We start from the raw sequence: 57671 nt of genomic DNA on the forward strand, positions 1-57671 counted from the left end.
TGCGACCGCCCCTCCACCGAGCTGCGCAGCGGCCGGGAGCTGGAGATCACCGCGGTCGAGTGACCCCGCCGGTGCCCGGGACACCTCGGGACTCCGGCGGGGTCATCGCCCGGTCGTCAACAGGCGTCGTCAGCAGATGCGCGGCAGTTGCTCCCCGAGCGGAAGATCGACGACCCGGGTGCCGCCCAGGCCGGTCGCCACCACCACCATGCCGGGGTGCTCGGTCACGCACTCGCCGATGACCACCGCGCCCGCCCCCTGCGGATGGGCGCGCATCGCCGCGAGCACGGCCTCGGCCTCCCTCGGCGGGACGAAGGCGACGAGCCGCCCCTCGTTGGCGACGTAGAGCGGGTCCAGGCCGAGGAAGCCGCAGGCGTTGGCGACCGCGTCGGGTACCGGAACGGCCCGCTCGGCCAGCCGTACCCCGGTTCCCGAGGCGCGGGCGATCTCGTTCAGCGAGGCGGCCAGGCCGCCGCGGGTCGGGTCGCGCAGGACGTGGATGTCGGGGGTGACGTCCAGCATGGTCGCGACCAGGTCGGCCAGCGGCGCGGTGTCGCTGGCGATCTCGACGCCGAACTCCAGCCCCTCGCGGACGCTGAGCACCGCGACGCCGTGCAGGCCGATCGGCCCGCTGACGATGACGGCGTCGCCGGGCCGGGCCCGCTGCGGCCGGATGTCGACGCGCTCGGGGACCAGACCGACGCCGGCGGTGGTGACGTACACCCCGTCGCCGTGGCCGCTCTCGACCACCTTGGTGTCACCGGTGGCGATCGTGACGCCGGCCGTCTCGGCCGCCGCGCCCATGGCCCGCGCGATGCGTTCGACGACGGTCAGCTCGACGCCCTCCTCCAGGACGAAGGCGGCGGAGAGGTAGGCGGGCCGGGCGCCGCTCATCGCCAGGTCGTTGACGGTGCCGTTGACGGCGAGGTCGCCGAGGCAGCCGCCGGGGAAGAACAGCGGCCGTACGACGTAGGAGTCGGTGGAGAACGCCAGGCGGGCGCCGCCGAGGTGGAGGACGGCGGAGTCGGTCATCCCGGCGAGGAGGGCGTTGCCGTAGGCGGGGGCGAAGATCTGCTCGATCAGTTCGGCGGAGAGGGCGCCGCCTCCGCCGTGGCCCATGACCACGACCGGCTGGTCGCGGATGGGCGCCGGGCAGCTCCAGTTCGCGGGGTCGACGACGGTCTGCTCAGCCAACGGGGTTCATCTCCTCGCGCGGGAGCGCCGGCTCGGACATCCGGCGGTACAGGTAGTAGGCGGCGCAGGCGCCCTCGCTGGAGACCATGGTGGCGCCGAGCGGGGTGCGCGGGGTGCAGGTGGTGCCGAAGGCCGCGCAGTCGGTGGGTTTGATGAGCCCCTGGAGCACCTCGCCGGCGCGGCACTCGGCGGGTTCCTCGGTGCGGATGCCGGTGACGTCGAAGCGGTGCTCGGCGTCGAAGGCGCGGTAGGCCTCGCTCAGCCGCCAGCCGCTGCCGGGGATGCGGCCGATGCCGCGCCAGTTCCGGTCGGTGACCTCAAAGACCTCCTCGACCATGCGGATGGCGGCCGGGTTGCCCTCGGCCCGCACGGCACGGGTGTAGGCGTTCTCCACCCGGTGCTCGCCGCGCTCCAGCTGTGCCACCGTGCGGCGGATGCCCTCCAGGATGTCGAGCGGTTCGAAGCCGGTGACGACGATGGGGACCCGGTGCCGTGCGGCGAGTTCGGGGTACTCGGCCATGCCCATCACGCTGCACACGTGTCCGGCGGCCAGGAAGCCCTGCACCCGGCAGGCGGGGGCGGTCATGATGGCCTCGATGGCCGGGGGGACCCGGACGTGGGAGACCAGCAGGGTGAAGTTGGCCAGGCCGAGGCGCTTGGCCTGGTGGACGGCCATGGCGTTGGCGGGGGCGGTGGTCTCGAAGCCGATGGCGAAGAACACCACCTGCTTGTCCGGGTGGCGCCGGGCGAGCTGGAGCGCGTCGAGCGGCGAGTAGACCACGCGGACGTCACCGCCCGCGCCCTTGACCCGGAACAGGTCCCGGTCGGTGCCGGGGACCCGGAGCATGTCGCCGAACGAGCAGAAGATCACGTCGGGGCGGCCGGCGATCTCCAGTGCCTTGTCGATGCACTCCAGCGGGGTGACGCAGACCGGGCAGCCCGGCCCATGGATCAACTCCACCTGCTCCGGCAGTAGTTGGTCGATGCCGTGCCGGATGATCGAGTGGGTCTGGCCGCCGCACACCTCCATCAGGGCCCAGGGCCGGGTGACGGTGGCCCGGATCTCGTCCAGCAGCCGGCGGGCCAGCTTGGGGTCGTTGAACTCGTCGAGGTACTTCACCGGGCCTCGCTCCCTTCGGCCGGCTGAGCCGCCGACTGAGCCGCCGGCTGGGCCGCCTGCTGGGCCGCCTGCTGGGCCGCCTGCTGCCAGGCGTCGCCGAACTCCTCTTCGAGAAGCCCCAGTTCCTCGAAGAGCTTGAGGGAGGCCAGGGCCGACTCCTCGTCAAGTCGCTGCAGGGCGAAGCCCACATGGACGATGACGTACTCGCCGACCTTGACGTCCGACACGTACTCCAGACACGCCTGCTTCTGCACCCCGCCGAAGTCGATCAGGCCGGTGAGCGGATCTGCGGTGTCGTCGATGCTCACGACTCTGCCGGGCACTGCCAAACACATGGGTCACTCCGTCTCGTCGCTGACTGTGTTCCGTCCGTCGCCGGACCTCCGGTGGGCCGCTACCACCAGTTGCCCGAGCGCCAGTCCGCCGTCGTTCGGCGGGACTTCGCCGTGCCGCAGGACCGTGAATCCGGCGCCGTGCAGCAGGTCCGTGCCGGCGTCTTCGAGGAGCGCGTTGGCGAACACGCCTCCGGTGAGGGCGACCGTGGTCAGTCCGGTGGCCCGGCGCGCCCCGGCGCAGAGGTCCAGGACCGCCCGGGCGAGGCCGCGGTGGAAGCGGGCCGCGATCACCGGCACCGGGGTGCCGCGCCGCAGGTCGGCGATGATCACGCGCAGGGCGGGGGCCGGGTCGAAGCGGTCGCCGAAGGGGTACCCGCCCGTGTCGTCGCCCCACGCCACGCAGGCCTGTGCCTCCAGCTCCAGGGCGGCCTGGGCCTCGTACCCGGCGCGGTGGCAGACGCCCGCGAGGGACGACACGGCGTCGAAGAGCCGGCCCATGCTGGAAGTGGCCACGCAGCCCACCTGGCCTGGCAACTGCCTTTCCAACAGCCGGAGTTCATCGCGGGAGCAGGCGGCGACGCTGGGCAGGTCGGCGTCCCAGGGCAGTCCGGCCGCCCACAGCCGGGCCAGTGCCGTCCTGCACGGGTTGGCGACGCCCGCGTCCCCGCCGGGCAGCGGGGCCGGGGCGAGGTGGGCGAGGCGCCGGTAGCCGGTGTAGTCGGCGACGAGCACCTCGCCGCCCCAGACGGTGCCGTCGTCGCCGTAGCCGGTGCCGTCGAAGGCGACGCCGATGACGGGTGTGGTGCCGTCGAGCCCGGCCTGGGCCATGGCCGAGGCGATGTGGGCGTGGTGGTGCTGGACGAACACGGGCTTGCCGAGGGCCAGTCGGGTGGACCTGCGGCGGGCCCAGGCGGCGGAGTGGTAGCCGGGGTGGCGGTCGGCGGCGACCAGTTCGGGGCGGACCCCGGTCAGCCGGCGCATGTGCCGTTCCGCGCGGACGGCGGCCTCCAGGGTGGCCAGGTCGCCCATGTCGCCGATGTGCGGCCCGAACCAGGCCAGGTCGCCCTCGCCGACGCACAGCGCGTTCTTCAGGTCGCCGCCCACCGCGAGCGCGGGCCGCACCGGAACGGGCAGGCGCAGCGGGCGCGGCACGTATCCGCGGGAGCGGCGCAGCACCTGTTCGGCACCGTCGGCGCGGACCCGCAGCAGGGAGTCGTCGCACGGCGAGGCGATGGGCCGGTCGTGGGCGAGCCAGGCGTCGGCCAGTCCGAACAGCCGGGTCAGCGCCTCGTCGTCGTCCGTGACGATGGGCTCGCCGGAGCGGTTGCCGCTGGTCATGACCAGGACGCGGGGGCCGGGCGGGTCGCCGGGGAGGCCGAAGAGGAGGGTGTGGACAGGGGTGTAGGGCAGCAGCACGCCGAGGTGCGGGCTGCCGGGGCAGACGCCGGGTGCGAGCCGGGCGGCGGGGCGGGGGCGCAGCAGGACGATGGGGCGCCGGAGGCTGGTGAGCGCGGCCCGTTCGGCCGTCCCGACCTCGGCGATCCGCTCCGCCTCGCCGAGGTCGGCGCACATCACCGCGAACGGCTTGTCGCCCCGTGCCTTGCGAGTGCGCAGGGTGTCGACGGCCCGGGCGTCGGAGGCGTCGCAGGCCAGGTGGTAGCCGCCGACGCCCTTCACGGCGATGATCCGCCCGGCGGCGAGCAGTTCTCGTGCCCGTGAGAGGGCGTCACCGTCGCGAGCGGCTCTCACCCCGCTGCCGGCGGCGGGCACCAGTCGCAGCCGGGGGCCGCAGTCCGGGCAGGCCACGGGCTGGGCGTGGAAGCGGCGGTCGGCCGGGGCGGCGTACTCCCGGGTGCAGGCGGGGCACATGGGGAAGCCGGACATGGTGGTGACCGCGCGGTCGTAGGGCATGCCGGTGGCGATGGTGAAGCGGGGTCCGCAGTGGGTGCAGGTGATGAAGGGGTGGCGGTGCCGGCGGTCGGCCGGATCGGCCAGTTCCCGCAAGCAGTCGGCGCAGGTCGCGGTGTCGGGCGGGAGCTGGGTGCGGCCCGGGGCCGAGTGTTCGGTGGCGCGGATGGTGAAGCCGGTGTCCGCCCCGGTGGCCGGTACCTCCTCGACGGCCACGGCGGTCACGGTGGCCAGCGGCGGCGGCTCACCCGCGAGCCGCTCGCAGAACCGTTCGACGCCGGCGGCGGCTCCCTCGACCTCGATGAGCACCCCGCCCGCCGTGTTGCTGACGAACCCGTCGAGGGCGAGTTCGGCGGCCAGGCGGTGGACGTAGGGGCGGAAGCCCACGCCCTGCACGGTACCGCGCACCGTGACGCGCCGGCGGACGGCCGCCGTCGTGGCGGGCGCGGTCACGAGGCGCTGGGGGCGTGGACGTGACCGTGCGGGTGCGGGGCGAGCGGGGGCCGGTGCGTCGGGGCGCCGTCGCGTACGGCGAGCACCCGGTCGAGGACCGTGTCGACGCCCTCGCCGGTCCGGGCGCAGGAGCGGATGATCTCCACCCCGGGGTTGACCCGCCGTACGTGCTCGGCGAAGGCGGTCTCGTCGAAGCCGGCCGGACCGGCGAGGTCGGTCTTGGTGAGCACGACCAGGTGCGCGGAGCCGAAGGCGGTGGGGTACTTCGACGGCTTGTCCTCGCCCTCGGTCACCGCCATCAGCACGATCCGCAGATGCTCGCCGAGGTCGTAGGAGGCCGGGCAGACCAGGTTGCCGACGTTCTCCACGAACAGCAGCGCGGTGTCCGGCGGCAGCCAGCCCTCCAGATGGCCGCGGACCTGGCGGGCCTCCAGGTGGCACAGCCCGTCGGTGAGCAGCTGCTTGACCGGCGCTCCCGAACGGGCCAGGCGTTTCGCGTCGTTCTCGGTGGCGAGGTCGGCGGTGAAGGCGGCGACGGGGACGCCCCGCTCCCCCGCCCGGGCCAGCACCCGGCCGAGCAGTTCGGTCTTGCCGCTGCCGGGGCTGGAGAGCAGGTTCACCACGCCGACCCCGCGGTCGGCCAGATCGCTGCGCAGGCTCGCGGCCAGGCCGTCGTTCCTGGCCAGGACGGCCCGGGTGACCTCCTCGGACTGACACATGGGCGCTCCTCGGTCGCTGAGCCTGCGGGAAGGACCGGCGAAGCGGTGGGTCCGCGTCCTGGTCCGCTAGCGATCCTCCGCGCCGGTGGCGGCTGTCGGCGGGCGACCGGCCGCGGCGGGGGCCGTGGATTCCTCCGGGCGGTCCAACGCGGGCGTGACCAGGGGATCGGCGAGCAGCGCCGGGACCAGGGTGTGCAGGACGGCGACGGCCAGTCCGACCGCGTCCCGGACGGGTGCGCTCAGCCCGGGGGTGATGTCCTCGTCGCCGCGCGGCAGCTCCCCGGGTTCGCAGGCGAGCACGAGGACGCGGGGCAGCGGTTCGTCGCCGAGGTGGGCGGCGAGCGCGAGCACCTTCGCCGGGTCCATGCCGTGCGCCTCGGGCGGGGCGGCCGAGCGGCGGTCGGGGAGTTCGGGTTCGACGAGGGACAGGGTGCCGGGGTGTTCGCCGCGGGCGGCCGCGTCCACGAGCACGACCACCGACCAGCCGTCGAGCAGGGTGTAGGCGAGGTCCATGCCCCGGATGCCGTAGTCGTGGACCCGTACCTCGGGCGGCAGCGGACGCGCCTCCAGGGCGCGGATCACCTCCGGGCCGAAGGCGTCGTCGCCGAGGAAGATGTTGCCGACGCCGGCCACCAGCAGCCGCGTCACCGGGCACCGCCCGGGACCTTGCGGACGAAGTCGGAGCGCAGCGAGTGGTAGGCGGCGCCCGGGTCGAAGAACACCGCGTGCATCCGGGCGAGTTCCTCCCTCCGGTACTCGGCGAGCGGCCGCTCGGCCTCGTCGGCCCGGCGTGCCGCGGCCTTGGCGGCGATCCGGCGGTCGAGGTCCGGGGTGCGGGCGAGCTCGGCCGCCAGGCGCTCGACCTCGGCGGTGAAGCCCTGTGCGGGGACCGGCAGCAGCCGGTCGACGAGCCCGGTCCGGGCGGCCGTCGCGGCGCTCACCGGCTGGGCCTCCTCCGTCAGCCGCCGGGCGGTCTGCGCGCCGACGCGGCGGGGCAGCGAGTAGGTCCAGAACTCCGAGCCGTACAGGCCCATCCGCCGGTAGTGCGGGTTGAGGACGGCACCGGTCCGGCACCAGACCTCGTCGGCGGCGAGGGCGAGCATGGCACCGCCGGCCGCCGCGTTCCCGCCGAGCGCGGCCACCACGAGCCGGTCGGTGGTCCGCAGCACGGCCTCGACCAGGTCGTCCATGGCGTCGAGGTTGGTGCGGGACTCCTCGGCGGGGTCCGCGGCGGCCTCGATGACGTTGAGGTGGATGCCGTTGGAGAAGAAGTCGCGCCGGCCGCCGAGCACCAGGACCCGGGTGGGCCGTTCGAGGGCGTACCGGTAGGCGGCGAGCAGGCGGCGGCAGTGGTCGGTGCTCATCGCGCCGCCGGGGAAGGAGAAGGCGACGAGGCCGACGTCGCCGTGCTGCCGGTAGCGGATGTCGGTCCAGGTGCGGCGGTCCGGCTGGAGTTCGAGCGGGGCGGGGCTCTCGGGGAGGGCGGGGTCGGCGAGGACGTCGGTGGCGGGGCGGCGGAAGGGGGCCGGGTCGCCGGAGTTCTTGCGGGGGCGCAGTTCCGGGATCCAGACGGCGCCGTCGCGGGTGGCCCGGCAGACCGCGCCCGCCCGGGTCGCGAGCAGCTCACCGGGGGCTCCGCGCAGTTCGTCCTCGGGGTGGCCGCCGTGCAGGAAGACCTCACGGCCGCGGAGTTCGTCCAGCACCCCCGGCTGCGAGTCGGCGCCGCGCAGCTTGCGAAGCACCGTCGCGGTGTCGTCGGCCGACCAGTCGATCCGCCGCCGCTGCTGCCGGAAGACGTCACGCCAGACGACCTGCCCGTGGATGGCGGGATCGTTCTGCGGCCGCGGTTTGTACGAGCCGTCCGCGTACCGTCGTACGGCCCGGTGGACGGCGGTGAGGGCCGCGTCGGCGGCCTCGTTGCGGTACAGGTCGCTCTTGCCGACCGGCGCCACCGGGAACGGCTCGCCGGCCCAGACCGCGCCCGCGTCCATGGCCGCCTCGGCCTGCAGCACGGTCACCCCCCACTGGGCCGCCTCGCCGGCGATGGCCCAGTCGAGGGAGGAGGGGCCGCGGTCGCCGAGCGGTCCCGGGTGGACGATCAGGCAGGTGTGCTCCTGCCAGACGTCCTCGGGGAGTGCCGTCTTCAGCATCGGGGCGATGATCAGCTCCGGGCGCCGGTCCCGTACGGCGCGGCGGACGGTGTCGGGGCCGTGGCCGGCGAGGACGACGTCCACCCGGTGGCCGAGGTCGGACAGTTCGGCGTAGACCCGCTGGGACAGGCTGTTGAACGCGCTCGCGACGAGCAGGATGTCCATGGTGCGGCATATTTACCGCTTCACCGGCTCCCGGAAAGGACCCGTGCGGCGTTTCGCGGGCCGTCCTGCGCCGGTCGGCCCTCCCGGGCCCGGAACGCCCACTCCATTCTGGGCTCCATCACGTACCGGAAGACCCGGCGCACCGGCGGGGTGCACAGCAGGGTCACCACCACGGCGGCGACGAGGGTGGCGGTCGGCGCGCCCAGCGGGCCGTGCATCCAGGCCGGGGCGTACCAGTGGGCGGGCTTGGCGCTCTGTGCGACGAAGCCGTGCAGCAGATAGCCGTACAGCGTGCCCGCGCCGAGGGCGGTGAACCAGGTGCGGCGGCCCGGCACCCAGGCGAGGAAGCAGGCGGCCAGCACCAGGGAGCAGCCGAAGGTGGCGAGGGTCATGACGGGCCCGTACCAGGCGGGCACACCGAGCTGCTGGGCGCTGTCCCGGTGGAAGAACCAGCGGTAGCCGAGGTGCGGCACCGACCAGTACGCCACGGCGAGGGCGCAGCCGGCCACGGGCAGGGCGGCCACCCGCACGCTCCATCGGCGCAGCAGGCCGAAGTGCTCCGGCCGCAGGCACAGGCCGAGCACGAAGTACGGCAGGAACTGCAGGACCCGCTGGAGGTCGAGGTCCCTGCCGATGGACGGTGACAGGCTCGCGAGCATGGCGATCGCGAGCGCGACGGGCAGCGGCCACCGCAGCAGCCGCCAGACGGGCGTGGTCAGCCGCCAGATGAACAGGGCCGCGAGGAACCAGGTCAGGTACAGCGGGTCCAGCAGGCTGATGTCGCGGTCCGGGGCGTGGTCGCTCCAGCGGGTGAAGAGGGTGTAGGCGACCTCGAACACCACGTAGGGCACGGCGACCCCGGTGACCAGCCGCCTGATCCGGGCCGGGCTCGCGTCGAAGCTGCGGGAGAAGTACCCGGAGACGACGATGAACGCCGGCATGTGGAAGGCGTACACGAACGTGTAGAGCGCGGTGACGGTACGGCTGTCCGAGCGCAGCGGCTCCCAGGAGTGCCCGATGGCCACCAGCACGATCGCCAGGTACTTCGCGTTGTCGAAGTAGGCGTCGCGGCGGGCCGGCCGTGGACCGCTGCGGGCGGCCGGGCCCGGGCGGGGCGGCGGGCCCGGTGTGCGGTCCGCGGCGGGCGCGGGCGGGTGGACTGCGGTCGCTGTCTCTCGGGACCCGGACAGACCAGAACACCTCTCATGCGACATGCGCTCCGGAGAGCGACGGGGCCCCTGACGGTCTGGACGCCGGGGACCGGGGACCGGGGACCGGGGACCGGGGACCGGGGAGGGCAGTACTCCGGTCACGCTGCTCTCCGGAATCCGGCGAGGTAAACCCACGGCGATGTTCAGGTGTCGGTGCGGGAAACGGTGACCGTCGAGCGTGCCGGCGGCGCGACGATGGGTGGGCCCGTGTCGACCGATGCCTCTTGGGAGCGTGCCGCGTGACGTCGTCGGACCGTGTCTCCGCACGATTCGTGGAACTGCTGGACACCCGCCCGGAGATCCGGCGGGAAGCCGCGGAGGACTTCGGCCACCTGGTGTGCGCACCGCCGCTCGGCGTGCTGCGGCCCCGGTCGGCGGCCGAGGTCGGGGACGCGCTGGCGTATGCCGGGCCGCGCGGGATCCCGGTGGCGGCGCGGGCCGGCGGTCACTCGATGTACGGCCAGGGCCAGGCCCGCGGCGGGATCGTCCTCGACCTGCGGGAGCTGAGCGCGGTCGGGCCGGTGGCCGGGGACCGGGTGGCGGTGCAGGCGGGCGCGCTGTGGCGGGACGTGCTCGCGGCGACCCTGCCGTACGGGCTCGCCCCGCCCGTGCTCACCGACTACCTCGGTGCCGGTGTCGGCGGCGTGCTGAGCGTGGGCGGGCTGGGCGGCGCGAGCCACCGGCACGGCCTGGTCGCGGACTCGGTGCTGGAGCTGGAGGTGGTGACCGGCGCCGGTGAGCACCTGGTCTGCTCGCCGGAGCGGCACGGCGCCCTCTTCCACGCGGTCCTGGCCGGCCTGGGACAGGTCGCCGTCATCGTCCGGGCCACCCTGCGGCTGTCCCCCGCACCCGCCCTGGTGCGCCGCTACTGCCTGTACTACCCGGACCTGGACGGCTACCTGGCCGACCAGCGCCTCCTTGCGACGGACCGGCGCTTCGACTATCTCGAAGGCCAGGCCCGCCCCGTCGAGGACACCGCCGGCGACTGGACGTACATGGTCGAGGCCCTGGCCGCCCATCGGGGTCCGACCCCGCCCGACGACGAGGCCCTCCTCGGTGGCCTCTCCTTCACCGGGTCCGAGAGCACGGACCTCGATTACGCCGAGTTCGCGAACCGGGTGGCCACCGACGAGGAGGTGCTGCGGGCGAGCGGCGAGTGGCTGCACCCGCATCCCTGGCTGAATCTGCTGCTCCCGGAGGACACCGCCGCGTCCGTCGTGACCGGCGTCCTCGCCGACCCCGGCTTCCGGGACCTGCGCACGGGCGGCCTGGTGCTGCTCTACCCGCTCCGCACCGGCGCCCTGCGGGCCCCGCTGTTCCGGCGCCCGCGCGGCGAAGTCGTCCATCTGCTCGCCCTGCTGCGCACCGCCCTCCCGGGCACGGCCGACCCGATGGTGGCCGCCAACCGCAGGGCGTACGAGTTCGCGCGGGCGCAGGGTGCGGTCGCCTATCCGGCCAACGCGCTGCCGATGTCCCCCGACGACTGGCGGGAGCACTACGGCAGCGGGTGGGACACCCTCGCCGGGGCCAAGAGCGTCCACGACCCGTACGGCGTCCTGGGCCGGGGGCACGGCCTGTGGGGGCCGTCGTGAGACGGGAGCGGACCGGGACGTCGGCAGCGCGTTCCGGCGGGGTGTCGATTCCGGCGGGCCCCGTTCGTCGGTGGGGTGTAGGAAGCTCTTGAGGACCGGGAGGAACCATGAAGTACATGTTGCTGGTCTGCGGCGACGACACCGCCGACGCGTCCGGGATGGCGCCGGTCGAACCCTGGGTGGAGGAGCACGGCGTCCGCGGCGGGACCCGGTTGTACGGCCACCGGCTGCAACTGCCGGACCGGGCGGTCACCGTGCGGGTGCGTGACGGGGAGGTGCTGCGGACCGACGGGCCGTTCGCGGAGACGAAGGAGTACGTGGCCGGGTTCGACGTCGTCGACTGCGACAGCCTGGAGGAGGCCGTACGGATCGCCGCCGGGCATCCGGTGGCCGCCATCGGGGCGATGGAGGTGCGCCCGTTCTGGGACGAGGGGCTCATGGAGGACGCCGAGGGGGCCGTCCGCCGGATCGACGCCGAACTGACCGAGGCCGTCGGCGAGCGGGACGTCGAGCGGATGATGGCCTGCTACGCCCCCGATGTGGAGGCCTTCGGACCCGCCGGTCTGCAGGGGCAGTCGGGGATCGGCGCGCTGCGCAAGACGGCCGAGGAGTGGTTCGCGACGCTGACCGGGCCCGTGCATCGCGAGGTGCTGGAACTCCGCGTCCGTCCCGGGGAGGGCAGCACCTTCAGCCACGCCCTCGTCCGGCTCCGCGGCACCCGGGTGACCGGGGAGCCCCTGGACCGGGTGGTACGGGTGACCACCGGCTACCGGGACACCGGTTTCAGCTGGGTGATCGCCCACGAACACGTCTCGGTGCCCCTGGAGGCGAACCCGTCATGAAGTACGTCATGTTCATCTGCACCCCCGTCGGCGGCGCGGAACTCAGCCCCGCGGAGATCGCCGAGGACCCGCGCTTCACCTCGTACATCGACGAGGTCCGCACCCGGGACGTCGTCCGGGGCGGCGCCCGGCTGCGGCCCGCCGCCGACGCCACGACCGTCCGGGTCCAGGGCGCCGAAGTGCTGCTCAGCGACGGGCCGTTCGCCGAGACCAAGGAGTACATCGCGGGCTTCGACGTGATCGAGGTAGCCGACCTCGACGAGGCGATCGCGCTGGCCTCCCGGCACCCCGCGGCGCTGGCCGGCGGCTCGGTAGAGGTACGGCCGGTCTGGGAGTGAGCAGCACGGACGAGGTCGAGGAGGCCGTCGCCGCCGCCTTCCGCGCGGAGTGGGCCCAGGTCGTCGCCACCCTGATCCGGGTGACCGGCGACTGGGACCTCGCCGAGGAGTGCGCGCAGGACGCCTTCGCCCAGGCGCTGGAGCGGTGGCGGCACGACGGGGTGCCGGACCGCCCCGGCGCCTGGCTGACCACGACCGCCCGCAACCGTGCCCTGGACGTGCTGCGCCGGGAGGCGGTGGGGGCCCGGAAGCTGCGGGAGGCGGCAGTGCTGGCACGCGACGAGGGGCCGTACGACCCGGACCAGGACGGCGACGACAGCGGGGTGGCGGACGACCGGCTGCGGCTGGTCTTCACCTGCTGCCATCCGGCGCTGCCGATCGAGGCCCGGGTCGCGCTGACCCTGCGCACCCTCGCCGGGCTGACCACGCCCGAGATCGCCCGCGCCTTCCTCGTCCCCGAGGCGACGATGGCACAGCGGCTGGTGCGGGCCAAGCGGAAGATCCGCAACGCCGGCATCCCGTACCGGGTGCCGCCGGCGCACCTGCTGCCCGAGCGCACCACCGGTGTCCTCGGCGTGCTCTATCTCCTGTTCAACGAGGGGTACGCGGCCACGGCCGGGGCCGGCCTGATGCGGACCGGCCTGTGCGCCGAGGCGATCCGGCTGGCCCGGCTGCTGGCCGGGCTGATGCCCGACGAACCGGAGGTCGTCGGGCTGCTCGCGCTGATGCTGCTGCACGACGCCCGCCGGGAGACCCGGGTGGACGCGGCCGGCGACCTGGTGACCCTGGAGGACCAGGACCGCACGGCCTGGGACCGCGCCGAGATCGAGGAGGGCACCGCGCTCCTGGAAGGCGCGCTGCGCCGGGGGCGCCCCGGCCCGTACCAGATCCAGGCCGCCATCGCCGCCTGTCACACCACCGCACCGCGAGCCGCCGACACCGACTGGGCCGACATCGCCGGCCTCTACGGGGAACTCCAGCGGTACGTCCCCTCGGCGGTGGTCCGGCTGAACCGCGCGGTCGCCGTGGGCATGGCCGAGGGCGGGGCGGCGGGCCTCGCCCTGGTGGCGGAACTGGAGGCGACGGACGACCTGGCCGGCTACCACCTGCTGCCCGCGACCCGCGCCGACCTGCTGCGCCGCATGGGGCGCCTGCGGGAGGCGGCCGAGTCGTACGAGCAGGCCCTGGAGTCGGTGGAGAACGCGGCGGAACGCAGGTTCCTGGAGAAGCGGCTCGCGGAGTGCCGGTCGGCGTAGCCAGCCGGGGGCCTGCCACAGGCTCCGCCCGGGGGGTGCCCCCACTCCGAATCCGGCAGCCTGCTGGAGTGATCACGGGGCGGGCCGCCCCTAGCGTGCTGGTGCATGGCAACGTTTCCCGTGAAGTCCGCCCTGGCGTTATCGGTGGCGGCGATCGTGCTGGCGGCCGCACCGGCGGCCACCGCGCAGTCGTCACCTCCAGGGCCGTCCGAGCGCTGCGGTACGCATGCCGGCGTCCGCCGAGCGCTGACCGAGCTGACCACTGACGACCACATCGCCGGAGCCTCGGTCCTCGCCGACGGCCCGTGCGGACGCTGGACCGAGACGGCCGGTACGGCCGATCTGCGCACCGGCCGGCCCATGAACACCACCGACCGGCTGCGCGTCGGCAGCGTCACCAAGACGTTCACCGCGACGGTCGTCCTGCAACTCGTCGCCGAGCACCGGCTCTCGCTCGACGCCTCCGTCGACCGCTACCTGCCCGGGCTGATCCACGCCCACGGCTACGACGGGCGCCACATCACCCTACGGCAACTCCTGCGCCACACCAGCGGGTTGCCCGACTACCTCGACGCACCCGAGTGGGAGCACCCACAGCGGCTGCGGTACCGCCACTTCGAGCCGCGTGAGTTGATCGCGCGCGCCCTCGAACTGCCGCGCCCGCAGCAGTCCTGGCACTACGCCACCACCAACTACCTGGTGCTGGGCCTGATCGTCCGGCAGGTCACCGGTCATGGTCCCGAGGACGAGATCGACCGCCGGGTGATCCGGCCCCTGGGGTTGCACGACACCTACTGGCCGGGGGACGAGACCCGGATCCAAGGGGCGCACTCCCACAGCTACTTCACGGACGACGACGGACAGCGCGTCGACGGCACCGACTGGAACATGACCTTCGGCGGCGTCGGCGGGGCGCTCGTCTCCACCCAGGCGGATCTCACCCGGTTCGCCACCGCCCTGATCGGCGGACGGCTGCTGCCGGCGGCCCAACTCGCCGAGATGCGGCGGACGGTGACCGCCGATCAGGACCGGCTGTGGCCGGGCGCCCGTTACGGGCTGGGCCTGATCTCGTCACCACTGTCGTGCGGCGGGGTGTGGTGGGGGCACGCCGGGACCGTGCCCGGCGGCCATCGCGCGCTGGTCGCCGTCGGCCCCGGCGGGCGCAGCGTGGCCGTCGCCATGAACCAGGTACCGGACAGCCTCCAGGCCGAACTGGACTTCCAGGACCTCGTCGACAAGTCCCTCTGCGACCCCGGAAGGACCTCCGCATGACCGGCTTCGCGGCCACGGCCGCCCTGGCCCTGGCGAGCGCCCTGGCCCTCGGCACCGCACCGGCCACCGCCAACGCCCCGGACCCACTGGCCCGCTACCACCACCAGCACCTCACCTGGAAGAGCTGCGTGCGCGGACCCGACGACGACACCGGCAAGGATCTCGAGAAGGCCGGCGCCCGCTGCGCCGACGTCACCGTGCCGCTGGACTACGACGACCCGGGCGGCCGTACGATCACCGTCGCGATCTCCCGGATCAGGGCCACCGACACCGCGCACCGCGTCGGCGCGCTGCTGCTCAACAGCGGTGGCCCGGGCGGGCAGACGCTCGGTGACCCGCCATGGGTGCGGGAGGCGATGAAGGACACCGGCAAGCGGTACGACGTGGTCGGCGTGGACCCCCGTTTCGTGGGCCGCAGCACCCCGCTGGACTGCCACTGGCCGACCGGGTCGCAGTTCCGCAGCCCGGGGCCCGACCGGGCCGGCTTCGACCGCTCGACCGCTTTCGCCCAGGAACTCGCCCGGGACTGCCGGAAGTACGAGGGCGGCGTCCTGCCGTACGTCACCACCCGGAACACCGCGCGGGACATGGACGTGATCCGCGCGGCGCTCGGGGAGCGGCGGATCTCCTACCTCGGCTACTCGTACGGCAGTTACCTCGGCGAGGTCTACGCCACGATGTTCCCGAAGCGCACCGACCGGGTCGTCCTGGACGGGGTGATCGATCCCGACCGCTACAACCCGCGGCTGCTGCGGGGCGCCGAGCCCGCCAACCGGCACGCCCTGCGGGACTGGGCCGCCTGGGCCGCCGCCCGCGACTCGACGTACGGTCTGGGCCGTACCCGGGGCGCGGTCCTGGCGGCGGTCGACCGGATCCAGGCGGCCGCCGAGCGCACGCCGCTGCGGGTCGGCGGCTACCGGGTGGACGAGAGCGTCGCACCGCTCGTCGTCTTCAACGGCCTCTCCCAGGACAACGATTCGGCGTACGGCGACTTCGCGCGGGCGGTGCGCGATCTGCGCGAGGCGGCCGAGGGGAAGGCGGTCACGCCGAGCCCCTGGCTCGCCGGCATGCTCGGGTTCATGCTGACCGGCTCCGAGTCGGAGTACGGCAGCGTGCAGACGTCCATCCTGTGCGGTGACGTCGGTGCGCCGCGGGATCCGGAGACGTACTGGCGTGACGTGCAACGGGCCCGCGCGCAGGACCCGTTGTTCGGGCCGGTGACCAACGACATCGGTCCGTGCGCGTTCTGGGATCCGCCGCGCGAGCGCCCGACCACGATCCGCGACGACCTGCCGGCGCTGCTCGTCAACGCGACCGGAGACCCGCGCACCACCTACCAGGGCGCGCAGGCGGTGCGGGGTGACTGGCCCGGCTCCCGGCTGGTGACCCTGCGCGGTGCCGACCAGCACGCGGTGTTCGGCGTCTACGGCAGCGACTGCGCCGACACGGCGGTCAACGCCTACCTGGCCACCGGGCGGTTGCCGGCCACGGACGTGACCTGTGAGGCGTCCCCGCACTGACGGACGCCTCCGGGCCGTCCCCGGCGGGGACGGCCCGGTCCACGCCGGTCAGGTGCTGCCGTGCCGCCGTGCTTCCTGCGCGAGCGCCCTGAACTCCCGCCATTCCACCTGCGGCCGGGGCAGGCCGCGCCGTTGCAGGTAGCGGTCGGTGGCCCGTTTGGTGGTGCGGAGCACGCTCACCGCGTCGCTCGCCCGGCCCGAGCCCATCGGCTCCACCACCTTGGCGGGGACCAGCAGCAGTCCGGAGCCGCTCGCGCGCAGTTCGCCGCGCACGAGCGCGTTCTGCATGTGGTTGAGGCGGTCGTCGTGCCGGTGCACCAGGAGCGCGGCGGGGCCCGGCACGGCCGGGCAGTCGGCCGGTACGTCCACGGCGAACCCCTCGCCGGTGGGCACCGGCCGGGTCCGGGCCAGCACCGGCGCCCCGGAGGCGTCGCGCGCGGCGAGCACCGCGGTCGGGAAGCGGGCGAGCTGCGCGGCGCCCACCAGGTCGCCGGCCGCCGCCGTGGGTGCGGACGCGTCCGACGCGGGCGACGGCGACCGTACGACGACCTGCTCGGGCGTCACGGTGATCAGCAGCCGCAGGTAGTACCAGTCCATCAGCAGCCGCATCGGTGCCGTGACGTACGACCTGCTGTGCGGCTGCCGTTCGAACAGCATCCGCCAGTAGTCCTCGGCGCCCTGCGGCCCGGTCATGATCTCGTCGGGGCAGTCGGCACGGCCGCCGACGAATATCTGCGGGGCCTTCTCCAGGCCGCTGCCGGTGGGGTCGGAGAAGAGCAGGGCGACGCGGCCGTCCCGGCGGATGTTCAGCGCCTTCTGGGCGAACGCCAGGGAGGTGCTGAGCAGCAGTGTCCCGTCCGGGCGGCGCCGTACCGCCGTCGGCCAGGCGAGCGGGGTGCCGTCCCGGCCCAGGGTGGCGAACTCGCAGGTCCGGTAGGCGTCGAGGACGTCGAGCGGGGCGGAGTCGAGAAGTGCCACGGTCTACTCCTCCCCGTCCAGCGGAGCGCGCATGCTCCGGCGGTAGGAGTCGTACTGGCGGCGGCCGACGGCCTGCCACAGCAGCCGGCCGATCAGCGGGGCCTTGCCCAGGAAGTAGGCGCTCTCCTCGGGTGTCGCCTCTTCGAGGATCGCGCCCAGGGCCAGCATGCGCTTGTTCTTCGGCAGCCCCTCCAGGCCGCGCTGTCCGACCAGTTCCCACTCCGGGACGGTGAGGTGCTCGGCGACCAGCGGCAGCACCGAGCGCTCCTCCTCGTCGAGGTGCTCCAGGAGCGAGAGGCGGTGCGCGTCCAGTGCCAGCGCCAGTTCCTCGCCGGTGGTCCGGTCTCCCGATCCCTCCCAGCGGGGCGTCCACTCGGTGACGGCTGCCAGGGTGCGGTCGATCGCTTCGTGCTGCTCGGTCATCCGCGCCACCAGCGCCTCGTCCTGTGCCGCCCGGGCCCGCAGCAGCGGCCAGATCAGCTCGTCCTCGGCATGGTGATGGTGGTGCAGGCCGAGGTTGTAGTCGCGCAGGGCGGCGGCGACCCGTGCGGCCCGGGTCCGGTCGCCGTCGGGGACGGCGCGCACCAGCCGGGGCAGCAGCGCCGACTCGCGGCGGAAGACCCGGTGGACCACGACCATTTCGTGGGTGTAAGGACGCTCGGCGGTGGCGGAGGCGCTGTGACTGCTGTTGAGGGACACGCTCTTCTTGCTCCAACGATCTGATGTCTGGGTCAGCCGCCCACCGTTAGTCACCCCACTTGGCGTCCACTTGGCGTCCGCTTGGCGGTCGGCCCGGGGCCCGCGTCGGCGCCCGGCCCGGTGGTGGCTCCGGCGGTCGGCCCGACCGCCCCGTACAACACGCGTTTAACGTCTGTTGACAGGTCCGACGCCGCGTTCGGGTAGTTTCCTGCGGCGTGCTGCGTTTGCGAGTCCTGGGTCCGCTGGGTGCCGAAGCCGCCGGGACACCGGTCGAGTTGGGTGCCCCGCGGCAGCGTGCCGTGCTGGCCCTGCTGATAGCGGCCCGCGGCGCGGTCGTACCGGTCGACCGGATGACGGACGCGCTGTGGCGGGGCGAGCCGCCGGCCAAGGCCACCGTGTCGCTGCAGGTCTACCTGTCCAACCTGCGCCGGTCGCTGGAACCGGGGCGACCGCCGCGGGCTCCCGCCACCGTCCTGGTCACCGCGGCGCCCGGGTACGCCCTGCGGCTGGCCGGGGACGCGGTGGACGCCTGGCGGTTCGAGGACTGGGTCGTGCGTGCCCGCACCGCCCCGGCCGAGGAGGCCCGGCTGCTGCTCGCCGAGGCGCTGGGCTGGTGGCGGGGGCCGGCCTTCGCCGAGCACGCGGACGAGGAGTGGGCGGCCGCCGAGGTGGCCCGGCTGACCGGGCTGCGCGCGGAGGCCCGGGAGCTGGCCGTGGCCGCGGACCTGCGGACCGGCCGGTCGGCGCAGGCAGCGGCCGACGCCGAGTCGCTCGTCCGGGACAGCCCGCTGCGCGAGGAGGGCTGGCGGCTGCTCGCGCTCGCCCAGTGGGCCTGCGACCGGCGGGCCGACGCCCTCGCCGCGCTGCGCCGCGCCGCCGCCGTGCTGCGCGCCGAACTCGGCTGCGATCCCGGTCCCGCCCTGCGGGAACTGGAGCACGCCGTGCTCAACGGGCGGCTCGACGTGCTGCGGGCGACCGTGCCCGAGCCCGTCGCCGAGCTCACCGCTCGCACCGGGCCCGGTCTGTTCGTCGGCCGGGACCCGGAGCTGCGGAGCCTGGACGGAGCGGCCCGGACCGCCCGCCGGACCGGCGGCCTCGTGCTGGTCACGGGCGCGGCCGGGGCGGGCAAGTCCGCGTTCCTCGACCGGGCCGCCGCCCGGCTGCGGGAGGCCGGCTGGCGGGTGGTGATCGGGCGCTGCCCCGAGTACGAGGGCGCGCCGCCCGCCTGGGCCTGGGTGGAGGCGCTGGGCGCGCTCGCCCGCGAGGTGCCCCCGGCCCGGCCGGAGGAGCTGGCCGTGCTGCTGCGGGAGCCGGCGGGCACGGCCGGCCCGACCCAGGACGAGGCCACCGCCGGCCGCTTCCGCATGCACCGCGCCTTCGCCGCCTGGCTGCGCGACGCGGCCTCCCAGGCGCCCCTCGCCGTCCTGCTGGAGGACCTGCACCGGGCGGACGCCGAGACCCTCGCCCTGGTCGAGGCGGCGGCCGCCGTCACCGGGGTGCCCCTGCTCACCGTCGCCGGCTACCGGGCCACCGAGGTCGGCGAGCACCTCCTCAAGACCCTCGCCCAGCTCGCCCCGGCCGCCCCGCACCGGATCACGCTCGGCGGCCTGACCCCGCGGGAGACCGCCACTCTGGTCGACGCCGTCTGCGGTGCGCCCGTGGATCCGGTGACCGTGATGGCGCTGGCCGAGCGCACCGGCGGCAATCCCTTCTACGTCCTGGAGAGCGCCCGTCTGCTGGCGGACGAGGGCGCCCTGGTCGCGGTCTCCGAGGTCCCCCAGGGAGTGCGTGACGTGCTGCGCCGGCGGCTCGCCCTGCTGCCCGCCGCCGCCCGGTCCGTCGTACAGCTCACGGCCGTGCTGGGCCTGGAGGCCGAGGTCGCGCTGCTCGTCGACGCCGCCGAGACGGACGAGGAACAGGTCCTCGACGGCCTGGACGCGGCGCTGGCCGCCGGTCTGCTCGCCGAACCCGGGCCGGGCCGCGTCCGGTTCGTGCACGCCCTGGTCCGCGACACCGTCTACGCCGACCTGTCCGGCGCCCGGCGCTCCCGGATGCACGCCCGCGTCGCGCGCGTGCTGCGCCACCACAGTCCCACCGAACTCACCGCTCTGGCACACCACTTCGCGCACTCCGGCAGCGCGGCCGACGCCCCCCTCGCCGTCGACTACGCGCTGCGGGCGGCCGAGGCCGCCGAACGGCGCTACGCCCACGACGTCGCCGTCACCCTGATCCGGCAGGCGATCGACACCCACACCGCGAGCACCGGCGACGGTGCCCCGCCCGACCGGCTGATCGAGCTGCTGGTACGACTGCTGGGCGCGCAGGTGCGGACCGGCGCCACGGCCGCGGCCCGGCGCACCCGGCAGCGTGCGGTGGAACTCGCCGAACAGGCCGACCGGGGCGACCTGGTCGCGGCCGTCTACGGGGTCTGGACCGAGCCCGCGGCCTGGCGCAGCCGGCTCGAAGGACCGTACGACCGGACCGCGCTGGCCCGCCTCGAAGGGCTCGCGGCCGATCCCGGGCTCGACGGCCCGACCCGGGCCCGGGTCCTCCAGGCCGTCGTCGACACGGTCGCCGCCGAGGATCCGCCGCGGGCCCTGGAGGCGGCCCGCGTCCAGCTGGCGCTCGCCCGTGCCGACGGCGAAGCCCCGCTGATGGCCGCCGCGTTGATGACCTCGGCCCGGTTGCTGCCGCACGAGACCCGGGCCGCCGCCCGGGCGCCGCTCACCGCCGAACTGCGCGGCCTCGCCGTCGCCCACGACCTGCCCGCCTACCGGTGGATCTGCGAGAACCTGGACTCGATGACCGCCGCCGCCCGCAACGACCCCGCCGCCGTGCAGCGACACACCGAGGAGGGTCTGGTCCTCGCCCGCCGCTACCGCCTGGTGTGGGCGCAGGGGCTCAGCGCCGCGACCTCCGCGATGCTGGCCACCGTGGCCGGGCGCTTCGACGCGGCGGAGGCCGCCTATGCCGAGGCGGACACCCTGCTGCAACAGGTGGGCGCCCACCACGCAACCGGCCTACGCGCGCTGGCGGTGATCAACATACGGCTCCTCCAGGGCCGGACGCCCGAGATCGAGCCGACGGTCCGTGCCGTGTACGAGTCCGCCGGCGCCCCGGTCGCGGTCGTCCGGGCGCTGGTCCTGGCCCGCCTGGGCAGGCTCGACGAGGCCCTGGCCGTGTCCGTCGCACCGGAGCCGCTGCGGGACCATCTCTACGGCCTGGAGCTCGACTTCCGCGCCCAGCTCGCCGTGCTCCACCGGGACCGCGACATGGCGACCGCCCTCGTCGGGCACCTGCTTCCGCTGCGGGACCAGCTGGCGGGCGTGGCCGGCGCGGTGTACGCGGGCCGGCCGCTCGCGCACGCCCTCGCCGACCTGCACCGGCTCCTCGGCGAGGACCGGGCGGCGGCCGAGGGCTATGCCCTGGCCCAACTCACCGCGGATGCCTGGGGTTCGGCCCACCTCGCGGCGAACGCCCGGCGGGCGGCGGCGGACCTGGCCGAGGCCCGGGCACACCGCCGCACGTTCGTGACCTGACCGCGCCCCCGGGGCGTCAGCCGCCGAGCGCGGTCATCACCACCGCCTTGGCCTCCTCCTGCACCCGGGCCAGGTGGTCGGGGCCGTGGAAGGACTCGGCGTAGATCTTGTAGACGTCCTCGGTGCCGGACGGGCGGGCCGCGAACCAGGCGTTCTCCGTGATCACCTTGATGCCGCCGATCGCCGCGCCGTTGCCCGGTGCCTCCGTGAGGACGGCGGTGACCGGCTCGCCCGCCAGGGTCTCGGCGGTGACCTGGGCCGGGGAGAGCTTGGCGAGGAGGGCCTTCTCCTCGCGGGTGGCGGGGGCGTCGATGCGGGCGTAGGCGGGTTCGCCGAAGCGGGCGGTGAGGTCGGCGTAGTGCTCGGACGGGGACCTGTCCGTCACGGCCGTGATCTCGGAGGCGAGCAGGGCCAGCAGGATGCCGTCCTTGTCGGTGGTCCACACCGAGCCGTCGCGGCGCAGGAAGGAGGCGCCGGCCGACTCCTCGCCGCCGAACCCGATGGCACCGCTGACCAGTCCGTCCACGAACCACTTGAACCCGACCGGGACCTCGACCAGTTGACGGCCGAGGTCGGCGGCGACCCGGTCGATCATCGAGGAGGAGACCAGGGTCTTGCCGATGCCTGCGCTCGCCGCCCACTGCTCGCGGTGGCGGTAGAGGTAGGAGATGGCGACGGCGAGGTAGTGGTTGGGGTTCATCAGACCGGCATCGCGGGTGACGATGCCGTGCCGGTCGGCGTCGGCGTCGTTGCCGGTGGCGACGCGGAACTCGGCCCGCTTCTCGATCAGCGAGGCCATGGCGTACGGCGAGGAGCAGTCCATGCGGATCTTGCCGTCCCAGTCCAGCGTCATGAACCGCCAGGTGGGGTCGGTGTACGGGTTGACCACGGTCAGGTCGAGGCTGTGCCGTTCGGCGATCCGGCCCCAGTAGGCGACGGAGGCCCCGCCGAGCGGGTCGGCGCCGATGCGCAGTCCGGACGCCCGGACCGCGTCGAGGTCGAGGACGCTGGGCAGGTCGTCGACGTAGACGCCCATGAAGTCGTACCGGGCGGTGGTCGGCGCGGCGAGCGCGCGCTCGTAGGGGATCCGCTGTACGTCCTTCAGCCCGCCCGTGATGATCTGGTTGGCGCGGTCCTGGATCCAGGAGGTGGCGTCGGAGGCGGCGGGGCCGCCGCTGGGCGGGTTGTACTTGAAGCCGCCGTCGGCGGGCGGGTTGTGCGAGGGGGTGACCACCACGCCGTCCGCGAGGCCGGTCGTACGGCCCCGGTTGTGGGTGAGGATGGCGTGCGAGACGGCGGGGGTGGGGGTGTAGCCGTCGGCGCTGTCGATCAGGACGGTCACTCCGTTGGCCGCGAAGACCTCCAGTGCGGTGACCTTGGCGGGCTCGGACAGGGCGTGGGTGTCGGCTCCGAGGAAGAGCGGGCCGTCGGTGCCCTGGCCGCTCCGGTACTCGCAGATGGCCTGGCTGGTGGCGGCGATGTGGTCCTCGTTGAACGCGGTCGTCAGGGACGATCCACGGTGTCCCGAGGTGCCGAACGCCACCCGCTGTCCCGGGTCGGACGGGTCGGGGTGCAGCGCGTAGTAGGCCGTGACCAGCCGGGCCACGTCGACGAGGTCCTCCGGAGCCGCCGGCCGGCCCGCTCGCTCATGCGGCATGAGTCCACTTCCTCCGCAGTCGTTGATCGATCGCTCGTCGCCCATCTTTCCTTGTCAGCGGCCATCGACGCGAGTGCGGCACCGGCCGCGCGCCGAAGACACGGCGGGTTCACGCCCGGTTCACAGCAGTCGTACCGCGCCGGGTGCCCGCTCCTCGAAGATGTCGATCAGCCAGTCGAAGACGGTGGGCCCGCGTCCGGCGCGGGCCTCGGCCAACTCCGCCGCCACGGCGGCACGGTTGGTCGGGTGGCAGCGGCCGAGTCTCAGCTCCAGTTGGCGGGCGGTCTCCGCATGGCCCAGATGCGCGCGGGAGGTGTCGTGGTCGCGCCACTCGAAGACGAAGTCGCCGTCGTCGGGTGTGCCGAAGCCGCCGCTGAGGCAGTCGGCGAACGCGTCGAGGTTGCGGCCGAAGTAGCCGCCGGGCCCGTTGACCGCCTCGCCGATCACCTGCCAGAAGTCCTCCAGGGTCCGGATCGCGGTGCCGTCCAGTGCATAAGTCGCCGTCACGGCCCGAAGGATACGGCCCCGCCGGCCGGACGCCCGCAAGCATTGATTGCGCACTGCGGCCCTCGCGGGGAACCACAGACACCCTCATCGATATATCGTGATACGCCACAGACCGTATCGATGGTGTTGACCGCAGGAATCGAGGGGTTCGGGATGCCGACCGAGCACGCCACCAGTCCGCTGCAGGATGCCCGGGTCCAGGCCGTGCTCGACCGGATCCGGGCCGAGCACCGCCGTCCCGCCGGGGGCGGTCCGCGCAGCGGCATCCGGGACCCGCACGCCTTCCCGGACATCGGCTTCTCCATCCATCCCGCACAGGGCGACCTGATCTATCTGCTGTGCCGGGCCGTCGGCGCCACCCGTGTCGTCGAGTTCGCCACCTCCCTCGGCGTCTCCACGCTCTACTTCGCCGCCGCGGTCCGCGACAACGGCGGCGGCACGGTGATCGGCTCCGAGATCGTGCCGGAGAAGGCGGCCACCGCCCTGGGCAACCTCGCCGAGGCGGGCCTCGCCGACCTGGTCGACCTCCGGATCGGGGACGCCCGGGAGACGCTGCGCGACCTGGGCGGGCCCGTCGACTTCGCGCTCATCGACGGCTGGCCGGTCGACTCGGGCCCCTCGCTGGCCCGTCAGATCATGGAGACCGTCGCCCCCCAACTGCGCCAGGGCGCACTGGTGATGAACGACAACGCCGAGCCCGACTACCTGGACTACATCCGCGACCCGGCCAACGGCTTCCGCACCCTCTCGCTGCCGCTCAAGGGCTCGACGGAGCTGTCGGTGAAGGTGGGCCCGTCCGGCGGCTCGTGAGACCGACGGCAGGGACGGCGGGTGACGAGCGCGCGAGGGCCCCGGTCGGTTCCGGGGCCCTCGCGTGTCGTTCGGTCTGCCGCGGCGTTCGGCGTGCCGCGGAGTCGGTCAGTGCGCCGCGGGCACCGTGCGCGCGGCGGCCGGCGCCTTCGCCGGCCTCGGGTTGAGGACGCGGTCGGCCAACTCGCCGAACAGCAGACCGAATCCGCCCCACAGCGCCACCTGGATGGCGAGCGCCGAGAGCCGGAACCGCCACAGCAGGGTGGCCGGGAAGTCCGCCGGCACCTCGTTGATGACCGGCAGGAACTGGTACGCCAGCCCGATGGCGACGCCGAACGCGACCACCGCGAGCACGGTCGCCCACCAGGTGCCCAGCCGCGGCTGGAGCCGCTTGCCGAGGATGGTGGCGGCCACCGCGAGGAGCACGCTGAGCAGCATCATCAGGAAGTACAGCGTGGTCCGCTTGCCGATGGTGTCCGGGTCGCCCACCGACGGCGGGTTGGCCGGGTACTTGAGGAACGGCACCACGTACACGGCCGTCAGCGCACAGCAGGACAGCAGCAGCGCCGTCGCCCGCGGCGAGAAGCGGCCGACGCGGCCGAGGGCGAAGCAGTAGGCCAGGGCGGCGATGCCGCCGAAGGCCACGCCGTAGACCAGGACGCCGGTGGCCAGACCGGCGGTGGACTGGAGGGAGCGGGAGACGACCTCCATCTCGTGCTCGTGCGAGTGGGCGTCCTCGAAGCTGATCGCCCTGTCGACGTTCGGCTCACCGAGCAGGTAGGCGACGACGAGGGCGAGCAGACCGGCGGCCAGGCCGGCGAGCATGCCCCGCACCAGGAGGTTTCGGACCGTTGCGGAGTTCATGGGTGGTACGGCGCCCCTCGCGTCAGTGGCAGGGGAAGCCGAGCAGGTGGCGGGCGTCGTGCACCCACTCGTGGACGTCCGTGCCGCTGAACACGGAGGTGGCGCCTTGTTCGGCGCCGACGAAGTAGAGCAGGATCAGCATCAGAATGCCGAAGAAGACCGCCCAGGGAGCTATCGCGGACAGCGGCAGCTTTGCCGGAACGGCGGGGGTGTTGGCAGTCGGCGGAGCGACGGTCTGCGCCATGGCAGGACCTCCTCTGGGAGTTCGCGTCCCATCTCGGTGGTGCACAGGACGACGGCCACGGGTCTGACTCACGAACAGCCCTGGGGCTCTCGCATACAGTGGCGCGACCGTTCCGGATTCCCACCGGGTTCCGTCTCGCCGTCGTCGATATCGGACAGACCGTACCGCGTGTCAGGAGCACGGCCAAGACCGCGTCACCAGGCGTGATCTTCATCTCGCGCCTGGTGGGCGGCCGGTGGGGCGGCTCAGGCGGGTGGCGCGAGGCCGAGTTCGCGCTCGCCGAGCGGGGCGAAGAAGCGTTCGACGTCGGCGTCGGTGACCTCGGCGAGGGCCGCCGGCGACCAGTGCGGGGTGCGGTCCTTGTCGACGACCTGGGCGCGGATGCCCTCCACCAGGTCGTGGCTGGTGAGGGTCGCACAGGAGACCCGGTACTCCTGGTCCAGGACCCGCTCCAGCGAGCCGAGTCGCCGGGCCCGGCGCAGTGCCTTCAGGGTGACCTTCAGGGCGGTGGGCGACCTGGTGAGCAGGGTGTCCGCCGCCTCCTTCGCCGCCGGGTCGCCGTGCGCGAGCAGCCGCTGGACGATCTCCTCGACCGTGCCGGCCGGGTAGCAGGCGTCGATCCACGCCCGGCGGGCGGCCAACTCCCCGTCCGGCGCCTGCCGTACCTGCCTGGCGAGCGCCTCGGGCACGGGCAGGGCGGCGAGGTCGGCGACGAACGCCTCGATCGAGCCGGACGGCATGTAGTGGTCGGCGAGTCCGCACAGCATCGCGTCGGCGGCGCCGATCTGGGCGCCGGTCAGGGCGAGATGGGTGCCGAGTTCGCCGGGCGCGCGGCCGAGCAGGTGGGTGCCGCCGACGTCGGGGACGAAGCCGATCCCGGTCTCGGGCATGGCGATCCGCGACCGCTCGGTGGCGATCCGGACGCCGCCGTGGGCGGAGACGCCGACCCCGCCGCCCATCACGATGCCGTCCATCACCGCGACGTACGGCTTCGGGTACCGGGCGATGCGGGCGTTGAGCCGGTACTCGTCCCGCCAGAACGCGGCCGCGGCCGACCCGTCGCCGTCACGGGCGTCGTCGTGCACGGCACGGATGTCACCGCCCGCGCACAGGCCGCGTTCGCCGGCGCCGGTGATGACGACGGTCCGCACGGCCGGGTCGTGCTCCCAGGCGGTGAGCGCCTCGTCGATGCGGCGCACCATCGCGTGCGACAGGGCGTTGATGGCCTTCGGCCGGTTGAGCGTGATGTGCGCGGCCCGTCCGCTGACGTGCAGCAGGACGGGTTCCTCGGCGCCGGTCATCCGGACACCTCCGCCGGGCCGCGGGCCACCATGAGGCGCATGATCTCGTCGGTTCCTTCCGGGTCGGGGGACGCGTGGGTCTCGGACGATCTTCTCGCGACCGTTCCGTCCCCGGCACGCCGACCCGTCGCATGGCGCCCGGACGGCACCGCGGAGGTCAGGTACGCAGGTGCCGGCTCACGTCCCCCACCAGCCGGATCCGTACCCGGCGCGCCACGAACCGCCATTGACCGTCCCGGAGTTCGAACCGGTCGCTGTAGTGCCCCGCGGCGACGGGCTGCAACGGCAGGTCGGGCAGGGCCTGGAACACGGTGACGTAGGACCGCGCGGCGGCGGTGCCGTTCTCCTCGTCGATGTCGACGGCGATGTTCGTGGTGGCGTGGTGGGTGCGCGGTGTCCCGTCCTCGTAGCGGATCACCGTGTCCAGGAGCATCTTCTCGACGCCCGCGGCCCCCACGGCCGGCGCGCCGCTGCCGACGAACACGCCGTCGGCGAACAGCTCCCCCGCACCGGCGAAGTCCCCCGCGTCGACCAGCTCCGCGTATCTGGCGATCAGGTTCGTGACGGCGGCCGTGTGCGCGGTGGCGTTCATGGCATGTGAGGGTACGAGGCGGGGCCGAGGCCGGTCCGCCGGGTCCACCACCCCGGCCACAGCTGGGCGAGGCCGAAGGCGGCCTCCGCCACGAGGAAGGGCCACAGCAGTCGCGGCGCGCCGTGCCCCAGTGCGTACGCCTGCCAGGTGGCGAACAGGACCCGGGCCGCGCCGTCGAACAGGCCGTGCGACGGCAGCGGCCTGACGATCCGCAGGAGCGCCCAGACCACCACGACCGAGCCCATCAGGTTCGCGTAGAGGGTCTGCATCGGGTCGGGCGCGGGCAGGGTGCCCAGCCCGAGCGCGCCGCCCGCCGCCGACAGGGCGTCATGGACCAGGGCGTAGGTCCACGGTGTGGCGAATCCCGCGGTGACGACGAGGTCGTACCAGGCGCTGGCGCGCACGACCTGGAGATAGGCGCGGCGGGAAAGGGCGGACGGACGGCTCACGGCGAGGCTCCTGCTGGTCGAGTGGCTGCGGCGGCCTCACGCTAGACAGTGGAGTACGGTCCAGGGTCAAGTGCGAGTGGGGGCAGGTCGTGCGCATCGGAGAGCTGGCCGCGCGGGCGGGCATCAGCAAGGACACCGTCCGCTTCTACGAGAGGATCGGCCTCCTCACGGGCAGCCGGCTGGCCAACGGCTACCGCGACTTCCCGCCGGAGACGGTTGCCTGGCTGCACTACGTGCGCACCGCGCAGACCCTCGGCTTCTCGCTGGCCGAGATCGGCCGGCACTTCGCGGAACTGGGCGAAGCACCGGACACGGCCGAGGCGTTGTCCGCGCTGTTCGAGGAGAAGATCGCGGTCGTCGACGCCCGCATCGCCGAACTGACCGCGCTGCGCGGGGAGTTGACCGCGCGCGTCGGCACCGGATGTCCGCTGCGGGCGGCCCCTCAGGGCGGCTGAGCGGCGCGCTCCGGGCGGAGCGGCGGGCACCTGCCGACGCCGGCCGCCGGGAGGGCACCGGCCGACGTCACTCGCCGGGTGCACCGATCCACGCCAGCCGCCGGGTGCACCGATCCACACCGGCCGCCGGATGCACCCATCCACTCCGGCCACCGAAGACACCGGCTCCGCCGGCCGATCACCGCCACCCCGTGCCGTTTCCGTCACGGGGCACTGTTGTATCGTTCACTCCAATTGTAGTGTCCACTACGGTCAGCCCGGCGGTCACGTGCCGTCACGGCGGGAAGAGCAGCCCCATGACCAGTGCCCCTCGCCGGATCGACGTCCACCAGCACCTGATCCCGCCCTTCTACCGGGACGCCCTCGCCGCGCACGGGATCGCCGAGGCGGGTGGCCGCGCGCTGCCCGGGTGGAGTCCGGAGGGGGCGCTGGAGCTGATGGAGCTGCTCGGCACCGAGACGGCGATCCTGTCCGTCTCCACCCCGGGCACCGGATTCCTCGCCGACCCCGGCGAGGCGGCCGCCCTGGCCCGGCGGCTGAACGACTTCTCCGCGGCGCTCACCGCCGGGCACCCCGGCCGCTTCGGCTGGTTCGCCACCCTGCCCCTGCCGGACGCCGCCGCGGCCGCCCGGGAGGCCGAGCGCGCCCTCGCCGGGCTCGGCGCCGACGGCGTCACCCTGCTCGCCAACACCGCCGGCGACTACCTCGGGACCGCCGGCCAGGACGCCCTGTGGCGGGTCCTGGACGAGCACGGCGCCGTCGCGTTCGTCCACCCGGCCGAGCTGCCCGGGCCCGCCGTGGAGGGGGTCCCGCCCTTCGCCGCCGACTTCCTCCTCGACACCACCCGCGCCGCCTATCTCCTGGTGCGGGGCGGCGTCGTGCGCCGGTATCCGCGCATCCGGTTCGTCCTCAGCCACGCGGGCGGCTTCGTGCCGTACGCCTCCCACCGCATGGCCGTCGCCCTCGCGGCCGACACCGGGCGCAGCCCCCTGGACATCCTGGACGACTTCCGAGGCTTCTACTTCGACACCGCGCTCTCCTCCAGCCCGGCCGCCCTGCCCACGCTACTCGCCTTCGCCCGGCCCGGGCACGTCCTGTTCGGCAGCGACTGGCCGTTCGCGCCGGCCGCGGCGGGCCAGTACTTCGCCAACGGGCTGGACAGCGGTGTCGACCCCGGCACCCTCGCGGCCGTCGACCGCGGCAACGCCGAGGCACTCTTCCCCCGCCTGGCCGGCGCCCCCGCCACGGCTCCCGCCGCCCGTCCGCTCCCGGTGCGGCTGCGGCGGGCCGTGCGGCGCGCCGGTGCCCGCGCCTTCTTCCGGCTGGTCCAGCCCGGTACCGACTGAGCAGCTTTGCCGGAGGTCCGGTGAACCGGCAGGGAACTCTTGGTCATGGGTTTCCCTGGACGGCCGTTCGAGTACAAAGGGCTGCCTAACATGAGGCGATCACGAACGGTACGAACCCCCGGGAGCTCGGGATGGTGTTGTCCGGCCCCAACTGGAGGTCGTTGCGTCCCTGGACGGTCGTCGGTGTCGCCGTCGTGTGCCTGGTGGCCGGAGTCCTGGCGCTCACGCACGACTCACGCCCCGCACACGCCGACCCGGCCGCGCTGCCGCACACCACCGTGGAGGTGTCCGCCAGCCGCTGCGGCCGGGGGTGGAGCGCGCCGGTGCCCGGTGTCCAGGTCTTCGACCTGCACAATCCGACCGACGGGGCCGCCGAGGTGCTCCTGGAGGACCCGAAGAGCCAGGCCGTGTACGGCGAGGTGGAGGACATCGGGCCCGGTACGACCCGGGAGCTGACCGTCCGGCTCGGCAAGGGCGCGTTCGCGTTCAAGTGCGTGCCCGACGACGCCGACGCCGTCACCGGGCCGACCGTCCGCATCGCCAAGGGCCGCAGCGGCCCGGCCGCGGCCCCGGTCACCGAGCACGACCTGATCCCGCCCGCGCTCGCCTACCAGAAGTGGATCGGCAGCGGCCTGTCCAGCGTCGTACGGCTGACGACGACGCTGCGGGACGCGATCGACCGCGGCGACCTGGCCGCCGCCCGCACCGCCTGGCTGCCGGCGCACCTGGAGTACGAGCGGCTGGGCGCGGCGTACGACGCCTTCGGGGACGCCGACGGCGCGATCAACGGCACGGACGCGGGGCTGGCCGGCGGGGTCCACGACAAGGACTTCACCGGCTTCCACCGGATCGAGTACGGCCTGTGGCACGGCGAGTCCGCGGCCGGCCTGCGCGGCCCGGCGGCCGGACTGGTGAAGGCGGTCACCGCGCTGCGCGACGACTGGGCGCAGACCCGGATGGACCCCGCCCAGCTGGGGCTGCGGGCGCACGAGATCCTGGAGAACACGGTGCAGTTCGAGCTGACCGGCCGTACCGACTACGGCAGCGGCAGCAACCTCGCCACCGCCCGCGCCAACCTGGACGGCACGGTGCAGGTCCTGTCCCGGCTGCACCCGCTGCTGGCCACCCGGTACGCCGGTCTGGCCGGCCTGGAGGGTGAGTTGAAGCAGGCAGGCCAGACGCTCGACGGCTTCGACCACGGCGGCACCTGGACACCGCTCGGGAAGCTCGGCCACCGGCAGCGCGAGGACGTCGACGCGGTCCTCGGCGACCTGGTGGAGCGGCTGGCGTCGGTGGCGACCCTGTGCGATCCGCGGAGGACGGTATGAGCACGCACGAGACGACCGGCAAGGGCGGAGTGGGCCGCCGCGGGTTCCTGCGCGGTGCGGCCCTCGCGGGCGCGGGGCTGGCCACCGGCGGCGCGGCCGCCCCCGGCACGGACCCCGCGGACACCACCGCCACGCCCGCGATCGCCCCCTTCCACGGCGTCCGGCAGCAGTCCGCCATCGCCGCGCCCCGCCGGACGACCGTGTTCACGTCCTTCGACGTCACCGCCGGGAGCCGCGCCGAGCTGACCGAGCTGCTGCACACGCTCACCGACCGCGCCCGCTTCCTGACCTCGGGCGGTACCCCGGACCCGGTCGGTGTCACCGCCCCGCCCGCCGACTCCGGCGTCCTCGGTGAGCAACTGCCGTCCGGTGCGCTGGCGGTGACCGTCGGCGTCGGCGGCTCGCTCTTCGACGACCGGTACGGGCTCGGGAAACTGAGACCGCGTCGGCTGACGACGATGCCGGCCTTCCCGGACGACGACCTGCGGCCCGAGTGGTGCCACGGCGACCTGAGTTTGCAGTTGCACGCGGACGACACCGACACCGTGCTGCACGCACTGCGCGACATCGCCCGGCACACCCGGGGCGGTATGCAGGTCCGCTGGCGGCTGGACGGCTTCACCAGTCCGCCCCGCCCGTCCGGCACCCCGCGCAACCTGCTGGGGTTCAAGGACGGCACCGCCAACCCGGAGACCACCAGCGCCCGGGAGATGGACCGGCTGGTGTGGGTCGGCAAGGACTCCGGCGAACCGGAGTGGGCGGTCGGCGGCAGCTACCAGGTGGTACGGCTGATCCGCATGCTGGTGGAGTTCTGGGACCGGGTCTCGCTCAGCGAGCAGGAGCGGATGTTCGGCCGTGCCCGCGAGTCCGGGGCGCCGCTGGACGGCAACGCCGAGCACGACACGCCCGACTACGCCGACGACCCGAAGGGCGACGTCATCCCGCTGGACGCGCACATCCGGCTGGCCAACCCGCGCACCACGGCCACCGCCGAGCAGCGGATCCTGCGCCGCGCCTACAACTACGACCGGGGCATGGACAGCAACGGCAACCTCGACATGGGCCTGCTGTTCAGCTGCTACCAGCAGGACCTGGCCCGGCAGTTCGAGACCGTGCAGAAGCGGCTGGCCGGGGAGCCGCTGGTCGACTACATCTCGCCGTTCGGCGGCGGCTACTTCTTCGCCCTGCCCGGGGTACGGGACCGCAGCGACTGGTACGGACGCGCCCTGCTCGCCTGAGCTTGTTCGAACAACTCCATGGCAATTCCGTAGCCCGAACGGTCAATACCCAGTCAAGATTTGCCCCAGCATCCCTGACCCGGTGTTCACTCACGCGCCATCATGGCTCCGCCGTAGCGACCGCAAGCGGGCGAAGCATCCCTGCCTGTACGACGCAGTGACGTTCATGCCCGGAGGGGAACCAGCATGGCCAGCACAGGAAGACGAACGGCGATCAGGAGCCTCGGCGCTCTCGCGGGGGCCGCCGCACTCACGGTCCTCGGAGGCACCGCGCCCAGCTGGGCCGCCGTACCCGCCGGACACGGCGGCGGCTCGTCGACCGCGACCCCGATCAAGCACGTGGTCGTGCTGTTCGACGAGAACATCTCCTTCGACCACTACTTCGCGACCTACCCGAAGGCCGCGAACACCGACGGCACGAAGTTCACGGCGTCCAAGAAGACCCCGAAGGACATCGACACCGTCGCGCACGCGGGGCTGCTGACGAAGAACCCGAACCAGTACGCGCCCAAGCGGCTCTCCCCGTCGCAGGCGATGACCTGCGACCAGAACCACTCCTACGGGCCCGAGCAGCTGGCCTACGACGGCGGCAAGGCCGACCAGTTCGTGCAGAACACCGAGGTCGACAAGTGCTCCGGCGGCCTGTTCGGCGAGCCGGGCCTGGTCATGGACTACTACGACGGCAACACCGTCACGGGTCTGTGGAACTACGCCCAGCAGTACGCCCTCAACGACCGCTCCTACAGCTCGAACTACGGCCCGTCCACGCCCGGCGCGCTCAACCTGGTCTCGGGTCAGACGCACGGCGCGATCTCGGTGGACTCGGTCACCGGCAAGCAGACGGCGACGCCCGACTCGTACGCCATCGCCTCCCCGAACGCCAAGGGCGTCGGCACGGTCATCAACGACCCCGACCCGGCCTACGACGACTGCTCCGACAAGGACCACACCAGCACCAGCGCGCTGGCTTCGCTGCAGGGCAAGAACATCGGCGACCTGCTCAACTCCAAGCACCAGACCTGGGGCTGGTTCCAGGGCGGCTTCCGGGCCTCCACCTCCTGGGACGGCAAGTCGGGCGACTACGCCAAGTGCGACACCACGCACGCCAACGTGGGCGGCACGGCCGCGGTCGACTACAGCCCGCACCACAACCCGTTCTCGTACTACAAGTCGACGTCCAACCCGCACCACCTGCCGCCGAAGAGCGTCAACGAGATCGGCCACAACGGCCAGGCGAACCACAACTACGACCTGACCGACTTCACCGCGGCCGCCAAGGCGGGCAAGCTCCCGGCCGTCAGCTTCCTCAAGGCCGGTGAGTACCAGGACGGCCACGCCGGCTACTCCGACCCGATCGACGAGCAGCACTTCCTCGTCAACGAGATCAACGCCGTCCAGAGCTCGCCGCAGTGGAAGTCCACCGCGATCGTCATCGCCTACGACGACTCCGACGGCTGGTACGACCACGCCTACGCCAAGCCCCGCAACGGCTCCAAGGACACCACGGTCGGCTCCAACGGCAAGGCCCTGGACAGCGCGGCCTGCCAGGCGGGCCCGGCCGCGTCCGGCGGCTACGCCGACCGCTGCGGCCCCGGCACCCGGCAGCCGCTGCTGGTCATCTCGCCGTACAGCAAGGTGAACAAGGTCGACCACACGCAGACCGACCAGTCCTCCATCACCCGCTTCATCGAGGACAACTGGCACACCGGCCGCATCGGCGACCACTCCTTCGACGCCACCGCGGGCTCGCTGACCAACATGTTCGACTTCCGGCACCCCAACAACAAGCAGGTGCTGCTGAACGCGAACGGCTCCGTCAAGCACATCGGCCCGATCCGCCACGTCTCCCCGGTGACCACCCACATCACCCCGGGCCCGGCGATGGTGAACACGGCCGCGACGACCGACTCCGGCGGGTTCCCGGCCCTTCCGGTCACCCTCGGCGTGGGCGCCCTGCTGGCGGCCGGCGCCACGGGCACGTACCTGACGATGCGCCGCAGGCAGCGCGCCACGGCCTGACACCCACCGCACGGCCCTGATCACCTCGGCACGGTCCTCCTCCCCGGACCGTGCCGAGGTGCGTGTCGACATGGCTCAATTCCTTCACCCTTTCGGGCGGAACGGGGCATTCAGGGAACGTCGGGCATGTCTCGGGAGTCCTGTGGAGCAAGGAGACAGAACCACAGAACACACGGGGGTGTTCGACCTTGACCGACATCATCGACAGGATCACCGAGCAGGGCGACGGGGAAGCGGCACCGACGCCGGAGGAACTGGCGCCGTACGTCGCGCCGTTGCCGGTCCCGCCCGTCCTGCGGCCCGGCACCGGCGACGTGCTGCGCGAGACGGAGATCGCGCTGCGCCCGACCTGGATCCGGCTGCACCCGCAACTCCCGCCCACCCTGATGTGGGGGTACGACGGCCAGGTCCCGGGCCCGACCATCGAGGTCCGCCGCGGGCAGCGCGTCCGCATCGCCTGGACCAACCGGATCCCCAAGGGCAGTGAGTATCCGGTCACTTCGGTGGAGGTGCCCGGCGGCGCACCGGGCACCGCGCCGCCCAGCACCGAGCCCGGCCGCGGAGGCGTCGAGCCGAACAAGGACGTGGCCGCCCTGCCCGCGTGGACGGTGACCCATCTGCACGGAGCGCAGACCGGCGGGGGCAACGACGGCTGGGCGGACAACGCCGTCGGCTCCGGCGACGCCCAGCTGTCGGAGTACCCGAACGACCACCAGGCGGTGCAGTGGTGGTACCACGACCACGCCATGAACATCACCCGTTGGAACGTGCACACGGGCCTGTACGGAACCTACCTCGTCCGTGACGACGAGGAGGACGCCCTCGGACTCCCGTGCGGGGAGCGGGAGATCCCCCTGCTGCTCGCCGACCGGAACCTCGACACCGACGAGGACGGCCGGCTCAACGGCCGGCTGCTGCACAAGACGGTGATCGCCCAGCAGCAGAACCCGGAGACGGGCCTGCCGGTCACCCGCCCGTTCACCGGCCCGTACACCACGGTCAACGGCCGCATCTGGCCGTACGCCGAGGTGGCCGACGGCTGGCACCGCTTCCGGCTCGTCAACGCGTCCAACGCGCGCATCTACGAACTCGTCCTGGTCGACGAGGACGGCAACCCGGTCCCGGGCGTGCTGCACCAGATCGGCAGCGACGGCGGGCTGCTGCCCCGCCCGGTCCCGGTCGACTTCGACGCGGCGCTGCCGACGCTCACCGTGGCCCCGGCCGAGCGCTTCGACCTGCTCGCCGACTTCCGGGGCCTGGAAGGCAAGAAGCTGCGCCTGGTCAACAAGGGCCGCAACCAGCCGCCGGGCGTGCCCGACCCGGCCGGTGACGTGCGCTACCCCGCCGTCATGGAGTTCCGGGTCGGCTGCGGCGGTGCGACCGACGGCTTCGAGCTGCCCGAGGTGCTCTCCGGCTCCTTCCGCCGGCTCACGCACGACATCCCGCACGGCCACCGCCTGATCGTGCTCACCCCGCCGGCCACCAAGGGCGCCGGCGGCCACCCGGAGATCTGGGAGATGACCGAGGTCACCGACCCCGGCTCCGTCCAGGTCCCGGCCGAGGGCGTCATCCAGCTCACCGGGGCGGACGGCACCACGAAGACCTACCGGCGCACCTCCCGGACCTTCAACGACGCGCTGGGCTTCACCATCGCCGAGGGCTCCTACGAGCAGTGGAGCTTCCTCAACCTCGCGCCGATCGTCCACCCGATGCACATCCACCTGGCCGACTTCCAGCTGCTGGGCCGCGACGCCTACGACGTCTCCGGCTTCGATCCGGCGGTGGGCGGCACCGCCAAGCCGATCGCGTACGACGCGGCGACCCGGCTCCCGCTGGCGCCGAACGAGCTCGGACACAAGGACGTCTTCCGGGTGCCGGGCGGCCAGGTCCTGCGCGTGATGGGGAAGTTCGACGGGGCGTACGGGCGCTTCATGTACCACTGCCATCTCCTCGAACACGAGGACATGGGCATGATGCGGCCCTTCGTGGTCATGCCCGAGGAGGCGATGAAGTTCGACCACGGCGCCGCCCACGGCGAACACGGCGGGGGCCACACCGGCTGACCTCGCGGCACGGCTCGCACCGGCGCCCGACGGATCGGGTGCCGGTCCCGGTCCCGGTCCCGGTCCGGAAGGGCCCGGTGGCCGCGGGCGACCTCCGTCCGGAGCGCGTCGGCGATGCCGATCAGCACCTGGGCGGAGGGGTCGCGGTGGCGGCCCTGATCCGGTCGGACGTGACCGTCGGACCGGCCCCGGCGAGGAGGGGGACGCCTCCCGGTACGGCCCCGGGGCGCCGCGTCCGCCGGAGGCGGCGGTGCGTGCGGTTGTCGTCCGTCGTGCGGCACGGGATGCTGAGGGAGCACGGAGGGAAGCGGTGCCCATGGATCGTTTTCCGAACGCGGCCAACGTCGATTTCCACAGTCCTCTGGACCTCACCAAGGCCGCGGCCGCGGTGCTGGACGCCGAAGGCCGCATCTCGGGGTGGGGACCCTCGGCCCAGCGCCTGCTCGGACATCCGCCCCAGGACGTGCTCGGCCGGCCGGCGGCCCTGCTGCTGGCGTCGGATCCGGGACAGCGGCTCTCCGCGCTCTGCAAGGCGCACCGGCCCCGCAGCACGGTGCTGGACCTGACCTGCCGGGACGGGCGTACCCTGCGCGCGGCCGTGGCCTTCAGCCCGCTCGCGTCCCAGGGCGTGGCCGCGACGGTCGTGCTCGCGGCGGAGCTGGAGGCACTGCGCGGCTGGGAGGCACAGCTGGCCATGCTGCAGGGGCTGGCCACCGAGTCCTCCGTGGGCCTGACCATCTTCGACACCGACATGCGGGTCGTCTGGGGGAACGTCTCCACCGATCTGGAGCTCGCGGGAGTCGCCCAGTACGTCGGCCGTCCGGCCGCTGATCTCTTTCCCGAGGGCGAGTTCATCTCCCGCCACCACCCTCCGGACGAGGACCAGATCATGGAGCACGTGTTCACGACGGGCGAACCGATCGTGGGCATGCACTATCGCGGGCGGGCACCCGCCGACCCGGTGCGCGAGCACGTCTGGTCCTGCTCCTACCACCGGCTGCTGGACGCCCGCGGCGAGCCGCTGGGGGTGTTCGAGGAGTCCCTGGACGTCACCGACCGCTACCGCGCCCAGGAACGGCTGTCACTGCTCGTACGGGCGGGCAAGCGCATCGGCGCCTCGCTGGACGTACGCCGTACGGCCGCGGAGCTCGCCGACGTGGCGGTGCCGCAGCTGGCCGACGAGGTGCTGGTGGACCTGCCGCCTGCGGTCATCGAGGGCCGGCAGCCCCCGACGGGTTCGGCGCCGGGGCACAGCCTGCTGCGGATGCACGGCCGGACCCCGGAGGAGTTCCGGACCAGTCCCGTCTCCTATCCGCCGTCGTCTCCGCAGGCACTGAGCCTGGCCACCAGCCGCCCCGTCGTCGGCGCCGGGCCGCCCGGGACACCGGACGGGACGACGCCGGCCGGCCGGCACTCCACGCTGTTCGTCCCGCTGCTCGCCCGGGACGCGGTCCTCGGCCTGGCCACCTTCCTGCGCAGCAGCAACCCCGACCCCTTCGGGCCCGAGGAGCAGACGCTCGCCGTGGAGCTGACCGAGCGGGCCGCCGTCGGCATCGACAACGCCCGCCGGTACACCAGCCAGCACGCGGCGGCCCTGGTGCTGCAGCGGAGCCTGCTGCCGCAGCACCTGCCCGAGCAGAGCGCGGTCGAGGTGGCGTACCGCTATCTGCCCGCCGACAGCCGGGTGGGGGTGGGCGGCGACTGGTTCGACCTGATCCCGCTGTCCGGTGCCCGGGTGGGGCTGACCGTCGGCGACGTGGTCGGCCACGGTGTGCACGCGGCGGCGACCATGGGCCGGCTGCGCGCCACCGTACGGACCCTGGCCCTGCTGGACCTGGACCCGGCGGAGTTGCTCACCCGCCTCGACGGCCTGGTCGGCCAGGACTCCGAACCCCACGCGGACGACGGTCTCGGCGACGAGACACTCGGGGTGACCTGCCTGTACGCGATCTACGACCCGGTCGGCGGCCGCTGCGTCTGGGCGAGCGCGGGCCATCCGCCACCGATCGTGGCCGACGCGAACGGCGCGGTGGCGCTGTCCGCGCTGGCGCCGGGACCGCCCCTGGGGCTGGGCAGTCTGCCCTACGAGAACGTCGAGCTGAGCCTGTCCGACGGCAGCGTGGTGGCGTTCTTCACCGACGGGGTGGTGGAGGACCGGCGTACCGACATCGACAGCGGTATCGACCGCCTCGCCCATGTGCTCACCTGGCAGCGGTGCCCGCTGGAGGAGCTGTGCGACCGGGCGCTGTCGACCCTGCCGCCGGGGCCGCAGGCGGACGACGCGACGTTGCTGCTGGTGCGCACCCGGCGGCTGGGCGCCGGGCAGGTGGCGGACCTGGAGCTGCCGCCCGACCCCGCCATGGTGGCCCGGGCCCGCACGGACACCGAGCGCCAGCTGGAGACCTGGGGCCTGTCCGAGCTGGCGTTCACCGCGGAGCTCGTGGTGAGCGAGCTGGTCACCAACAGCATCCGGTACGCCACCGGGCCGGTGCTGCTGAGGCTGATCAGGGACCGCAGCCTGCTGTGCGAGGTCTCCGACAACGCGCACACGGCCCCGCACCTGCGGCGGGCCCGCCGGGACGACGAGGGAGGCCGCGGCCTGTTCCTCGTCGCGCAGATGTCGCAGCGCTGGGGCACCCGCTACACCGGGTCCGGGAAGACCATCTGGGCCGAACTGGCCATCCCCTGAGGACGATCGGAGCCTGAGTAGGCTTACAGCTGATCGAAGTGGGTCAAGTACCCATATCGCCTCGCCCATGTCGCCTCGCCCATGTCGCCGCACCCGCTTCGCCGCACCCGCTTCGCCGAGAAGGAGCAGCACGATCGACGAGCATCCGACCCTCGCGCAGTTGCTGCGCCGTCACCGGCGCGCGGCTCACCTGACCCTGGAGCAGCTCGCCGAGGCGTCGGGGGTCAGCGCCCGCACCCTGTCGGACATCGAGCGCGGCCGGAGCAAGGGCCCCCAGGAGCGGACCGTCACCGCCGTCGCGGACGCGCTCTCGCTGGGGCACGACGCCCGTCGGCAACTCCTGGAGCTGGCGCGCGGCGCCCGGCTGCGGGACCACTGGACGCGTCCCACCGGGCTGTGCGAACTGCCCCGGTCCGTGGGCGATTTCACCGGCCGCGCCGCCGAACTGGCCTGGATCGACGGTCTCGTGGGCAGCGACCTCGATCCCGGGGTCGCCGTGGTGGGGCTGGTCACCGGCTCGGCCGGGCTGGGCAAGACCACGTTCGCCGTCCGCGCGGCGCACGCGGCACGGCCGGGCTTTCCCGACGGGGTGTTCTTCCTCGACCTGTTCGGCATGTCCCAGCGGCCGCTGCCCGTCGACGACGCCCTGGCACTGCTCCTCGGCGCGCTCGGGGTCGCCGCCCAGCAGGTGCCGGCCGACACCCACGGGCGTGCCTCCCTGTACCGCTCGCTGCTGCGGGAGCGCCGGATCCTCGTCGTGCTCGACAACGCCGCGTCCGAGGAGCAGGTGCGCGCGCTGCTGCCCGGCGGCGGGGCGGCCAGGGTGCTGGTCACCAGCCGCCGGCTGCTGTCCGGCCTGGAGGGGGTGCGCCGGCTGGTCCTCGGCCCGCTGCAGCTGCCGGAGGCCACGGAGCTGCTGACCGGCATCCTCGGCGAGCGCGCCGCCACCGACGGGGAGCAGGCGCTCACCCGGCTCGCGCAGCTGTGCGGCGGGCTGCCGCTGGCGCTGCGGATCATCGGCAACCGGCTGGTGAGCCGGCCCGACTGGGGCGCCGACGAGCTCGCCCGCCGGCTGGCCGACGAGGAGCGCCGCCTCGAACAGTTCAAGGCCGGTGACCTCAAGATCGCCAACGCGTTCGGGATGTCGTACGAGCAACTGGCGCCCGCGGCACGGCGGATCTTCCGCAGGCTGGCCGTCGTGCCGGGCCGGGACGTCGATGCCGCGCTCGCCGCGGTGGCGGGCGGGACCTCGGCCGAGGACGCCTGGGACGCGCTCGACGACCTGGTCGACCTGGGCCTGCTCCAGGACACCGCGGAGGGGCGCTACCGCTTCCACGACCTGGTCAGGCTCTTCGCGAGGGACCGGCTGCGGCAGGAGGAGACGTCCGCCGAGCGCGCGGCGCTGGCCGAGCGGACGACGTCGTGGCTGCTGCGGACGGCCACGGCCGCCGCCGCGTGGTTCGGGCCCGCGGAGGGCCGTCCGGAGGCGCCGGACGCGGGGCTCGCTCCCCCGGCGTCCCCGGCGGAGGCGGACGAGTGGCTGCGGGCCAACGTGGACAACTGGCTGGGCGCGCTGCGGCTCGCGGCGGGCCGCGGACGGCACACCGAGGTGCTCGACTGCGCCGAGGCGATGCAGCGGTACTCCGACCGGTGGTTGCACGGCCCGCACTGGAACGAGGTCTTCACCCTCGGCGCCGCGGCCGCCGCGGCCCTCGGTGACCGGGCGCGGCAGGCGGCCCAGCTGAACCAGGTGGCCTGGGTGCACGGCGTGCAGAGCCTGGACGCCGAGGCCGTCCTGCGCTGTACGGCCGAGGCGATGGACCTGGCCGCCCGCAGCGGCGCCACGGCGCAGGTGGCGTGGGCGCACTGCTACGCCGTACCCGGCTACCGGCTGCTCGGGCGGCTCGACGAGGCCGCCGCGTCGGCGTCGCGGGCGGCGGAGATGTTCAAGGCGCTCGACGACACCGACGCCTACTGCGCGAGCCTCATCAACCTCGGCCTCTGCCGCCGGGACCAGGGTCGCCACGAGGAGGCGCTGGCGAGTTTCCGCGAGGTGGTCGCCCTGGCGAGCGACCCGGGGTCGGGGATGACCCCGGGGACCGCGCCGTTCGTCCGGCGGCACACGCTCGCCCCACTCGGCAAGTCCCTGGCGCTGCTGGGCCGTCGGACCGAGGCCGTCGAGGCGCTCACCGAGGCCACCGCGCCCGGTGAGCGGCTCGATCCCAGCCACTGGCAGGCCGACGCCCTGGAGGAGCTGGCGGTCCTGCTGGCCGAGGAGGGCCGGGACGCGGAGAGCCGCCTGGCCTACGAGCGGGCGGCCCTGATGTTCGAGACGCTCGGCGACGCCGACGCGCACCGTCGCTGCGCGGACCGGGCCGGCGCCGTCTCCTGACGCGCACCCTGCACCGTCGGCTGCCCGAACGTGCGGTGTTTCTGCGTGCTGTTCTGCGTGGTCCGGCCACCCCGGCCCGGCTTGACTGAGCCGCAGCGGGCCGGCGTCGGGCCGGTCCCTCCAGGTCAGGGGCACCATGACGACAATCAGGAACATCGTGCTCGTGCACGGTGGTTTCGTGGACGGTTCGGGCTGGCAGGGCGTGCACGAGCGGCTGACCGCCGACGGCTACCGAGTGGCCGTCGTACAGAATCCGACGTGGTCGCTGACGGGTGACGTCACCGCCACCCGTCAGGTCCTCGACGCGCTGGACGGTCCGGCGGTCCTGGTCGGCCACTCCTACGGCGGCGCAGTCATCACCGAGGCGGGCCACCACCCCGGGGTCGCCGCGCTCGTGTACGTCGCCGCGTTCGCCCCGGACAAGGGCGAGTCGGTCGGCGCGCTGGTCGCCGACCCGGCGCCCGGCGCTCCGGTGCCGCCGATCCTGCCGCCCGCCGACGGCTTCCTGACGCTGGACCGGGAGAGGTTCGCGGCGTCCTTCGCCGCCGACCTGCCCGCCGCGCAGGCGGCGTTCATGGCCGACTCGCAGGTCCCGTGGGGCGTCGACGCGCTCGGCGGCACGGTGTCCGAGCCGGCCTGGCGGACCAGGCCGTCCTGGTATCTCGTCGCCGCCGACGACCGGATGATCCCGCCGCCCGTCCAGCGGAGCATGGCCGAACGAGCCGGCGCGACCGTCTCGGAGACCCCGGGCAGCCACGCCGTCTACGTCTCCCGCCCGGCCGTGGTGGCGACGGTGATCGCCCAGGCCGCCGAAGCCGTCTCCGAGCGGTCCTAGCCACGGCCGCACGCCTCGCGCCCGTACGACCGCCCCGCCCGGGCGCTCCCCACGCCCAGGGCGGGGCCGCACCCAGCCCAGCCGAGTCCACAGGAGCCACCTGATGCACGACCGTCCCACGTTCACCCGCCGCAGAATGCTGGTCACCGGAGCTGCCGCCGCGACCACCGCGCTCGCCGCCCAGGCCGCCGGCACCGCCTCGGCCGCCGGGCGCGGCACGCCCGCCGCCAGGCCGACGATCGTGCTGGTGCACGGCGGCTTCGCCGACGCCTCCGGGTGGAACGGCGTGATCAGCAGGCTCCAGGGGCAGGGCTACACGTGCCTCGCCCCCGCCAACCCGCTGCGCGGCCTGCCCACGGACGTCCCCTACCTGGCGAGCGTGCTCGCCTCGGTCGGCGGCCCGATCGTCCTGGTCGGGCACTCCTACGGCGGCGCCGTCATCACCAACGCGGCCGCCGGCAACGCCGACGTCAAGGCTCTCGTGTACATCGCCGCGTTCGCGCCCGACAAGGGCGAGCAGCTCGGCGTCCTGCTCGGTTCGTACCCGGGCTCGCTGATCGGCGAGTCCACCCGGGGTGTCCCCTTCACCAACGCGGACGGCTCCACCGGCACCGACCTGTACCTGACGGAGGACAGGTTCCGGGCCGCGTTCGCGGCTGACCTGCCCGCGGCCACCACCCGGCTCATGCAGGCCACCCAGCGGCCTTTCAGCGCCTCGTCCCTGACCGACGTGACCGAGGCCGCGGCCTGGCGCACCATCCCCTCCTGGGGCCTGGTGGCCGGCGCGGACAAGGCCATCCCGCCGGCGCTGGAGCGCTTCTTCTACCGGCGGGCGGGCTCCCGGGAGGTCGTCGAGGTACCGGGGGCCTCGCACGTCCCGATGATCAGCCACCCGAAGATCGCCACCCGTCTCATCGAGTCCGCCGTCAGGGCCGCCGGCTGATCCGGGACGCCCCCTCGGCCGCCCGGTCCGCTCTCCCCGGACCGGGGCTCCGGCAGCCGCTCAGGTCTGCGGGTCCCCGGGCAGTTCCGCCATGGCCGGCTCCTGCGCGGTGTCCGAAGGCTCACGGAACAGGAACCGGACCGGGATCGGCAGCAGCCACCAGTACTTGGCGAGGCCGGGCGAGACGAACGCCAGCGGAATCGACGTGGCGAAGATCAGGGTGTGCAGGACACTGCGGCGGACCGTCCTCCTCAGCAGCCCCGGCGCCGTGTTCGGGACGGTCAGCGCGGGGGCGGCAAGAAGCCGCAGATACATCCCGCCGAGGAGGGCGAGTGCCAGGGCGATCGATCCCGCGTACACCGCCGTCGCCGTGGTCGTGTCGCCGTACTCGCTGAGCAGCTTGGTCGGGAAGGGCAGCGCGGCGACGACGGCGAGGAGCACGAAGTACAGGTACAGCAGCGCGCGGTCGACGGTGGCGACCAGTTCGAACAGGGCGTGCTGGGACAGCCAGAGCACGCCGATGACGGCGAAGCTCAGCAGATACGCGCCGACGGCCGGCAGCGCCTCCCGGACGGCGTGGGCGACTTCCGAGTCGTGCAGACCCTCGGGGACGGAGATGTCGAGGGCGAGCAGCGTGATGGCGATGGCGAACACGGCGTCGCCGAGCATCGACAGACGCTCGGGGGTCACGGCGGTCTCGCGGCGGCCGAGGCCGAGGAGGCGGTGGTCGGTCATAACGGTGGCACCATGCGATCGATCGGTGGACTGATGGATGCCGGAAGATCTATCACACGCCGGTGTCCGTCCGGTGCGCTGCCAACTCCCTTCTGCCCATAGGTGCTTCACCCGGCGCGGTACGGCCGTGGCCGTACCGCGCCGGGGCCTTTCGGCGGGTCCCGTCAGCCGTCGATGCGGTGGGTGGTCCAGAACGACGTCAGGTCGGTGCTGGTGGCCGCCTGGGCCGCCGCCTTGAACTCGGCGGTGGTCGAGACGCCGTACCAGTGCGAACTGGCGTAGCTCTTCAGGAGGTTGGCCATGGCGGTGTCGCCGATGAGGCGGCGCAGGTCGTGCAGGGCGCACTTGCCGTAGCCGTAGACGACGGTGGAGTAGCGGGAGGAGTGGGCGTCCCAGTACGCCATCGAGTTGGTGATCTTCTCCGCGGACGAGGCCCAGGAGACGCTGTTCCAGCAGTTGGTGCCGGTCAGTCCCTGTGCCAGGTCGGTGGCGTAGTCGGTGAACGCCTCGTCCAGCCAGGGGCTGTTGTACTCGTCGTCGCCGACGATGCCGTACCACCACTGGTGGCCGATCTCGTGGGTGAGCGCGGTGGTGCTGACGAGGTCGAGGACGAAGCCGGGGTACTCCATGCCGCCGAACCAGAAGTTGTTGTCGATGACCGCGTCCAGCTCGCCGTACGGGTAGGCCCCGAAGCGACCGGCGTGCGCGTCCACGGCCGACTTGGCGGTGGTGAGCATCGACTGGGCGCTGGAGGAGCTGATGCCCGACACCGAGTAGATGTTGATCGGGACCCCGCCCGGGGAGGTGCCGGAGATCTTGGTGAACGGCCCGGCGGCCCAGGCGAAGTCACGGACCTTGGAGGCCGTGGCGGTGGTGACGGTACGGCCGCTGGTGCCGGGGGTGTCGGTGGAGGTGCCCGTCGCCGGGACCAGGATGCCGGTGGGGTGGTCCAGGGTCACCTTGAAGTCGGCGGCCAGGGAGTAGAAGGACTCGCCGTTGTTGGTGTACGGGTCCAGGTGCCAGCCGGAGCCGTCCCGGACCGCGAGGACCGGCAGGGCGTTGCCGATCATGCTGAAGGAGCCGTCGTAGCCGAAGCGGTCGGCGCCGCTGGGGACGGTGATGCCCAGGTCGAAGCCGACCGTGGTGCTCTGCCCCTGGGCCAGCGGTGTCGGCAGGGCGATCTCGAGCGCCGTGCAGGCGACCGAGAGTGCCCCCGCGGTGCCGCCGGTGACGTTGCTGACGGTGATCGGCGGGGCCGAGCAGGTGCCGTGGTAGTTGTCCCACAGCCGGAGGTAGATCTCGCTGAGCGCGGTCGCGGAGGCGTTGGTGAAGGTCACGCTCTCGTGACCGGTCCAGCCGGTGCCGGTGGAGTTGCTGGTCAGGCTGACGGTGTACGACGGTGCGGCCGGGGTGCGGGTGGTGTCGCCCGGGGTGGTGGCGGCCGAGGTGTCCAGGGCGACGTCGTCCAGGACGAAGCTGGTCTGGAGGCTGGAGTCCTCGGTGCCGCTGAAGGCGACGGTCACGGTCTGCCCCGCGAACGCGGACACGTCGAACGACTTCTGCACGAACCCGGTGTTCTTGTCCAGGTTGGAGTAGGTCGCCAGGGTGGTGCTGCCGATCTTCGCCGTGAGCTTGTCGTACGCCGTGGACGAGGTCGTCTCGGCGGTGTCGACGTGCAGCCAGAAGGTGAGTGTCGCGGCGCATCCGGAGGGGATGCTGACGCTCTGCGCGAGCGTGTCGGTGTGGGTGCCGCCTGTGCCGTCCAGCCAGGCGAAGCTGGAGCCGCCGTGGGCGGACTGGCCGGAGCGGCTGGTGATCACGCTGGTCGAGGACTGGGTCCAGGGTGACGTGCCGCTCTCGAAGCCGCCGTTGGTGACCACCTGGGCGGGGGTGCAGGCCGCCTGCTCGGCGGCCGAGGCGGTACTGCCGGGGAGCAGGGCCGCGGCGAGTGCCGCGATGGCCAACGCACTGGTGGCGAAGGCCTTGTGGGGGGTCGATCTCACACGGAACTCCTTTACGCCGGCCGGGATTCCGGCCTGCTCGGAGGCCGCCCGCCCGGCAGGGGTGTGCCGGGGAGCGGCCATGGGGCATGCGCTACGAGCGAGTGGTGCGAGTCGGAAGCCTGACAGATTTGACCAGCACATGTCACTAAGGGGTTACCCTCGCGTCAGAGGTGGTCCGCACAGCACGGGGTGGGGTTGGGGACCTCGAAGGGGGCCATCCGGCCACCCGCCGCCGGGACCAGGACGAGGGTGAGGACGCCCGCGCGCCACTCCGGGCGCACGTGGTCCTGGGTCAGGACCTCGGTGGCGGGCGGGAGTCCGGCGGCCGGTGCGCCGAGTACGACCAGGTGCTCGACGGCGGTGCGGTCGAGCAGGTCCGCGACGGTGACGGTGCCGGTCAGGTGTGCCACGCCGGGGTAGACAACGGCCCGGCCGGAGGCGGGGGGCGCGGCGGCAGCCAGGCGGGCGGTGTCCACCGCGTCGGCCGGGCCGTGGGTGCGGTCGGAAAGGGCGAGGCCGGTGCCCTCCGGCAGCGTCCTGAGCAGCTCCGGCCACACCGCGTCCGCGGTCTTGTCCGGCAGGGTCAGCGAGATCGCCGTACCCCGGCGGTCGTCGGTGCGGTACAGGTGGGTGCAGGCGAACACGCCCTCGGTGAGGGCCAGTCGGCCCAGCAGCCGGTGGATCAGGTGGTCGGCCTCGCGCGGGGTCGCCGAACCGGCGTCCACCCCGATGACGGAGTGGACGCCGGACACGTGGTGCGGGGAGGTCATGCGGGCAGGACCCACATCGGGTTGGAGTAGAACCACAGGTCCTTCCACGGGTCGGCGTCACCGAGGACGTCGATGGCCGGGCCGGCCGGGTCCACGGCGGCGCCGTGGATGCCGACCGCGGAGCGGTTGCCGTCGGTGCCGCGCAGCCGGACGTAGACCGGCTTGTCGAGACGGCCGAGGGAGTACGTCAGCTTGACCGTGCCGGTCGACTTGTCGACCTCGAAGGACTTGACGACCTTGGTGGCGGGCGTGGCGAAGGTGTCCCTGTCGCTCACCTTGCCGGTGACATCGCCCTGGATGACGTCGACGCGGGCCAACGAGGGCACGAACTGCGCCCAGTTGGGGCCGTTGGCGAGGCTGATCTCGATGACGAGGTCCACCCGGCTGCCCTTGCGGACCTGGAGCACCCCGCCCAGGGTCACCGCGCGGGAGCCGGAGCGCAGCTGGGCGTCCAGGCCGCTGATCAGGCCGCCGTGGTCCACCCAGACCCGGCCGGCGCGGATGCCGTCCATGACCGACTTGTAGGAGAAGGAGGCCGCGCCGACGTGGGTGCGGGAGTACTGGCCGGGCCAGAAGTCGGTGTCGGTGAGGCTGATGCCGGTGCCGTAGACCGGGTCGTTGTACCGGCCGTTGGCGTTGAAGTCGCTGTTCGGGCCGCGTACCGCGGTGTCGGCGTAGACGTTGTGGGAGTCGGAGTTGGCGGTGATCCACCAGGGCTTGCCCTCGGCGAGCAGGCTGTCCCACAGGCCGCCGACGGTGGCGGTCATCCAGTCGAAGCCGCCCCAGGTGCGGTAGCTCTCCAGCGGGTAGCCGCCGAAGGAGTCGGCGCTCGGGCTGTTGTCGTAGATGCCGCGGGCCGAGCCGGGGCCGTTCGGCTTGGGCAGGCCGCCCGCCTGGTGGCCGGGGGCGCCCTCGAAGCCGACCGCGATGGACGGCTGGGCGTCGCGCCAGGCGCGGATCTCGTGCGGGGAGTCGATGCCCTTGCGCGCCGGGTGGTTGGCGAGGAACAGGGCGTCCTTGACCTTGCGGCGCTGGACCTGCTCGGCGAGGAAGTTGAGGCCGGAGATGGCCAGCGCCTCGTTGGCGGGGGTGCTCGCGGAGGCGCCCTTGACCGAGCCGTCGAAGGAGTTCTCGAACTCCTTGAGGACGGCGACCTCGTTCTTGCCGGGGTGGACGAAGACCGTGCCGTGCTCGGCGGCCGGGATGTTCCACTCCAGGCCCTGGAAGACCAGCGTGTCGTCGATCTCGTCACGGGCGGCGACGATGTCCGGGTTGACCTTCTCGACACCGATCTTGGCGTGGGTCTCGCTGCCGTGGTCGGTGATGACCATCCAGTCCAGGCCGTGGGCGTTGGCCTGCCGGACGTGGTCGATGACCCGGTACTTGGCGTCGGAGCTGTACTGGGTGTGGATGTGGTGGTCGCCGGCCAGCCAGAGGTAGCCGCCGGAACGGCCGTCGGCGGAGTGGGAGGAGGAGACCGCGGCGGCGGCCTGACCCGCGCCGGCGAGGACACTGCCCGCGGCGAGGCCGGCGCCCAGCAGGCCGGTGCGGCGCAGCATCGAGCGGCGGGAGAGCTGACCGGGCGTCAGCTCCGCGTCGGGGACGGACAGATCGAGGGCGGGCGGCAGCGACGACGCGGCGTCGCCGTCCCCGTGGTGGTGATGGTGACCGTGGTCGTGGCTGTGACCGTGGCTCATGTTCGGAACTCCCGCGGGCGGCCGGTACGGGGGGGGGTGACTCAGGACGTGCAGAGTCTGCGAAGGTCGCGTGAACAGCGGGAGTCGAGGTCATGGTGAGGTAAAGAACCGCTGATGTGCAGCAAACGACGGGGACTTGGGACCGTAAAGCCGCACCGGCGGGGCAAAGGCAACGCCCGGACCGGCCGGTGTGGCCGGCCCGGGCGTCATGCACCGGGTCCGTTCGGGATCAGACCAGGTCGAAGCGGTCCGCGTTCGCGACCTTCGTCCAGGCGGCGACGAAGTCCTTCACGAACTTCTCCTTGGCGTCGTCGCTCGCGTAGACCTCAGCGACGGCGCGCAGCTCGGAGTTGGAGCCGAAGACCAGGTCGGCACGGGTGCCGGTCCACTTGACCGCGCCGCTCGCGTCGCGGCCCTCGAAGGTGGACTGGTCCTCGGAGGTGGACTTCCAGGTCGTGCCCATGTCGAGCAGGTTGACGAAGAAGTCGTTGGTCAGCACGCCCGGCGTCTCGGTGAGGACGCCGTGCTTCGAGCCGCCCTGGTTGGCACCGAGGACGCGCAGACCGCCGACGAGGACGGTCAGCTCGGGGGCGCTCAGGCCGAGCAGGTTGGCACGGTCGAGGAGCAGGTACTCGGCGCGCAGGCGGTTGCCCTTGCCGAGGTAGTTGCGGAAGCCGTCCGAGGTCGGCTCCAGGGCCGCGAAGGACTCGGCGTCCGTGTGCTCGTCGGTCGCGTCGACCCGGCCCGGGGTGAAGGGCACCTCGATGTCGACGCCGGCGTCCTTGGCGGCCTTCTCCACGGCGGCGGCACCGCCGAGGACGATCAGGTCGGCCAGGGAGACCTTCTTGGCACCGGTGCTGAAGTCGCGCTGGACACCCTCCAGGACGCGCAGGACCTGGGCGAGCTCGTCCGGGTTGTTGACCTCCCAGCCGCGCTGCGGCTCCAGGCGGATGCGGGCGCCGTTGGCACCGCCGCGCTTGTCGCTGCCGCGGTACGTCGAGGCCGACGCCCAGGCGGTGGAGACGAGCTGCGAGACCGTGAGGCCCGAGTCGAGGAGCTTGGCCTTGAGCGCCGTGACGTCGGCGGCGTCGATGGCCTCGCCCTCGGCCTGCGGCAGCGGGTCCTGCCACAGCAGGGTCTCGGCCGGGACCTCCGGGCCGAGGTACAGCGACTTCGGGCCCATGTCACGGTGGGTCAGCTTGTACCAGGCGCGGGCGAAGGCGTCCGCGAACACCTCCGGGTTCTCGTGGAACCGGCGGGAGATGGGCTCGTAGATCGGGTCGAAGCGCAGCGACAGGTCGGTGGTGAGCATCGTCGGGAGCTTCTTCTTCGACGCATCGTGCGCGTCGGGGATGATCGCCTCGGCGTCCTTGGCCACCCACTGCTTGGCGCCGGCCGGAGACTCGGTCAGCTCCCACTCGTAGCCGAAGAGGATGCTGAAGAAATCGTTGCTCCACTGGGTGGGCTTGGTGGTCCAGGTGACCTCCAGGCCGCTGGTGATCGCGTCGCCGCCCTTGCCGGTGCCGAAGGTGCTCTTCCAGCCCAGGCCCTGCTGCTCGATCGGCGCGCCCTCGGGGTCGGCGCCCACGTTGTCCGCGGGTCCGGCGCCGTGGGTCTTGCCGAAGGTGTGACCACCGGCGATGAGGGCGACGGTCTCCTCGTCGTTCATCGCCATCCGGCGGAACGTCTCACGGATGTCGCGGGCCGCGGCGATCGGGTCCGGGTTGCCGTTGGGGCCCTCCGGGTTGACGTAGATCAGGCCCATCTGGACGGCGCCGAGCGGGTTCTCCAGGTCACGGTCGCCCGTGTAGCGCTGGTCGTCGAGCCAGACCTTCTCGGGACCCCAGTAGACGTCCTCCTCCGGCTCCCAGACGTCCTCGCGGCCGCCGCCGAAGCCGAAGGTCGTAAAGCCCATCGACTCCAGGGCCACGTTGCCGGTGAGGATCATCAGGTCGGCCCAGGAGATGGCCTGGCCGTACTTCTTCTTGACCGGCCACAGCAGACGGCGCGCCTTGTCCAGGTTGCCGTTGTCCGGCCAGCTGTTGAGCGGGGCGAAGCGCTGCTGGCCGGCGCCGGCGCCGCCGCGGCCGTCGGAGATGCGGTAGGTGCCCGCGCTGTGCCAGGCCATCCGGATCATCAGCGGGCCGTAGTTGCCGAAGTCGGCCGGCCACCAGTCCTGCGAGGTGGTGAGCACCTCCGCGATGTCACGTTTCACGGCGGCGAGGTCGAGGTTCTGGAACGCCTCGGCGTAGTCGAAGCCCTCGCCGAGCGGGTTCGCGACGGCGGGGTTCTTGGCAAGGATCTTCAGGTTGAGTCCCTCGGGCCACCATTGGCGGTTGCCGCCGCCCTGGGTGGGGTGCGGGGCACGGTCGTGCGCGACCGGGCACTGGCCCGCGGCGTTCTCCTGGGTCTCAGACATGGGGGAAATCCTTCCGGAATGGGCGGATCAAGATACTCAGGAACTACTGACGGTGGAGCAGGCGGGGCACAGGCCCCAGTAGATGACCTCGGCCTCGTCGATGGCGAAGCCGTGGTCGTCCGAAGCGGTCAGGCACGGCGCGTCGCCGACCGCGCAGTCGACGTCGGCGACGGCACCGCACGACCGGCACAGGACGTGGTGGTGGTTGTCGCCGACGCGTCCCTCGAACCGGGCCGGGCTGCCGGCCGGTTCGATACGGCGTATGAGTCCTGCCGTGGTGAGCGCGTGCAGCGCGTCGTACACGGCTTGAAGCGATATGTGGCCCACCCGCTCGCGGACGCCCGAGGCGATCGCCTCGACGTCGAGGTGGTCGCCGTGGCGGACGGTCTCCAGCAGCGCGACGCGGGCGGCCGTCACCCGCAGGCCGGCACCGCGCAGCTCTTCGGCGGTCGTCGGGGGCTGGGATGCGGTCATGGCGCCAACCTATCCTCATAAACACGAGTGATTCAAGAAAACAAACCGCTCAAGTCTGGTGGCGAACCGGCCAACATCCGCCCCACCGGCCCCCACCGCCCCCCACCGCCCCCGCCACTCCCCGCCACACGGCTTTGCCATCTCTTTACAACCCGCCCCGGCGCCGGGTCGTCTCTCCGCTCGATCCGTTATTCAGCCCGCCCCGACCACGGCGGGCCGACGAAAGAGAGCGTCCTCATGCGCCGAACAGTCCTGAGCGCCGCGGCACTCGCCTGCACCGCCGTGCTGGCGGGCACCGTGCCCGCGTTCGCCGACGGCACGTCCCCGAGCCCGGTGCCCACCGCGGCCCCGTCGTCCGCCCGCTCCGCCGAACCCTCCGCCGTCCCGTCGAAGGTGCCCACTCGGGCCGCGTCCCCCGTCCCCGCGCCGACCCGGGACTCGCACCAGGTCGCCGCGGTGCCGCAGGGCGCCCCGGACACCGGGGTGGCGGAGCCGTCCTCGGACTCCACCACCGAGGGCGCGCTGATCGGCGGCGGCGCGGCGGCCGTGCTCGCCGCGGGCGCGGCGGTGTTCGCCGTCCGTCGCCGCCGGGCGACCGGGGCATGACCCCGCTCTCCAGGCGCGCCTTCGTCACCGCCGCGACGGCCTCGCTGCTGGCGGGCTGCGCGGACCGGACACCGGACCGGACGGCTCCCGCGGCACACCGGCGGGCGGCACCTTCGCCTTCCACGTCCGCGTCGTCGTCCTCGGCCGGGTCCGCCGCGCCCACCGCGCTCGGGCGTTCCGTGCCGGTCCGGCTGCGCATCCCGGCGATCGGGGTCGACACCGCGCTGCTGCGGCTGGGCCTCGCGGCCGACGGCACGGTGCAGGTGCCGCCGATCGCCGCGCACGACCGGGCGGGCTGGTACCGCTACTCCCCCACCCCGGGGCAGACCGGTCCGTCGGTGATCCTCGGCCATGTCACGGTCGGCGCGTACGGCGACGGGGTGTTCCGCCGGCTCGCGGAGCTGCGCCGGGGCGAGCAGGCCGTGGCGCGTCTGGAGAACGGCAGGTCGGCGGTCTTCACCGTCGACGAGGTGCGGACGGTCGCCAAGGCCGCGTTCCCGACACAGGAGGTGTACGGGGACGTGGACCGCCCGGAACTGCGGCTGATCACCTGCGGCGGTCCGCGAGGGGGCGACGGCTACCTCGACAACGTGATCGTCTTCGCCTCGCTGACCGGCACGACACCCTGACCCGGCAGCACGGGTGCGGGACCGGTGGAACGTACACCACCGGTCCCGCATCCTCCCCGACGAGTCCTGCAAGTCCTACGAGTCCCACAAGTCCGACGAGCGAGCCCCTTCGACCCTGGAGAACGTTGAACCGGTCCCGTGACACGGCGGCCTCCGAGCTCTTCGCCGCCCTGTACCCGCGCCTGGCCGGCTGGTGCCGCCGTCTGGTCGACGACGACGAGACGGCACACGAGATCGCCTCGGAGGCGTTCACCCGGCTGTGGGCCCGGTGGACGAAGGTGGAGGAGCCGCGCGGCTTCCTCTACGTCACCGCGGCCAATCTCGTCCGGGACCACTGGCGCAAGCTGGAGCGCGAGCGCCGTGCGGTGCGCCGTGCCGGCTCGGAGGCCGCGACCCGCCCGCACGCAGAGCCGGCGGATCCCTCGGTACGTCTGCTGGTGCAGTCGCTGCCGGAGCGGCTGCGGGTGCCGATCCTGCTGCACTACTACGCTGACATGCCGATCCGGGAGGTGTCCGAGCTGACCGGGCGCAAGGAAGGAACCGTCAAGGCCGATCTGCACGCGGCCCGAGAACTGCTCCGCGGCCATCTGAGGAGAAGCCTTGACCACACGCTTTGACGACGAGCCCGAGTTCGACGGGCCCGACGACCCCCTCGCGGTCATCCTGCGGCCGCCGGGCGCACACCTCGGTCCGCCGCCGGGCCGCTACGAGGAGATCCGCCGGGCCGCGAGCCGCCGCCGGCTCGTCCGCACCGCGGCCGGAGCCGGGGTGACCTGTGCGGTCGGCGTCTGCGTCGCCCTGTCGCTGCATCTGACGGCGCCTGCCACGCCGCACTCCCCCCAGGTCCCCCTCGCGCCGCCGACCGTCAGCCCCACCGCCCCGCACCGCCCCTCGGGATCCCCGGCCCCCGCCACCCCCACCCCCAGCCCGAGCGGGAGCGTCGCACCCACGCACCGGGAGACCACGCAGGCTCCCACCCGGGGGCCGTCGGCGGCCGCGTCCACGGTCCCGTCGGCGGTCCGGGGCGCCCCGTCCGAGAGCCGGCCCAGCGCTGTCGCCACGGCGACCAGCCGCTGAGCGCCCAGCTGCAAGCGCCGCGTCATGTCGTTGCTCGTCTGCGGCGGCGTCGTGGCTGGTCGCGCAGTTCCCCGCGCCCCTTTGGGGCGCCGACGTCAACGCGGCGGCGGGGGACGTCATCCGTCCGTGCCCCCGTCTTCCGACGCCCCGCCCGCACCCCAAAGGTGCGGGTCAAGGCGCCGCTCCGGCATGTGCGGAGCGCGGTGGGGGCCGCGGCACGGATGGCCGAGGCCGCGCCTCGGCGTTGGTGTGATGTTTCGTACAAGGCCGGAATGAAAGGTGTGGAACGGGCAACGTTCCGTTTCGTGCTCCACCCGCGAACCCTCCGGCAGGTGACTTGATGACGACGGCGACCCAGGCCCCTTCGACCGCTCCGGCCGCCGCGCCACCCTCCCGTCCCCTGCCGTCCGCCCCCGCCCCCTCGCTGCCCTCCCTGACCGGACTGAGATGGATGGCCGCCGTGCTGGTCTTCGGGCTGCACGTGCACAACTTCCGTTATTTCGGCGGCACCGGCGGCCGCATCGTGACCTGGGGGTTCGAGGCCGGCGCCTCGGGGGTGTCGTTCTTCTTCATCCTCTCCGGGTTCGTCCTGATGTGGACCGCGCGGCCGGGCGACCGGGCAACGCGCTTCTGGTGGCGGCGGATCGCCCGCGTCTACCCGGTGCACCTGGTCACCGTCGCCGTCGCGCTGGTCATGGTGTGCACGCTGCCCCGCCAGCCGAGGCCGACCCTGTTGCAGGGCCTGGCCGACGTCTTCCTGGTGCACTCCTGGTGGCGGCCGTGGTGGCAGACGCTGGACCCGGTCAGCTGGTCGCTGGCCTGCGAGGCCTTCTTCTACGCCGCGTTCCCGCTGCTGGCGCTGCTGCTGCGGCGCCTCGGCGGCCGGGGTGCCGCGGCGCTGGCCGCGCTGTCCGTGCTGACGGTGCTGGCGCTGGCCTGGACGGACGCGCACCACTGGTGGACGCAGCCGATCAGTTCCTTCCCGGCCGCCCGGCTGCCGGAGTTCGTGCTGGGCGCGGCCATCGCGCGTCTTGTGCTGCTCGGCCGGTGGCGCGGCCCGGGCCTGGAAGCCTCGCTGGCGCTGACGGTCATCGGCTACTTCCTGGTCCCGCAGGTCACCGAGGACTACGCGGCCACCGCCTGCACCATCACGGGCTTCGCGCTGCTCATCCCGGCGGCGGCCGTCGCGGACCTGCACGGCCTGCCCTCGATGTGGCGGCGCCGCCGGCTGGTCCGCCTCGGCGAACTGTCGTTCGCGTTCTACATGGTCCATCTGCTGGTGCTGCGGGCGGGCACCCATCTGCTCGGCACCCGCCCGCGTTTCGACCTGCTCACCGGCGCGGCCGTCGCCGCCGTCGCGTTCACCGTGTCGCTTGGCCTGTCCTGGCTCCTGTACGAGGGCGTGGAGCGGCCCGCGCGGCGGCTGTTGCTACGGCGTCCGGCACGTCGGCGGACGGCCTAGCGCCCGACCGGTTACGGGAACTGCGTCACCTTGGACGGGGTCGTGCTGGTCCCCGAGGTCGGCGATCCGGTGGTGTTGACGACGTGGGCGTACTGGCCCATGCCGCCGAGGGAGATCACCAGCAGGTCGTGCATCTTGATCCCCGAACCGGTCGGCACCTGGAAGCCGTTGGACTGCACGATCGTCGGATCGGCCGTGTAGTTGCAGTAGCTGCCCAGGCCCCACGCCTCGTGGGTGGTCACGGTGTCGGCGACCTTGTAGGCCGCGTAGCCGACGACGCCGTCGTGGGTGATGGCGGCGGCGTTCGGGGCGTCGTACGCCTTCTCGTTCTGGAAGAAGATCGTGCGGCCGCGTTCGCCGTTCCAGTAGACGTCGTACTTGTTGAAGTGCTCGACGAACAGGCCGGTGGCGAGGACGTCGTTGCCGTTGACTCTGAGGCCGTAGTCGGCGCGGTTGGTGTCCCAGCCGACGCCGCTGCCGTGGTCGGCGCGCCAGAGCCAGGTGTGGTCGATGATCACGTTGTTGCTGTTGACCACGACCGAGTTGGTGGCGAGGCCGGGTCCGGCGCCGCCGATGCGGACGAACACGTCCTGCATGGAGGTGGGGTTGGCGGAGTGGTCGGCGGTGGAGCCCGGGTCGCCGATCCGCAGCAGGGTGTCGGAGTTGACGGTGCCCGCGTCGATGAGGAACCCGGCGAGCTTGACGCCGTCGACGTCGGCGACGTGCATGGCGTCGACGCCGTTGTCCGGGACCAGGGTGGCCAGGCCCAGGCCGAGGACCACCGTGTTGGCGCGGGTGACGTTGATGGTCTGGTCGAGGTGGTAGATGCCCGGGGTGAAGAGGAGGTTGAGGCCCTGGGCGAGGGCCTGGTTGATGGTGGCGGCCGTGGCGCCGGGCTTGACGACGTAGAACTGGTCCAGCGGGATGGAGGTGCCCGCGTTCGCCGGCCAGGAGACGCCCCGGGCGTTGGTGCGCTTGGCCGGGACGAAGACCTTGTAGTCGTTGCCGTCCAGGTAGAGGAAGGGCTTCTCGCGCGAGACGGGGGTGGTGTCCAGCGTGGTGTACGGGCCGGAGTCGAAGTTGGTGGCGGGTGCGCCCTCGACGCCGGAGAAGGTCATGTTCCACACGCCGTTGGTCCAGCCGCCGACCGAGCTGTCGCGGGTGTACCACTGCTGCTGGGAGTACGGGCCGACGGTGCCGTCGATCTTGGAGTCGGCGATGTAGCCGCCGGAGGCCCAGCCGTAGCCGTTCGGCGCGAGGTTGAGACCGCCCTTGACGTGGATCCGACGGAAGGGGGCCGCCTGAGCCACGGCCCAGCGGTCGGTGCCGTTGGACGGCGTGATGGCGAAGTTCTCCGCCGAACGCCAGAAGTTCTGGGTGGCGTTGCCGTTGAACCAGCCGGCGTCGACCGTGACGTCACCGTTGATCTGGGTGTCGTCGGGGTTGAGGCCGAGCCCGGAGATCGAGGTGTAGAAGCCGATCTGGGCGTTGATGCCGCTGTAGGTGCCCGGCTTGAGCAGGAACTGGTAGCGGCCGGTGCCGAACTGGGCCGACTCCTGCTGGGCGAAGACGGAGTCGAACTTCGCCTGGAGGTTCGGCGTGGACGGGTCGACGACGATCACGTTGGGGCCGAGGTCGCCGCCGCCCTGGACCGGGGGCGTGCCGGTGGTGGTGCCGTAGACCTGGAACTCCCAGAGCGAGTAGCCCCACTGGGTGGCGCGGTGCACGCCCAGCATCCGGACGTAGCGGCCCTGCCCGGAGACGGACAGGGTGTCGGTGCCGCCGTCGCCGCCGGTCACGGACTGCAGGTCGGTCCAGTTGGTGCCGTCCGAGGAGATCTGGACCTTGTAGTCCTTGCCGTAGGCGGTCTCCCAGTTGAGGACCACCTGGTTGACCTGGGCGGTGGCGCCGAGGTCGACCTGGAGCCACTGGTCGTCGGTGAAGGCGGACGACCAGCGGGTGCCGGTGTTGCCGTCCACCGCGTTCCCGGCGGCGGTCCCGGCGTTCTCCGCGGAGGACGCGGTGGCCGTCTTGCCCTGGGACAACGGGGTGTCGGCGGCATGGGCCGCCGGTGCGTGTGCGGCGGGCAGGGCGAGCAGTGCTGCCAGAGCGGCGAGCACCACGCCCAGGGATCTCAGTCTCATCAGCGGCTCCCTGAGGTGAGCACGGGGTGCACCCAACCGGTGCACCCCACTGCTTAGTTCAGGATTTGATTTAAGTGGTGAGGCAACCGGGCGACAACCCTTCGGCAGCGGAATTTTCAACGATCGCCGCTGCGCGAACCGAAGCCGAAGGGGGTTCCGGCCCGCGGGTCACCCGGCGAGCTGCTGGTACATGGCGGCGAGGTCGCCGGACAGGGCACCCTTGGCCCAGCGGGTGAGGTCGTCGGCGAGCACCTCGTAGGCGCCCGACTCGACACCGTCGAGAGCGGCCGCCGCGATGTCCTGCGGCTTCGTCTTGGGTCCGTCGACATGGGCCGCCATGTCGGTGTCGACGTAGCCCATGTGCAGGCCGGTGACGCCGATGCCCCGAGGCTGGAGCGCCAGGCGCAGGCTGTTGGTCTGCGACCACAGAGCCGACTTGGAGGCGCTGTAGGCGCCGCCCTCGGCGATCCAGGACAGGACGGAGTGCACGTTCAGGATGTGGCCGCCGCCGTTGCGCTCGATGACCGGGACGAAGGCGCGGGCGAGCAGCAGCGGGCCGTAGAAGTTGGTCTCGAACTCGCCGCGGATGTCGTCCAGCGAGGAGGTCAGGAAGCGGGTCCCGGTGGCGACCC

General features: G+C 73.1%; 49 protein-coding genes (2 of these 49 only partly in view). 24 read left to right on the forward strand and 25 right to left on the reverse strand.

The genetic code is table 11. The annotated features are described in order from the left end of the window. Positions 1 to 63, forward strand: the end of a protein-coding gene (hypA, locus tag ACWGKQ_RS14850) for a hydrogenase maturation nickel metallochaperone HypA (RefSeq protein WP_453292307.1). The gene continues 276 nt to the left of window position 1, outside the view; 63 of the gene's 339 nt are visible here — the last part of the coding sequence; the start codon falls outside the window, past its left edge; its stop codon occupies positions 61 to 63. A gap of 66 nt (positions 64 to 129) precedes the next feature. Here the strand turns inward: hypA and hypE are convergent, their stop codons facing one another. From hypE to ACWGKQ_RS14890, 8 genes are all read right to left on the reverse strand, one after another. Continuing rightward, positions 130 to 1119, reverse strand: a complete 990-nt coding sequence (gene hypE / locus ACWGKQ_RS14855; RefSeq protein WP_453292359.1) for a hydrogenase expression/formation protein HypE — start codon at positions 1117 to 1119, stop codon at positions 130 to 132. A gap of 67 nt (positions 1120 to 1186) precedes the next feature. Continuing rightward, positions 1187 to 2314 (reverse strand): hydrogenase formation protein HypD, encoded by a 1128-nt coding sequence (gene hypD, locus ACWGKQ_RS14860; RefSeq protein WP_453292308.1) that lies wholly within the window; start codon positions 2312 to 2314, stop codon positions 1187 to 1189. Next, positions 2311 to 2649 carry a HypC/HybG/HupF family hydrogenase formation chaperone gene (locus ACWGKQ_RS14865; protein ID WP_453292309.1) on the reverse strand — a complete coding sequence of 113 codons (339 nt, stop codon included), beginning with the start codon at positions 2647 to 2649 and terminating at the stop codon, positions 2311 to 2313. Before ACWGKQ_RS14865 ends, hypD begins: the two co-directional genes overlap by 4 nt. 3 nt (positions 2650 to 2652) lie before the next feature. After that, positions 2653 to 5010, reverse strand: coding sequence for a carbamoyltransferase HypF (gene hypF, locus ACWGKQ_RS14870; protein WP_453292310.1), 2358 nt, complete (start codon positions 5008 to 5010; stop codon positions 2653 to 2655). Beyond that, positions 5007 to 5729, reverse strand: coding sequence for a hydrogenase nickel incorporation protein HypB (hypB, locus tag ACWGKQ_RS14875; RefSeq protein WP_453292311.1), 723 nt, complete (start codon positions 5727 to 5729; stop codon positions 5007 to 5009). Before hypB ends, hypF begins: the two co-directional genes overlap by 4 nt. A gap of 66 nt (positions 5730 to 5795) precedes the next feature. Continuing rightward, positions 5796 to 6377, reverse strand: coding sequence for a hydrogenase maturation protease (locus ACWGKQ_RS14880; RefSeq protein ID WP_453292312.1), 582 nt, complete (start codon positions 6375 to 6377; stop codon positions 5796 to 5798). Beyond that, positions 6374 to 8044, reverse strand: coding sequence for a hydrogenase maturation protein (locus tag ACWGKQ_RS14885; RefSeq protein WP_453292313.1), 1671 nt, complete (start codon positions 8042 to 8044; stop codon positions 6374 to 6376). The genes ACWGKQ_RS14880 and ACWGKQ_RS14885 overlap by 4 nt, the downstream gene beginning before the upstream one ends. Before the next feature lie 20 nt (positions 8045 to 8064). Further along, positions 8065 to 9258, reverse strand: coding sequence for an acyltransferase family protein (locus tag ACWGKQ_RS14890; RefSeq protein ID WP_453292314.1), 1194 nt, complete (start codon positions 9256 to 9258; stop codon positions 8065 to 8067). Between the two features lie 236 nt (positions 9259 to 9494). Between ACWGKQ_RS14890 and ACWGKQ_RS14895 the strand changes: the two genes are divergently transcribed. The 6 genes from ACWGKQ_RS14895 (at position 9495) to ACWGKQ_RS14920 (ending at position 16075) form a co-directional block, all read left to right on the forward strand. Continuing rightward, entirely contained in the window at positions 9495 to 10847 is a 1353-nt protein-coding gene (locus ACWGKQ_RS14895) for an FAD-binding protein (protein WP_453292315.1), read from the forward strand. A 107-nt stretch (positions 10848 to 10954) separates the two neighbouring features. Next, positions 10955 to 11689 carry a nuclear transport factor 2 family protein gene (locus ACWGKQ_RS14900; protein ID WP_453292316.1) on the forward strand — a complete coding sequence of 245 codons (735 nt, stop codon included), beginning with the start codon at positions 10955 to 10957 and terminating at the stop codon, positions 11687 to 11689. Then, a complete protein-coding gene (locus ACWGKQ_RS14905) occupies positions 11686 to 12027 on the forward strand; it encodes a YciI family protein (protein WP_453292317.1) in 342 nt (113 codons plus the stop codon). Before ACWGKQ_RS14900 ends, ACWGKQ_RS14905 begins: the two co-directional genes overlap by 4 nt. Continuing rightward, positions 12024 to 13283 carry an RNA polymerase sigma factor gene (locus ACWGKQ_RS14910; RefSeq protein ID WP_453292318.1) on the forward strand — a complete coding sequence of 420 codons (1260 nt, stop codon included), beginning with the start codon at positions 12024 to 12026 and terminating at the stop codon, positions 13281 to 13283. The genes ACWGKQ_RS14905 and ACWGKQ_RS14910 overlap by 4 nt, the downstream gene beginning before the upstream one ends. Positions 13284 to 13388: 105 nt before the next feature. Continuing rightward, the gene (locus ACWGKQ_RS14915; protein WP_453292319.1) at positions 13389 to 14555 is read left to right on the forward strand and encodes a serine hydrolase domain-containing protein; all 1167 of its coding nucleotides are present in this window, start codon (positions 13389 to 13391) and stop codon (positions 14553 to 14555) included. After that, the gene (locus tag ACWGKQ_RS14920; RefSeq protein ID WP_453292320.1) at positions 14552 to 16075 is read left to right on the forward strand and encodes an alpha/beta hydrolase; all 1524 of its coding nucleotides are present in this window, start codon (positions 14552 to 14554) and stop codon (positions 16073 to 16075) included. Before ACWGKQ_RS14915 ends, ACWGKQ_RS14920 begins: the two co-directional genes overlap by 4 nt. Positions 16076 to 16123: 48 nt before the next feature. Here the strand turns inward: ACWGKQ_RS14920 and ACWGKQ_RS14925 are convergent, their stop codons facing one another. Together ACWGKQ_RS14925 and ACWGKQ_RS14930 are read right to left on the reverse strand one after the other, a co-directional pair. Further along, positions 16124 to 17053 carry a pyridoxamine 5'-phosphate oxidase family protein gene (locus tag ACWGKQ_RS14925; protein WP_453292321.1) on the reverse strand — a complete coding sequence of 310 codons (930 nt, stop codon included), beginning with the start codon at positions 17051 to 17053 and terminating at the stop codon, positions 16124 to 16126. A gap of 3 nt (positions 17054 to 17056) precedes the next feature. Beyond that, positions 17057 to 17752 (reverse strand): hemerythrin domain-containing protein, encoded by a 696-nt coding sequence (locus tag ACWGKQ_RS14930; protein WP_453292322.1) that lies wholly within the window; start codon positions 17750 to 17752, stop codon positions 17057 to 17059. Between the two features lie 215 nt (positions 17753 to 17967). On the opposite strand from ACWGKQ_RS14930, the gene ACWGKQ_RS14935 reads away from it, so the two are divergent. After that, on the forward strand, positions 17968 to 21291 hold the full coding sequence (locus ACWGKQ_RS14935; RefSeq protein ID WP_453292323.1) for a BTAD domain-containing putative transcriptional regulator: 3324 nt from the start codon (positions 17968 to 17970) through the stop codon (positions 21289 to 21291). Positions 21292 to 21307: 16 nt separating this feature from the next. Here ACWGKQ_RS14935 and pgm read toward each other — a convergent pair whose 3' ends face one another. Both pgm and ACWGKQ_RS14945 read right to left on the reverse strand, forming a co-directional pair. After that, positions 21308 to 22948, reverse strand: coding sequence for a phosphoglucomutase (alpha-D-glucose-1,6-bisphosphate-dependent) (gene pgm, locus ACWGKQ_RS14940; RefSeq protein ID WP_453292324.1), 1641 nt, complete (start codon positions 22946 to 22948; stop codon positions 21308 to 21310). 120 nt (positions 22949 to 23068) lie between these two features. Beyond that, the gene (locus ACWGKQ_RS14945) at positions 23069 to 23455 is read right to left on the reverse strand and encodes a barstar family protein (protein ID WP_453292325.1); all 387 of its coding nucleotides are present in this window, start codon (positions 23453 to 23455) and stop codon (positions 23069 to 23071) included. Positions 23456 to 23608: 153 nt separating this feature from the next. Here ACWGKQ_RS14945 and ACWGKQ_RS14950 point away from each other — a divergent pair, with 153 nt between their 5' ends. Then, on the forward strand, positions 23609 to 24265 hold the full coding sequence (locus ACWGKQ_RS14950) for an O-methyltransferase (protein ID WP_453292326.1): 657 nt from the start codon (positions 23609 to 23611) through the stop codon (positions 24263 to 24265). Positions 24266 to 24373: 108 nt separating this feature from the next. On the opposite strand, the gene ACWGKQ_RS14955 is transcribed toward ACWGKQ_RS14950, so the two are convergent. The 5 genes from ACWGKQ_RS14955 to ACWGKQ_RS14975 all read right to left on the reverse strand — a co-directional run bounded on the left by ACWGKQ_RS14955 (position 24374) and on the right by ACWGKQ_RS14975 (position 27715). Next, a complete protein-coding gene (locus ACWGKQ_RS14955; protein ID WP_453292327.1) occupies positions 24374 to 25129 on the reverse strand; it encodes a CbtA family protein in 756 nt (251 codons plus the stop codon). 22 nt (positions 25130 to 25151) lie between these two features. Next, complete coding sequence (locus ACWGKQ_RS14960; RefSeq protein WP_293990680.1) at positions 25152 to 25373, reverse strand: CbtB domain-containing protein; 222 nt, start codon at positions 25371 to 25373, stop codon at positions 25152 to 25154. A 245-nt stretch (positions 25374 to 25618) separates the two neighbouring features. Beyond that, entirely contained in the window at positions 25619 to 26674 is a 1056-nt protein-coding gene (locus ACWGKQ_RS14965) for an enoyl-CoA hydratase/isomerase family protein (protein ID WP_453292328.1), read from the reverse strand. A gap of 157 nt (positions 26675 to 26831) precedes the next feature. Then, positions 26832 to 27266, reverse strand: coding sequence for a nuclear transport factor 2 family protein (locus ACWGKQ_RS14970; RefSeq protein WP_453292329.1), 435 nt, complete (start codon positions 27264 to 27266; stop codon positions 26832 to 26834). Next, positions 27263 to 27715 (reverse strand): hypothetical protein, encoded by a 453-nt coding sequence (locus ACWGKQ_RS14975; protein WP_453292330.1) that lies wholly within the window; start codon positions 27713 to 27715, stop codon positions 27263 to 27265. Before ACWGKQ_RS14975 ends, ACWGKQ_RS14970 begins: the two co-directional genes overlap by 4 nt. Before the next feature lie 89 nt (positions 27716 to 27804). Between ACWGKQ_RS14975 and ACWGKQ_RS14980 the strand changes: the two genes are divergently transcribed. The 10 genes from ACWGKQ_RS14980 to ACWGKQ_RS15025 all read left to right on the forward strand — a co-directional run bounded on the left by ACWGKQ_RS14980 (position 27805) and on the right by ACWGKQ_RS15025 (position 43023). Beyond that, a complete protein-coding gene (locus ACWGKQ_RS14980; protein ID WP_453292331.1) occupies positions 27805 to 28170 on the forward strand; it encodes a MerR family transcriptional regulator in 366 nt (121 codons plus the stop codon). A 296-nt stretch (positions 28171 to 28466) separates the two neighbouring features. After that, positions 28467 to 29516, forward strand: coding sequence for an amidohydrolase family protein (locus tag ACWGKQ_RS14985; RefSeq protein ID WP_453292332.1), 1050 nt, complete (start codon positions 28467 to 28469; stop codon positions 29514 to 29516). 131 nt (positions 29517 to 29647) lie between these two features. Continuing rightward, a complete protein-coding gene (locus ACWGKQ_RS14990) occupies positions 29648 to 30844 on the forward strand; it encodes an EfeM/EfeO family lipoprotein (RefSeq protein WP_453292333.1) in 1197 nt (398 codons plus the stop codon). Beyond that, positions 30841 to 32082, forward strand: coding sequence for an iron uptake transporter deferrochelatase/peroxidase subunit (efeB, locus tag ACWGKQ_RS14995; protein ID WP_453292334.1), 1242 nt, complete (start codon positions 30841 to 30843; stop codon positions 32080 to 32082). The genes ACWGKQ_RS14990 and efeB overlap by 4 nt, the downstream gene beginning before the upstream one ends. A 186-nt stretch (positions 32083 to 32268) precedes the next feature. Continuing rightward, positions 32269 to 34101, forward strand: a complete 1833-nt coding sequence (locus ACWGKQ_RS15000) for a phospholipase C (RefSeq protein ID WP_453292335.1) — start codon at positions 32269 to 32271, stop codon at positions 34099 to 34101. A 188-nt stretch (positions 34102 to 34289) separates the two neighbouring features. Continuing rightward, the gene (phsA, locus tag ACWGKQ_RS15005) at positions 34290 to 36164 is read left to right on the forward strand and encodes an O-aminophenol oxidase PhsA (protein WP_453292336.1); all 1875 of its coding nucleotides are present in this window, start codon (positions 34290 to 34292) and stop codon (positions 36162 to 36164) included. A gap of 316 nt (positions 36165 to 36480) precedes the next feature. After that, a complete protein-coding gene (locus tag ACWGKQ_RS15010) occupies positions 36481 to 38853 on the forward strand; it encodes a SpoIIE family protein phosphatase (protein WP_453292337.1) in 2373 nt (790 codons plus the stop codon). A gap of 67 nt (positions 38854 to 38920) precedes the next feature. Then, the gene (locus ACWGKQ_RS15015) at positions 38921 to 41245 is read left to right on the forward strand and encodes a helix-turn-helix domain-containing protein (RefSeq protein WP_453292338.1); all 2325 of its coding nucleotides are present in this window, start codon (positions 38921 to 38923) and stop codon (positions 41243 to 41245) included. Between the two features lie 136 nt (positions 41246 to 41381). Continuing rightward, entirely contained in the window at positions 41382 to 42080 is a 699-nt protein-coding gene (locus ACWGKQ_RS15020) for an alpha/beta fold hydrolase (protein WP_453292339.1), read from the forward strand. 103 nt (positions 42081 to 42183) lie between these two features. Beyond that, positions 42184 to 43023, forward strand: coding sequence for an alpha/beta fold hydrolase (locus tag ACWGKQ_RS15025; protein WP_453292340.1), 840 nt, complete (start codon positions 42184 to 42186; stop codon positions 43021 to 43023). Between the two features lie 60 nt (positions 43024 to 43083). On the opposite strand, the gene ACWGKQ_RS15030 is transcribed toward ACWGKQ_RS15025, so the two are convergent. The 6 genes from ACWGKQ_RS15030 to ACWGKQ_RS15055 form a co-directional block, all read right to left on the reverse strand. After that, a complete protein-coding gene (locus tag ACWGKQ_RS15030) occupies positions 43084 to 43758 on the reverse strand; it encodes a TMEM175 family protein (RefSeq protein ID WP_453292341.1) in 675 nt (224 codons plus the stop codon). 164 nt (positions 43759 to 43922) lie between these two features. Further along, the gene (locus ACWGKQ_RS15035; protein WP_453292342.1) at positions 43923 to 45761 is read right to left on the reverse strand and encodes a M1 family aminopeptidase; all 1839 of its coding nucleotides are present in this window, start codon (positions 45759 to 45761) and stop codon (positions 43923 to 43925) included. A gap of 164 nt (positions 45762 to 45925) precedes the next feature. Then, positions 45926 to 46531, reverse strand: a complete 606-nt coding sequence (locus ACWGKQ_RS15040; protein WP_453292343.1) for a hypothetical protein — start codon at positions 46529 to 46531, stop codon at positions 45926 to 45928. Continuing rightward, positions 46528 to 48228, reverse strand: coding sequence for a PHP domain-containing protein (locus ACWGKQ_RS15045; RefSeq protein WP_453292344.1), 1701 nt, complete (start codon positions 48226 to 48228; stop codon positions 46528 to 46530). Before ACWGKQ_RS15045 ends, ACWGKQ_RS15040 begins: the two co-directional genes overlap by 4 nt. Before the next feature lie 229 nt (positions 48229 to 48457). Further along, positions 48458 to 50647, reverse strand: a complete 2190-nt coding sequence (katG, locus tag ACWGKQ_RS15050; protein ID WP_453292345.1) for a catalase/peroxidase HPI — start codon at positions 50645 to 50647, stop codon at positions 48458 to 48460. A 36-nt stretch (positions 50648 to 50683) separates the two neighbouring features. Beyond that, a complete protein-coding gene (locus tag ACWGKQ_RS15055; protein ID WP_453292346.1) occupies positions 50684 to 51121 on the reverse strand; it encodes a Fur family transcriptional regulator in 438 nt (145 codons plus the stop codon). A gap of 237 nt (positions 51122 to 51358) precedes the next feature. On the opposite strand from ACWGKQ_RS15055, the gene ACWGKQ_RS15060 reads away from it, so the two are divergent. From ACWGKQ_RS15060 to ACWGKQ_RS15080, 5 genes are all read left to right on the forward strand, one after another. Next, entirely contained in the window at positions 51359 to 51727 is a 369-nt protein-coding gene (locus ACWGKQ_RS15060) for a sortase-dependent protein (RefSeq protein WP_453292347.1), read from the forward strand. After that, positions 51724 to 52356: a class F sortase gene (locus ACWGKQ_RS15065; RefSeq protein WP_453292348.1), complete on the forward strand. Its 633-nt coding sequence runs from the start codon at positions 51724 to 51726 to the stop codon at positions 52354 to 52356. Before ACWGKQ_RS15060 ends, ACWGKQ_RS15065 begins: the two co-directional genes overlap by 4 nt. 125 nt (positions 52357 to 52481) lie before the next feature. Further along, on the forward strand, positions 52482 to 52973 hold the full coding sequence (locus ACWGKQ_RS15070; RefSeq protein WP_453292349.1) for an RNA polymerase sigma factor: 492 nt from the start codon (positions 52482 to 52484) through the stop codon (positions 52971 to 52973). Then, positions 52957 to 53433 (forward strand): hypothetical protein, encoded by a 477-nt coding sequence (locus ACWGKQ_RS15075; protein ID WP_453292350.1) that lies wholly within the window; start codon positions 52957 to 52959, stop codon positions 53431 to 53433. Before ACWGKQ_RS15070 ends, ACWGKQ_RS15075 begins: the two co-directional genes overlap by 17 nt. Positions 53434 to 53773: 340 nt before the next feature. Continuing rightward, positions 53774 to 54895, forward strand: a complete 1122-nt coding sequence (locus ACWGKQ_RS15080) for an acyltransferase family protein (protein WP_453292351.1) — start codon at positions 53774 to 53776, stop codon at positions 54893 to 54895. Between the two features lie 11 nt (positions 54896 to 54906). Here the strand turns inward: ACWGKQ_RS15080 and ACWGKQ_RS15085 are convergent, their stop codons facing one another. After that, positions 54907 to 57039 (reverse strand): discoidin domain-containing protein, encoded by a 2133-nt coding sequence (locus tag ACWGKQ_RS15085; RefSeq protein WP_453292352.1) that lies wholly within the window; start codon positions 57037 to 57039, stop codon positions 54907 to 54909. A gap of 168 nt (positions 57040 to 57207) precedes the next feature. Continuing rightward, on the reverse strand, positions 57208 to 57671 hold the 3' portion of the coding sequence (locus ACWGKQ_RS15090) for an SDR family oxidoreductase (RefSeq protein ID WP_453292353.1). It continues 238 nt past the right edge of the window; the window shows 464 of its 702 coding nt (coding positions 239–702); its start codon lies beyond the right edge, outside the window — the gene reads right to left on this strand; its stop codon occupies positions 57208 to 57210.

This window comes from Streptomyces sp. NPDC054770, from assembly GCF_053611985.1.

Bases quoted from the DNA above. Each gene is read 5' to 3' on its own strand.
- ACWGKQ_RS15015 (WP_453292338.1), top strand. From the start codon at position 38,921: ATGTCGCCTCGCCCATGTCGCCGCACCCGCTTCGCCGCACCCGCTTCG.
- ACWGKQ_RS14865 (WP_453292309.1), bottom strand. From the start codon at position 2,649: ATGTGTTTGGCAGTGCCCGGCAGAGTCGTGAGCATCGACGACACCGCA.
- ACWGKQ_RS14950 (WP_453292326.1), top strand. From the start codon at position 23,609: ATGCCGACCGAGCACGCCACCAGTCCGCTGCAGGATGCCCGGGTCCAG.
- ACWGKQ_RS14890 (WP_453292314.1), bottom strand. From the start codon at position 9,258: ATGTCGCATGAGAGGTGTTCTGGTCTGTCCGGGTCCCGAGAGACAGCG.
- ACWGKQ_RS15060 (WP_453292347.1), top strand. From the start codon at position 51,359: ATGCGCCGAACAGTCCTGAGCGCCGCGGCACTCGCCTGCACCGCCGTG.
- ACWGKQ_RS15030 (WP_453292341.1), bottom strand. From the start codon at position 43,758: ATGACCGACCACCGCCTCCTCGGCCTCGGCCGCCGCGAGACCGCCGTG.
- ACWGKQ_RS15085 (WP_453292352.1), bottom strand. From the start codon at position 57,039: ATGAGACTGAGATCCCTGGGCGTGGTGCTCGCCGCTCTGGCAGCACTG.
- ACWGKQ_RS14905 (WP_453292317.1), top strand. From the start codon at position 11,686: ATGAAGTACGTCATGTTCATCTGCACCCCCGTCGGCGGCGCGGAACTC.
- ACWGKQ_RS14920 (WP_453292320.1), top strand. From the start codon at position 14,552: ATGACCGGCTTCGCGGCCACGGCCGCCCTGGCCCTGGCGAGCGCCCTG.
- pgm (WP_453292324.1), bottom strand. From the start codon at position 22,948: ATGCCGCATGAGCGAGCGGGCCGGCCGGCGGCTCCGGAGGACCTCGTC.
- ACWGKQ_RS14990 (WP_453292333.1), top strand. From the start codon at position 29,648: ATGGTGTTGTCCGGCCCCAACTGGAGGTCGTTGCGTCCCTGGACGGTC.
- ACWGKQ_RS15055 (WP_453292346.1), bottom strand. From the start codon at position 51,121: ATGACCGCATCCCAGCCCCCGACGACCGCCGAAGAGCTGCGCGGTGCC.
- ACWGKQ_RS14960 (WP_293990680.1), bottom strand. From the start codon at position 25,373: ATGGCGCAGACCGTCGCTCCGCCGACTGCCAACACCCCCGCCGTTCCG.
- ACWGKQ_RS15010 (WP_453292337.1), top strand. From the start codon at position 36,481: ATGGATCGTTTTCCGAACGCGGCCAACGTCGATTTCCACAGTCCTCTG.
- ACWGKQ_RS14915 (WP_453292319.1), top strand. From the start codon at position 13,389: ATGGCAACGTTTCCCGTGAAGTCCGCCCTGGCGTTATCGGTGGCGGCG.
- ACWGKQ_RS15025 (WP_453292340.1), top strand. From the start codon at position 42,184: ATGCACGACCGTCCCACGTTCACCCGCCGCAGAATGCTGGTCACCGGA.
- hypE (WP_453292359.1), bottom strand. From the start codon at position 1,119: ATGGGCCACGGCGGAGGCGGCGCCCTCTCCGCCGAACTGATCGAGCAG.
- ACWGKQ_RS14965 (WP_453292328.1), bottom strand. From the start codon at position 26,674: ATGACCGGCGCCGAGGAACCCGTCCTGCTGCACGTCAGCGGACGGGCC.
- ACWGKQ_RS14900 (WP_453292316.1), top strand. From the start codon at position 10,955: ATGAAGTACATGTTGCTGGTCTGCGGCGACGACACCGCCGACGCGTCC.
- ACWGKQ_RS15065 (WP_453292348.1), top strand. From the start codon at position 51,724: ATGACCCCGCTCTCCAGGCGCGCCTTCGTCACCGCCGCGACGGCCTCG.
- ACWGKQ_RS14985 (WP_453292332.1), top strand. From the start codon at position 28,467: ATGACCAGTGCCCCTCGCCGGATCGACGTCCACCAGCACCTGATCCCG.
- efeB (WP_453292334.1), top strand. From the start codon at position 30,841: ATGAGCACGCACGAGACGACCGGCAAGGGCGGAGTGGGCCGCCGCGGG.
- ACWGKQ_RS15045 (WP_453292344.1), bottom strand. From the start codon at position 48,228: ATGAGCCACGGTCACAGCCACGACCACGGTCACCATCACCACCACGGG.
- hypB (WP_453292311.1), bottom strand. From the start codon at position 5,729: ATGTGTCAGTCCGAGGAGGTCACCCGGGCCGTCCTGGCCAGGAACGAC.
- ACWGKQ_RS15020 (WP_453292339.1), top strand. From the start codon at position 41,382: ATGACGACAATCAGGAACATCGTGCTCGTGCACGGTGGTTTCGTGGAC.
- ACWGKQ_RS15000 (WP_453292335.1), top strand. From the start codon at position 32,269: ATGGCCAGCACAGGAAGACGAACGGCGATCAGGAGCCTCGGCGCTCTC.
- ACWGKQ_RS14885 (WP_453292313.1), bottom strand. From the start codon at position 8,044: ATGGACATCCTGCTCGTCGCGAGCGCGTTCAACAGCCTGTCCCAGCGG.
- katG (WP_453292345.1), bottom strand. From the start codon at position 50,647: ATGTCTGAGACCCAGGAGAACGCCGCGGGCCAGTGCCCGGTCGCGCAC.
- ACWGKQ_RS15040 (WP_453292343.1), bottom strand. From the start codon at position 46,531: ATGACCTCCCCGCACCACGTGTCCGGCGTCCACTCCGTCATCGGGGTG.
- ACWGKQ_RS14955 (WP_453292327.1), bottom strand. From the start codon at position 25,129: ATGAACTCCGCAACGGTCCGAAACCTCCTGGTGCGGGGCATGCTCGCC.
- ACWGKQ_RS15080 (WP_453292351.1), top strand. From the start codon at position 53,774: ATGACGACGGCGACCCAGGCCCCTTCGACCGCTCCGGCCGCCGCGCCA.
- ACWGKQ_RS14970 (WP_453292329.1), bottom strand. From the start codon at position 27,266: ATGAACGCCACCGCGCACACGGCCGCCGTCACGAACCTGATCGCCAGA.